At 62.4% G+C, this 57,098-nt stretch carries 48 protein-coding genes and 1 pseudogene; 26 read left to right on the forward strand and 23 right to left on the reverse strand.

The window, feature by feature from the left end:
* Positions 1-193: 193 nt before the first annotated feature.
* The 6 genes from recC (at position 194) to ACI2JX_RS14165 (ending at position 11,848) form a co-directional block, all read left to right on the forward strand.
* A complete protein-coding gene (gene recC / locus ACI2JX_RS14140; RefSeq protein ID WP_404690316.1) occupies positions 194-3,673 on the forward strand; it encodes an exodeoxyribonuclease V subunit gamma in 3,480 nt (1,159 codons plus the stop codon).
* Positions 3,670-7,347 (forward strand): exodeoxyribonuclease V subunit beta, encoded by a 3,678-nt coding sequence (gene recB, locus ACI2JX_RS14145; protein WP_404690317.1) that lies wholly within the window; start codon positions 3,670-3,672, stop codon positions 7,345-7,347. Before recC ends, recB begins: the two co-directional genes overlap by 4 nt.
* A complete protein-coding gene (recD, locus tag ACI2JX_RS14150; RefSeq protein ID WP_404690318.1) occupies positions 7,344-9,413 on the forward strand; it encodes an exodeoxyribonuclease V subunit alpha in 2,070 nt (689 codons plus the stop codon). Before recB ends, recD begins: the two co-directional genes overlap by 4 nt.
* A 91-nt stretch (positions 9,414-9,504) precedes the next feature.
* Positions 9,505-10,080, forward strand: a complete 576-nt coding sequence (locus tag ACI2JX_RS14155) for a YfiR family protein (protein WP_404690319.1) — start codon at positions 9,505-9,507, stop codon at positions 10,078-10,080.
* Positions 10,077-11,348, forward strand: coding sequence for a diguanylate cyclase domain-containing protein (locus tag ACI2JX_RS14160; RefSeq protein WP_264234659.1), 1,272 nt, complete (start codon positions 10,077-10,079; stop codon positions 11,346-11,348). Before ACI2JX_RS14155 ends, ACI2JX_RS14160 begins: the two co-directional genes overlap by 4 nt.
* A 44-nt stretch (positions 11,349-11,392) precedes the next feature.
* Positions 11,393-11,848, forward strand: a complete 456-nt coding sequence (locus tag ACI2JX_RS14165) for an OmpA family protein (protein ID WP_264234894.1) — start codon at positions 11,393-11,395, stop codon at positions 11,846-11,848.
* Positions 11,849-11,920: 72 nt separating this feature from the next.
* Here ACI2JX_RS14165 and ACI2JX_RS14170 read toward each other — a convergent pair whose 3' ends face one another.
* Positions 11,921-12,871, reverse strand: coding sequence for a LysR family transcriptional regulator (locus tag ACI2JX_RS14170; protein ID WP_368973628.1), 951 nt, complete (start codon positions 12,869-12,871; stop codon positions 11,921-11,923).
* A gap of 120 nt (positions 12,872-12,991) precedes the next feature.
* Between ACI2JX_RS14170 and ACI2JX_RS14175 the strand changes: the two genes are divergently transcribed.
* Positions 12,992-14,518 (forward strand): CoA-acylating methylmalonate-semialdehyde dehydrogenase, encoded by a 1,527-nt coding sequence (locus ACI2JX_RS14175; RefSeq protein ID WP_404690320.1) that lies wholly within the window; start codon positions 12,992-12,994, stop codon positions 14,516-14,518.
* Positions 14,519-14,528: 10 nt separating this feature from the next.
* Positions 14,529-15,416: a 3-hydroxyisobutyrate dehydrogenase gene (gene mmsB / locus ACI2JX_RS14180; RefSeq protein WP_186554285.1), complete on the forward strand. Its 888-nt coding sequence runs from the start codon at positions 14,529-14,531 to the stop codon at positions 15,414-15,416.
* 123 nt (positions 15,417-15,539) lie between these two features.
* On the opposite strand, the gene ACI2JX_RS14185 is transcribed toward mmsB, so the two are convergent.
* The 7 genes from ACI2JX_RS14185 to ACI2JX_RS14215 all read right to left on the reverse strand — a co-directional run bounded on the left by ACI2JX_RS14185 (position 15,540) and on the right by ACI2JX_RS14215 (position 21,818).
* Complete coding sequence (locus ACI2JX_RS14185) at positions 15,540-15,884, reverse strand: cupin domain-containing protein (protein ID WP_003251579.1); 345 nt, start codon at positions 15,882-15,884, stop codon at positions 15,540-15,542.
* A 110-nt stretch (positions 15,885-15,994) separates the two neighbouring features.
* Complete coding sequence (locus ACI2JX_RS14190; RefSeq protein WP_186554284.1) at positions 15,995-16,927, reverse strand: phosphatidate cytidylyltransferase; 933 nt, start codon at positions 16,925-16,927, stop codon at positions 15,995-15,997.
* A gap of 1 nt (position 16,928) precedes the next feature.
* Positions 16,929-17,552 (reverse strand): lysophospholipid acyltransferase family protein, encoded by a 624-nt coding sequence (locus tag ACI2JX_RS14195; protein WP_264234662.1) that lies wholly within the window; start codon positions 17,550-17,552, stop codon positions 16,929-16,931.
* A gap of 10 nt (positions 17,553-17,562) precedes the next feature.
* A complete protein-coding gene (locus ACI2JX_RS14200) occupies positions 17,563-17,994 on the reverse strand; it encodes a hypothetical protein (RefSeq protein ID WP_404690321.1) in 432 nt (143 codons plus the stop codon).
* A complete protein-coding gene (locus tag ACI2JX_RS14205) occupies positions 17,991-19,415 on the reverse strand; it encodes a dual specificity protein phosphatase family protein (protein ID WP_404690322.1) in 1,425 nt (474 codons plus the stop codon). The genes ACI2JX_RS14200 and ACI2JX_RS14205 overlap by 4 nt, the downstream gene beginning before the upstream one ends.
* A complete protein-coding gene (locus tag ACI2JX_RS14210) occupies positions 19,412-21,169 on the reverse strand; it encodes a bifunctional alpha/beta hydrolase/class I SAM-dependent methyltransferase (RefSeq protein WP_404690323.1) in 1,758 nt (585 codons plus the stop codon). Before ACI2JX_RS14210 ends, ACI2JX_RS14205 begins: the two co-directional genes overlap by 4 nt.
* A gap of 43 nt (positions 21,170-21,212) precedes the next feature.
* Positions 21,213-21,818, reverse strand: coding sequence for a CDP-alcohol phosphatidyltransferase family protein (locus ACI2JX_RS14215; RefSeq protein WP_368972142.1), 606 nt, complete (start codon positions 21,816-21,818; stop codon positions 21,213-21,215).
* Between the two features lie 224 nt (positions 21,819-22,042).
* Between ACI2JX_RS14215 and ACI2JX_RS14220 the strand changes: the two genes are divergently transcribed.
* Entirely contained in the window at positions 22,043-22,225 is a 183-nt protein-coding gene (locus tag ACI2JX_RS14220) for a type II toxin-antitoxin system HicA family toxin (protein WP_186554278.1), read from the forward strand.
* A 46-nt stretch (positions 22,226-22,271) separates the two neighbouring features.
* Positions 22,272-22,679 (forward strand): type II toxin-antitoxin system HicB family antitoxin, encoded by a 408-nt coding sequence (locus ACI2JX_RS14225; protein ID WP_186554277.1) that lies wholly within the window; start codon positions 22,272-22,274, stop codon positions 22,677-22,679.
* Between the two features lie 22 nt (positions 22,680-22,701).
* On the opposite strand, the gene ACI2JX_RS14230 is transcribed toward ACI2JX_RS14225, so the two are convergent.
* On the reverse strand, positions 22,702-23,586 hold the full coding sequence (locus ACI2JX_RS14230) for a LysR family transcriptional regulator (RefSeq protein WP_404690324.1): 885 nt from the start codon (positions 23,584-23,586) through the stop codon (positions 22,702-22,704).
* A 77-nt stretch (positions 23,587-23,663) separates the two neighbouring features.
* Here ACI2JX_RS14230 and ACI2JX_RS14235 point away from each other — a divergent pair, with 77 nt between their 5' ends.
* Entirely contained in the window at positions 23,664-24,428 is a 765-nt protein-coding gene (locus ACI2JX_RS14235; protein ID WP_404690325.1) for a sulfite exporter TauE/SafE family protein, read from the forward strand.
* On the opposite strand, the gene ACI2JX_RS14240 is transcribed toward ACI2JX_RS14235, so the two are convergent.
* Entirely contained in the window at positions 24,418-24,732 is a 315-nt protein-coding gene (locus ACI2JX_RS14240) for a putative quinol monooxygenase (RefSeq protein ID WP_186554274.1), read from the reverse strand. The two genes, ACI2JX_RS14235 and ACI2JX_RS14240, sit on opposite strands and share 11 nt — an antisense overlap.
* Before the next feature lie 179 nt (positions 24,733-24,911).
* Here ACI2JX_RS14240 and ACI2JX_RS14245 point away from each other — a divergent pair, with 179 nt between their 5' ends.
* The 3 genes from ACI2JX_RS14245 (at position 24,912) to ggt (ending at position 28,302) form a co-directional block, all read left to right on the forward strand.
* Positions 24,912-25,502, forward strand: coding sequence for an NAD(P)H-dependent oxidoreductase (locus tag ACI2JX_RS14245; protein WP_404690326.1), 591 nt, complete (start codon positions 24,912-24,914; stop codon positions 25,500-25,502).
* A 100-nt stretch (positions 25,503-25,602) separates the two neighbouring features.
* The gene (locus tag ACI2JX_RS14250) at positions 25,603-26,505 is read left to right on the forward strand and encodes a LysR family transcriptional regulator (RefSeq protein WP_404690327.1); all 903 of its coding nucleotides are present in this window, start codon (positions 25,603-25,605) and stop codon (positions 26,503-26,505) included.
* A gap of 129 nt (positions 26,506-26,634) precedes the next feature.
* Positions 26,635-28,302, forward strand: coding sequence for a gamma-glutamyltransferase (ggt, locus tag ACI2JX_RS14255; RefSeq protein ID WP_404690328.1), 1,668 nt, complete (start codon positions 26,635-26,637; stop codon positions 28,300-28,302).
* A 99-nt stretch (positions 28,303-28,401) separates the two neighbouring features.
* Here the strand turns inward: ggt and ACI2JX_RS14260 are convergent, their stop codons facing one another.
* From ACI2JX_RS14260 to ACI2JX_RS14270, 3 genes and pseudogenes are all read right to left on the reverse strand, one after another.
* Positions 28,402-29,265 (reverse strand): methyl-accepting chemotaxis protein, encoded by an 864-nt coding sequence (locus ACI2JX_RS14260; protein ID WP_372353301.1) that lies wholly within the window; start codon positions 29,263-29,265, stop codon positions 28,402-28,404.
* Positions 29,257-30,321: pseudogene (locus ACI2JX_RS14265) on the reverse strand (methyl-accepting chemotaxis protein); the annotation flags it as partial. The gene ACI2JX_RS14260 and the pseudogene ACI2JX_RS14265, both read right to left, overlap by 9 nt.
* A gap of 203 nt (positions 30,322-30,524) precedes the next feature.
* The gene (locus ACI2JX_RS14270; protein WP_404690329.1) at positions 30,525-31,415 is read right to left on the reverse strand and encodes a neutral zinc metallopeptidase; all 891 of its coding nucleotides are present in this window, start codon (positions 31,413-31,415) and stop codon (positions 30,525-30,527) included.
* 197 nt (positions 31,416-31,612) lie between these two features.
* Here ACI2JX_RS14270 and pcaH point away from each other — a divergent pair, with 197 nt between their 5' ends.
* Both pcaH and pcaG read left to right on the forward strand, forming a co-directional pair.
* Positions 31,613-32,332, forward strand: a complete 720-nt coding sequence (pcaH, locus tag ACI2JX_RS14275; RefSeq protein ID WP_404690330.1) for a protocatechuate 3,4-dioxygenase subunit beta — start codon at positions 31,613-31,615, stop codon at positions 32,330-32,332.
* 11 nt (positions 32,333-32,343) lie between these two features.
* Positions 32,344-32,949 (forward strand): protocatechuate 3,4-dioxygenase subunit alpha, encoded by a 606-nt coding sequence (gene pcaG / locus ACI2JX_RS14280; RefSeq protein WP_264234676.1) that lies wholly within the window; start codon positions 32,344-32,346, stop codon positions 32,947-32,949.
* 176 nt (positions 32,950-33,125) lie between these two features.
* On the opposite strand, the gene trmA is transcribed toward pcaG, so the two are convergent.
* The 3 genes from trmA to ACI2JX_RS14295 all read right to left on the reverse strand — a co-directional run bounded on the left by trmA (position 33,126) and on the right by ACI2JX_RS14295 (position 36,937).
* A complete protein-coding gene (trmA, locus tag ACI2JX_RS14285) occupies positions 33,126-34,211 on the reverse strand; it encodes a tRNA (uridine(54)-C5)-methyltransferase TrmA (RefSeq protein ID WP_404690331.1) in 1,086 nt (361 codons plus the stop codon).
* Positions 34,208-35,503, reverse strand: a complete 1,296-nt coding sequence (locus tag ACI2JX_RS14290; RefSeq protein ID WP_186554263.1) for an NCS2 family permease — start codon at positions 35,501-35,503, stop codon at positions 34,208-34,210. The genes trmA and ACI2JX_RS14290 overlap by 4 nt, the downstream gene beginning before the upstream one ends.
* Positions 35,504-35,716: 213 nt before the next feature.
* Positions 35,717-36,937 carry an MFS transporter gene (locus tag ACI2JX_RS14295; RefSeq protein ID WP_368972150.1) on the reverse strand — a complete coding sequence of 407 codons (1,221 nt, stop codon included), beginning with the start codon at positions 36,935-36,937 and terminating at the stop codon, positions 35,717-35,719.
* A 421-nt stretch (positions 36,938-37,358) separates the two neighbouring features.
* Between ACI2JX_RS14295 and ACI2JX_RS14300 the strand changes: the two genes are divergently transcribed.
* The 3 genes from ACI2JX_RS14300 to ACI2JX_RS14310 are packed head-to-tail and all read left to right on the forward strand — an operon-like array spanning position 37,359 to position 39,981.
* A complete protein-coding gene (locus ACI2JX_RS14300) occupies positions 37,359-38,801 on the forward strand; it encodes a cytochrome ubiquinol oxidase subunit I (RefSeq protein ID WP_392465240.1) in 1,443 nt (480 codons plus the stop codon).
* A gap of 3 nt (positions 38,802-38,804) precedes the next feature.
* Positions 38,805-39,812 carry a cytochrome d ubiquinol oxidase subunit II gene (gene cydB / locus ACI2JX_RS14305; RefSeq protein ID WP_264234680.1) on the forward strand — a complete coding sequence of 336 codons (1,008 nt, stop codon included), beginning with the start codon at positions 38,805-38,807 and terminating at the stop codon, positions 39,810-39,812.
* A gap of 13 nt (positions 39,813-39,825) precedes the next feature.
* Complete coding sequence (locus tag ACI2JX_RS14310; RefSeq protein ID WP_264234681.1) at positions 39,826-39,981, forward strand: DUF2474 domain-containing protein; 156 nt, start codon at positions 39,826-39,828, stop codon at positions 39,979-39,981.
* Positions 39,982-40,024: 43 nt separating this feature from the next.
* Here ACI2JX_RS14310 and ACI2JX_RS14315 read toward each other — a convergent pair whose 3' ends face one another.
* Both ACI2JX_RS14315 and ACI2JX_RS14320 read right to left on the reverse strand, forming a co-directional pair.
* Complete coding sequence (locus ACI2JX_RS14315) at positions 40,025-41,149, reverse strand: methyltransferase (protein WP_404690332.1); 1,125 nt, start codon at positions 41,147-41,149, stop codon at positions 40,025-40,027.
* A gap of 98 nt (positions 41,150-41,247) precedes the next feature.
* Positions 41,248-41,952, reverse strand: coding sequence for an autoinducer binding domain-containing protein (locus tag ACI2JX_RS14320; protein WP_404690333.1), 705 nt, complete (start codon positions 41,950-41,952; stop codon positions 41,248-41,250).
* 205 nt (positions 41,953-42,157) lie between these two features.
* Between ACI2JX_RS14320 and ACI2JX_RS14325 the strand changes: the two genes are divergently transcribed.
* Positions 42,158-42,934, forward strand: coding sequence for a ferredoxin--NADP reductase (locus ACI2JX_RS14325; RefSeq protein WP_264234684.1), 777 nt, complete (start codon positions 42,158-42,160; stop codon positions 42,932-42,934).
* 99 nt (positions 42,935-43,033) lie between these two features.
* On the opposite strand, the gene mscL is transcribed toward ACI2JX_RS14325, so the two are convergent.
* Entirely contained in the window at positions 43,034-43,453 is a 420-nt protein-coding gene (mscL, locus tag ACI2JX_RS14330; protein ID WP_264234685.1) for a large-conductance mechanosensitive channel protein MscL, read from the reverse strand.
* 177 nt (positions 43,454-43,630) lie between these two features.
* Between mscL and radA the strand changes: the two genes are divergently transcribed.
* Together radA and ACI2JX_RS14340 are read left to right on the forward strand one after the other, a co-directional pair.
* A complete protein-coding gene (gene radA / locus ACI2JX_RS14335) occupies positions 43,631-44,998 on the forward strand; it encodes a DNA repair protein RadA (protein ID WP_186554254.1) in 1,368 nt (455 codons plus the stop codon).
* A gap of 37 nt (positions 44,999-45,035) precedes the next feature.
* Positions 45,036-45,164: a hypothetical protein gene (locus ACI2JX_RS14340; protein ID WP_404690334.1), complete on the forward strand. Its 129-nt coding sequence runs from the start codon at positions 45,036-45,038 to the stop codon at positions 45,162-45,164.
* A gap of 72 nt (positions 45,165-45,236) precedes the next feature.
* Here ACI2JX_RS14340 and ACI2JX_RS14345 read toward each other — a convergent pair whose 3' ends face one another.
* Positions 45,237-46,754 carry a nucleobase:cation symporter-2 family protein gene (locus ACI2JX_RS14345; RefSeq protein ID WP_186554246.1) on the reverse strand — a complete coding sequence of 506 codons (1,518 nt, stop codon included), beginning with the start codon at positions 46,752-46,754 and terminating at the stop codon, positions 45,237-45,239.
* Positions 46,755-47,014: 260 nt separating this feature from the next.
* Positions 47,015-47,383 carry a PilZ domain-containing protein gene (locus ACI2JX_RS14350; protein WP_404690335.1) on the reverse strand — a complete coding sequence of 123 codons (369 nt, stop codon included), beginning with the start codon at positions 47,381-47,383 and terminating at the stop codon, positions 47,015-47,017.
* A gap of 165 nt (positions 47,384-47,548) precedes the next feature.
* On the opposite strand from ACI2JX_RS14350, the gene ACI2JX_RS14355 reads away from it, so the two are divergent.
* The 3 genes from ACI2JX_RS14355 (at position 47,549) to yjiA (ending at position 50,885) form a co-directional block, all read left to right on the forward strand.
* A complete protein-coding gene (locus ACI2JX_RS14355) occupies positions 47,549-49,615 on the forward strand; it encodes a carbon starvation CstA family protein (protein ID WP_186554244.1) in 2,067 nt (688 codons plus the stop codon).
* 17 nt (positions 49,616-49,632) lie between these two features.
* On the forward strand, positions 49,633-49,830 hold the full coding sequence (locus ACI2JX_RS14360; protein ID WP_119145888.1) for a YbdD/YjiX family protein: 198 nt from the start codon (positions 49,633-49,635) through the stop codon (positions 49,828-49,830).
* 77 nt (positions 49,831-49,907) lie between these two features.
* Positions 49,908-50,885 carry a GTPase gene (gene yjiA / locus ACI2JX_RS14365; protein ID WP_368972155.1) on the forward strand — a complete coding sequence of 326 codons (978 nt, stop codon included), beginning with the start codon at positions 49,908-49,910 and terminating at the stop codon, positions 50,883-50,885.
* 154 nt (positions 50,886-51,039) lie between these two features.
* Here the strand turns inward: yjiA and glyA are convergent, their stop codons facing one another.
* Together glyA and ACI2JX_RS14375 are read right to left on the reverse strand one after the other, a co-directional pair.
* Complete coding sequence (glyA, locus tag ACI2JX_RS14370) at positions 51,040-52,293, reverse strand: serine hydroxymethyltransferase (protein ID WP_186554242.1); 1,254 nt, start codon at positions 52,291-52,293, stop codon at positions 51,040-51,042.
* Between the two features lie 194 nt (positions 52,294-52,487).
* Positions 52,488-56,318 carry an EAL domain-containing protein gene (locus tag ACI2JX_RS14375; protein WP_404690336.1) on the reverse strand — a complete coding sequence of 1,277 codons (3,831 nt, stop codon included), beginning with the start codon at positions 56,316-56,318 and terminating at the stop codon, positions 52,488-52,490.
* Positions 56,319-56,568: 250 nt separating this feature from the next.
* On the opposite strand from ACI2JX_RS14375, the gene ACI2JX_RS14380 reads away from it, so the two are divergent.
* The gene (locus ACI2JX_RS14380; protein ID WP_404690337.1) at positions 56,569-56,970 is read left to right on the forward strand and encodes a hypothetical protein; all 402 of its coding nucleotides are present in this window, start codon (positions 56,569-56,571) and stop codon (positions 56,968-56,970) included.
* The last annotated feature ends 128 nt before the right edge of the window (positions 56,971-57,098 follow it).

The raw sequence follows: 57,098 nt of genomic DNA on the forward strand, positions 1-57,098 counted from the left end.
TGGTAGTGTGGGGTTTCCCCATGTGAGAGTAGGTCATCGTCAAGATTCATTTCGCAAAACCCCTATCTGCGCGAGCAGGTAGGGGTTTTGTCTTTCTGGCTGAAAAGAAATGTGGCTGTGTGGGTTTCAGTTCGCAGCCCATCCCCATGATATGGTTCCTCCCCAGGACCGACTGCCCTCCAGAGAGTGCCCAATGGCAAATACCCCCTTGCATCCCGGCTTTATGATCGTTCACGGCAACCGCCTGGATGACCTGCGTAGCCTGGTTGTGAGCTGGATGCGTCGTTACCCGCTCGCGCCGCTGGAGAACGAAGTCGCCTTGGTGCAGAGCAATGGCATCGCCCAATGGCTCAAGCTGGCCCTGGCCGAAGACCCACAGGACGACGACCAAGGTGGCTGTGGCATTGCCGCTGCCATCGATGTGCAATTGCCGGGTAGCTTCATGTGGCAGCTGTACCGCAAGGTTCTGGGTCGTGATGAAATCCCCGAAGTGTCCTTGCTCGACAAGGCGCCGCTGACCTGGCGGCTGATGCGCCTGCTCCCCGAGTTGATCGAGCGCCCGCATTTCGAACCGCTGCGACGTTTTCTGATCGACGACAGCGACCTGCGCAAGCGCTATCAGCTGGCCGAGCGGCTGGCCGATCTGTTCGACCAATACCAGGTCTACCGCGCCGACTGGCTCAAGGATTGGGCTGGCGGTGAGCATGTGCTTAACAGCGCTCGCGGCGAGCGCAAGCCGTTGGCTCCCGGTAATCGCTGGCAGGCCGAGCTGTGGCGCGCATTACTCGAAGATGTCGGCCTGGAAGGCATGGCCCAGAGCCGTGCAGGGGTGCACCAACGCTTTATCGAGCGCATGCACAGCCTGGCGCAAGCGCCCAGCGGTCTCCCCGGCAGAGCGATCGTATTCGGCATCTCTTCCTTGCCCGCGCAAGCCCTCGAAGCCCTTGCTGGCCTGGCCCGTTTCAGCCAGGTGCTGTTATGCGTGCATAACCCCTGTCGCCACCATTGGGCCGATATCGTTGCCGACAAAGATCTGCTTCGGCACCAGTACAAGCGTCAACAACGCAAGCAGGGCATGCCGCTGCAATTGGACGACGAGTCGCTGCACCAGCATGCCCATCCACTGCTGGCCGCCTGGGGTAAGCAGGGCCGAGACTACATCAACTTGCTCGATAGCTATGACGACCCCGCCAGCTACCAAGGGGTGTTCAGCGACGGTCGTATCGACCTGTTCAGCGACGGCCAGCCGACCAACCTGCTCAACCAGCTGCAGGATGACATCCTTGAGTTGCGGCCTTTGGCTGAGACTCGCGACGTGTGGCCGCCAGTCGATCCCAGCAAGGATCGCTCGGTACGCTTTCACGTCGCGCACAGTGCCCAGCGCGAAGTCGAAATCCTTCATGACCAACTGTTAGCCCGTTTCAGCGCCGACCCAACCCTGCGCCCGCGCGACGTTATCGTCATGCTGCCGGCGATCGATGACTATGCCCCCCACATCCGCGCGGTGTTTGGCCAGTTGGATCGCCATGATCCGCGCTATATCCCCTTCACCCTGACCGACCAGGGCCAGCGCGGTCGCGACCCACTGCTGATTGCCCTGGAGCACTTGCTCAAGTTGCCGGAAAGCCGCTTCGCGGTGAGTGAAGTCCTCGACCTGCTCGATGTTCCTGCGCTACGTGCTCGCTTCGCCATCCAGGAAAGCGATTTGCCAACCCTGCACCGCTGGATCGAGGGCGCCGGTATCCGCTGGGGCCTGAATGCCGAACAGCGCGCTACCCTTGGTTTGCCGCAAGGCCTGGAGCAGAACAGTTGGCGCTTCGGCCTGCGGCGCATGCTGCTTGGCTACGCCGTTGGGGTGGGCGAGGGCTGTGATGGCATCGAACCTTATGACGAAATTGGCGGCCTGGACGCAGCCTTGATCGGCCCGCTAGTAGCCTTGCTCGATGCCCTCGATGTGGCCTGCCAGGCCTTGTCGCAACCCGCCACCGCAGCGCAGTGGGGCGAGCGCCTGAACGCCTTGCTGCAGGTGTTCTTCCTGGCTGAAAACGAACACGACGAGTTTCTTCTGGTCCAGCTGCAAGACCTGCAAGACACTTGGCTGCAAACCTGCGATACCGTCGGCCTGCAAGACCCCTTGCCACTGACCGTGGTGCGCGAAGCCTGGTTGTCCGGCCTCGATCAAGGCAAGCTGTCGCAGCGCTTTCTTGCAGGTTCGGTGAACTTCTGCACCCTGATGCCCATGCGTGCGATCCCCTTCCGGGTGGTCTGTCTGCTGGGCATGAACGACGGCGATTATCCGCGCGCCCAACAACCGCTGGACTTCGACCTAATGGCCAGCGACTACCGCCCAGGTGACCGTTCGCGGCGCGAGGATGACCGCTACCTGCTGCTCGAAGCACTGCTCTCGGCCCGTGACCAGCTGTACGTCAGCTGGGTCGGCCGCAGCATCCGCGACAACAGTGAGCGTCCGGCATCGGTGCTGATTGGCCAGTTGCGTGATCACCTCGCAGCAGGATGGCGACTGGCCGGAGCCAAGCAAGGGCTGCGTGACGACCCTGGCCAGCAACTGCTGCACGCGCTGACCCAGGAGCACCCCTTGCAGCCCTTCAGCCAGCGCTATTTCCAGAAGGGCAGCCCGCTGTTCAGCTACGCCCATGAGTGGCAGGTACTGCACCAGGCCGACGACTCGCCGCTTCCGGCTGATCAACCATTGCCGCCGTATGTGAGTGACGAGCCACTGAACCTGGTGCAACTGCAGGACTTCTTGCGCCACCCGGTTCGGCATTTCTTCAGTCAACGCTTGAAGGTGTTCTTCGAGGCACTTGAAGCGCCGACTCCGGACGAAGAGCCTTTCGTCCTCGATGCGCTACAGCGATACGGCCTTAGCGAAACCCTGCTGGGCGCAGCGCTGGCCGATCCAGACAACGCCGAACGCGCCTTGCACACCCAGGCGCGTCGACTACAGGCATGTGGCCTGCTGCCACTGGCGGGGTTCGGCGAGATCCTCCAAGCCGAGCTGGTTCAGCCGCTGCCGGACCTGCTGCAACGCCATCGGCAACTGCTTCAGCGCTGGCCGACACTGGTCGAGGGCGCGCTGCCGATCCACTTCGAACGCGGTAGCGATCGCTTGCAGGGCTGGCTGGGCCGGGTTTATCAGGCCGAGGACCAGAGCTTGTTGAGCATCACCACCGTACCCAACACCATCAGTGCAGGGCGCAACAACCTCAAGCGACATCGTCTGATCCCCACCTGGGTGATGCACCTGGCTGCCTGCGCTGCCGGCTACCCGCTGCACAGCGCCCTGGTCGCCAGTGACCTGACCCTGCTGCTTGAGCCGCTACCACAGGCACAGGCGGCCGACCTGCTGGGTGATCTGCTGATCTCGCGCCAAGCCGCAATGAACGCGCCGCTGCCAGTGGCGGCCAAGACCGCATTCGCCTGGCTGGCCCAGGACGATGCCGACAAAGCCTTGGCTGCCGCTGCCCGCGCCTACGAAGGCGACGGCCAGAACAGCTTTGGCGAGCGCAGCGAAAGCCTGGCCCTGGCCCGGCAGTTTCGCGACTTTGCCGCGCTTACGGCTGATGAAACCTTCGAAGGCTGGTGTGAAGCCCTGTACCGCCCCCTGTTCGCCGCGCCCTGGCAGACCTGGGGCAACCCGGAGAGTGCCGCATGACCCAGGCCCGCCCTTTGGCCTTGAGCTTTCCGCTGCATGGCAGCCAGCTGATCGAAGCCAGCGCCGGTACCGGCAAGACCTTCACCATCTCGGCGCTGTACCTGCGCCTGATCCTCGGGCATGGCGACGAGCAGGGCTTTGGCCGCGAACTGTTGCCGCCGCAGATCCTCGTGGTGACCTTCACCGACGCCGCCACTAAAGAGTTGCGCGAGCGTATCCGCACCCGCCTGGCAGAAGCTGCGCGCTTCTTCCGTGGCGAGCTGGCCGACGCCGATCCACTGCTGCAGCTACTGCGTGACGACTATCCCGAAGCGCTTTGGCCGCGCTGTGCCAGCCGCCTGGAGGTGGCCGTGCAGTGGATGGACGAGGCCGCGGTGTCGACCATTCACGGCTGGTGCCAGCGCATGCTTCGAGAGCATGCCTTCGACAGTGGCAGCCTGTTTACCCAAAGCCTGGAAACCGACCACAGCGAATTGCTCGGCCAGGTCATGCGGGATTACTGGCGCCGCTACTGCTACAGCATGCGTGGCGAAGCCCTGACCTGGGTCCGCGCTCACTGGATCAGCCCCGATGCGCTGTTGCCGCGCATTCGCCCGCTGTTCGCCCGCGCCACAGCTGAGCAGGAAGAGGTCGAGCCGCAGGCGTTGATCGAGGCCACCCTGCAGCAGCGCAGCGAGCAGCTTGGCCAACTGAAGGCGCCGTGGGCAGAGTGGGCCGAGCAGTTGCAGCAGATCTGCCGCGATGCCGTGGCAGCCAAGCAGGTCGATGGCCGCAAAATGCAGGCGCGCTTCTTCGAGCCCTGGTTTGACAAGCTGCGCAGCTGGGCCACTGATGAGCAGGCGCTGGAACTGGACCTGGGCACTGGTTTCACGCGTCTCACCCCCGCGGGTATGGCCGAGGCCTGGAAGGTTGGCGAGCCGCCGCAGCACCCAGCGCTGCACGCCATGCAAAGCCTGCCTCAGCAGCTACAGGCGCTGCCTAGCCCCGATGTACGTTTGCTCGAGCACGCTGCCAACTGGGTATCTGCACGTTTCGAGGTGGAAAAGCGCCGCCGCGCTGAAATGGGCTTCGACGACATGCTTCTGCGTCTGCAGCACGCCCTTGGGCAAGAGGCTGGCGAGCGCCTGGCCGGATTGATCCGCGAGCAGTTCCCGGTAGCGATGATTGACGAATTCCAGGACACCGATCCGGTCCAGTACGGCATCTTCGAGCGCATCTACCGGATCAGCGAGAATCGCACGGAAACCGGCTTGTTCATGATCGGCGACCCCAAACAGGCCATCTACGCCTTCCGCGGTGCCGACATCTTCACCTACCTCGCTGCCCGGCGCGCCACGGCAGGGCGGCTGCACAGCCTGGATACCAACTTCCGCTCCAGCCAGGCCATGGTCGGCGCGGTCAACCGCGTGTTTCTCCAGGCGGAGGCACGTGAGCAAGGGCGTGGTGCGTTCCTGTTCCGCGAGGGGCAGAACAACCCCTTGCCTTTCATTGAAGTGAACGCCAAGGGACGCGGCGAGCTGTTGCTGATCGAGGGCCAACCGACCGCTGCCTTGCACTGCTGGCGACTGGAAAGCGAAGAGCCGGTGTCCAGCACCCTGTACCGGCAACAGTTGGCCGCCAGCTGCGCCAGCCAGATCGTCGCGCTGCTCAATGGCGGACAGCGCGGGGCAACCGGTTTCAGCAATGCTGACGGCCTGCTGCGGGCCTGCTTGCCTTCGGACATCGCCATTCTCGTGCGTGATGGCCGCGAGGCGCAGTTGATCCGCAGCGAGCTGGCTGCCCGCGATGTGCGCAGCGTGTACCTGTCGGACAAGGACTCGGTGTTCGCCGCCCAGGAGGCCCATGACCTGCTGGCCTGGCTCAAGGCTTGCGCCGAGCCGGACTCAGAGCGCTTGCTCAAGGCCGCGCTGGCGAGCCTGACCCTCGACCAGTCGCTGGCCGAGCTTGAACGCCTGAACCAGGACGAGCGGATCTGGGAAGACTGGGTCATGCGTTTTCGGCTGTACCGCGAGACCTGGCAACGCCAGGGCGTGCTGCCGATGCTGCGCCGCTTGCTGCACGACTTCAAACTGCCACGCACGCTGATCGCCCGCAGTGATGGCGAGCGGGTGCTGACCAACCTGCTGCACCTGGCCGAGCTGCTGCAACAAGCCGCTGGCGAGCTGGATGGCGAGCAGGCACTGATTCGTCATCTTGCGGAGAATCTGGCCGGTGCCGGTCAGGCTGGCGAAGAGCAAATCCTGCGTCTGGAAAGCGACGAACAGCTGGTCAAGGTGGTGACCATCCACAAGTCCAAGGGCCTTGAGTATCCGTTGGTCTTCCTACCGTTCATCTGCACCAGCAAGCCAGTCGATGGCCAGCGCCTGCCGCTGACCTGGCACGATGAACAGGGCAATGCCCACCTGACGCTGACCCCGAATGAGCAGCAGATCGCCCGCGCCGACGATGAGCGCCTGGCTGAAGACTTGCGCCTGCTTTACGTCGCCCTGACCCGCGCCCAGCATGCCTGCTGGCTCGGCGTCGCCGACCTCAAGCGTGGCAACCAGAAGCACTCGCAGCTGCATCGTTCGGCCCTGGGCTATCTGCTTGGCGGCGGTCAACCCCTGGCGGCCTCGCCGCAGCTAGCGGACTGGCTACAAGCCTTGCAAGCAGGCAGCACACATATCGCCTGCGCCAGCGTGCCTGCGCCGGATGAGGTGCGCTATCTGCTCCCTAACGATGCCCGCGAATTGATGACCGCACGCAAGCCCCGTCGCTCTGCCGCAGAGAATTGGTGGATTGCCTCCTACAGCGCCCTGCGCGTCGGCGACCAGACCCTGGGCGCCGACAGCTCGCAAGCCCAACAGTTGATGGATGATGAGCGAGTCGATGCCCAGCAACTGCGTGAAATCCCTGCCGAGAGCGGCGACATTCATCGCTTCCCGCGTGGCCCAGGCCCAGGTACCTTCCTCCATGGGCTGTTGGAGTGGGCTGGGCGTGAAGGCTTTGCCGAAATCAGCGCCAACCCCGAATTGATCGAGCGCACCGTTGGCCAGCGCTGCAATCGGCGTGACTGGACCGGCTGGATCCCCGCCTTGAGCCAATGGCTTGGGCACATGCTCAACGAGCCACTGCCTTTACAAGCACCAGGTGCGCAGCTGACCCTCGCGCAGTTGCGCCAGTACCAGATCGAAATGGAGTTCTGGTTCGCCAGCCATCAGGTCGATGTGCTGCGCCTCGACCAGCTGGTGACCCATCACACCCACGCTGGCACCGCCCGGCCAGCGGCGCAGGCCTCCCAGCTCAATGGCATGTTCAAGGGCTTCATCGACCTGGCGTTCGAGCTGGACGGCCGCTATTACGTGACCGACTACAAGTCCAACTGGCTCGGCCCGGATACCCAGTCTTACAACGCGCTGGCGATGGAGCAGGCGATCCTCGAACACCGCTACGACCTGCAGTACGTGCTCTATTTGCTCGCCCTGCACCGGCAATTGCGCGCGCGCTTGCCCGATTACGATTACGACCGCGATGTTGGCGGTGCCTTGTTCATCTTCCTGCGCGGCGCCAACCGCGCAGGTCATGGCCTGTATTTCGCCAAGCCGCCGCGTGAGCTGATCGAGTCCCTCGACGCACTGTTCCGCGGCGCCCTTGCGCCTGAACAGCAGGACCTGTTTGCCGGAGCCGCGCCATGAGCCGACGTCTCGACGACCTATTGCCAACGCCGCTGCAAGCTGAGCAGTTGGCGGCCCTGGCGCCGCTGAGGGACAGCAAGGATCTGCTGATCTTGCTCGACCGTTGGGTTGAGCGCGGTTGGTTGCGTGCACTGGACCGGGCCTTCGTGGGCTTTCTCGAAGAGCGGGCACCTGGCAGCGATCCGCTGCTGTTGCTGGCGGCGGCCTTGGCCAGCCATCAACTGGGGCATGGGCATGTCTGCCTGGATCTGGCGCAAACCCTGGCCGAACCGGATTTCGCCTTGTCCCTGCCGCCAGAAGGTGACGCCCTGACGGGGCCACTGCTACTGCCCTCGCAACTGCTGGCCAACCTTGATCAAGACACCTGGCGCCAACGCATCGCGGCCAGTTCACTGGTCGCTGCGGGTAACACGCCCGAGCAGCGCTCGCGGCCTTTGGTGCTAAGCGACCTGCGCTTGTATCTGCGGCGCTACTGGAGCTATGAGCGCCAGATCGACGATGCGCTACGCCAGCGGTTGGCGGCGGATGAGTCGATTCCGGCGGATCTGCCTGCGCGTCTTGCCCAACTGTTCGAAGGTGGCACGCCGGCCGGCCAGGTGGATTGGCAGAAACTGGCCTGCGCCTTGGCGACCCGCGCCGCGTTCAGCATCATCACCGGCGGCCCAGGCACCGGCAAGACCACCACCGTGGTACGCCTGCTGGCGCTGCTGCAAGCCCCAGCGGTGGAGCAGGGCCGGCCCCTGCGGATTCGCCTGGCCGCGCCCACTGGCAAGGCTGCGGCGCGTCTGACCGAATCGATTGGCCAGCAGGTCGAGCGCTTGCAGGTGAGCGCTGAGATTCGTGCGCAGATCCCCACCGACGTCAGTACCGTTCACCGCCTGCTGGGGAGTCGCCCCGGCTCGCGGCACTTCCGCCACCATGCGGCCAACCCGTTGCCGCTGGATGTGCTGGTGATCGATGAAGCGTCGATGATCGACCTGGAAATGATGGCGGTGCTGCTCGACGCTCTGCCGCCCAAGGCACGGCTGGTGCTGCTAGGGGACAAGGACCAATTAGCCTCGGTGGAAGCCGGGGCGGTACTCGGTGATTTATGCCGGGATGCCGAGGACGGCTGTTACTCATCGGCGACCCAGGCTTGGTTGGAGCAGGTCGGTGGCCAGGCGCTGGGCGCTAGCGGCCTCAAGACCGGCGATGCTCAGCGCAACCCGCTGGCCCAGCAGGTGGTGATGCTGCGTCACTCGCGGCGTTTTGGCGAAGGCAGCGGTATCGGCCAGCTGGCACGCCTGGTCAATCGCCAGCAGGCACAAGAGGCGCGCGAGTTGCTGACGCACACACTTGCCGATGTCCATGGCCTTTCATTGCAGGGCGAGCATGACCGCCGGTTTGACCGGCTACTGCTCGACGGTCTGGGCAACGACGGGCCACAAGGCTATCGCCATTACCTGCGCACCATCGGCCGCCAGCGACCGCAACCCGGCACGCCGCTCACAGATCCTCGTTGGGAGGTGTGGGCGAGCCAGGTCCTGCAAAGTTTTGAAGACTTCCAGCTGCTTTGCGCAGTGCGCAAGGGGCCGTGGGGTGTGCAAGGGTTGAACGAGCGCGTGAGCCGAGTGCTGCACAACGCCGGGCTGATCGACAGCCAACAGCCCTGGTACGAAGGCCGTCCGGTCTTGGTAACCCGCAACGACTATGGCTTGGGGCTGATGAACGGCGATATCGGCATCGCCCTGCGCTTGCCTGACGAGCAGGGCGTATCGCTGCTACGTGTTGCCTTCCCGCGCAACGACGGCAGTGGCGGTGTGCGTTTCGTCCTGCCCAGCCGGCTCAATGAAGTGGAAACGGTGTTTGCCATGACGGTGCACAAGTCCCAAGGCTCGGAGTTCAGCCACACCGCGTTGGTACTGCCCGATGCGCTCAATCCGGTGCTGACCAAAGAGCTTGTGTATACCGGCATTACCCGGGCCAAACACTGTTTCAGCCTGATCGAGCCACGCGCAGGTATCTTCGAAGAAGCGGTCAAGCGCAAGGTGCGGCGGATTTCCGGGCTGATGCTGGAGCAGGTCTGAGGCGCTGGGGTTGGGACGGACGTACACGCTGCCTGGCGGCGATATGCTATCTTTGCGGCATTATCTGACCTGATTTTGAGAGTTTTCCCACATGATGGTGGCTGTCTCGCCCTGGGGTCGAGTAATTGGCTGTGCCTTATCGCTGCTGTGGGCGGCCTTGATGCTTTTCGCCAGCCCCAGCCAGGCAGACACTGGCGCGACCACCGCCCAAGTGCAACAACGGGCCAAGGCTGTTACCCAGGTGGTGCTGGGCATTTTCAGCTATGCCCGTTGGCCGACAGAGCCTGTGCCGTTGCGGCTGTGCCTGGTCGGGCCTACCGAATACGCCGACGACCTGATCAAGGGCAACGTGCAGAACTCTGGCCAGCCCCTGCAAGTCCGCCGCCTGTTGGCCAACGACCGGCGCATCGCCGGGGCTTGCGATGCGGTGTATATCGGCAAGCTCGATCAGGGCGAGCGCGATCATCTGTTTCAGGCCCTCAGCGGCCAACCGGTACTGAGCATCAGCGAGGCCGATGACCCGTGCACGGTCGGCAGCTTGTTCTGCCTGCGAGTGGGCGACCGGCAGGTGACCTTCGAGGTGAACCTGGACTCGGTAGCGCGTAGTGGCGTACGCATTCACCCCAGCGTGTTGCAGCTGTCCCGTCGGCGAGCGGCGCAGCCATGATTGCCTCAGCCAAACGGGTTATCCGCCCGACTCTGCGCGCCGTGCTCGGTCGTGGACATCTCAGCGCCGCGCTGTTGGCGGTAGGACTGGCGGGTGTTTCGGTAACTTTGCTAGGCGTTTTGGCACTGCGCGTCTATGCCGACCACAACCTGCACCTGATCGCCCGCTCGATCAACTACACCGTGGAAGCCGCAGTGGTGTTCGACGACCGCGCCGCAGCCAACGAGGCGCTAGTGACGATCGCCGGCACCGAAGAGGTCGCCGATGCCAAGGTGTTCAACAACGATGGTGAGGAGTTGGCTCACTGGCAGCGTGAGGATGACGGCGTGCTCGCGCCGCTTGAAGCCATGGTTGCCAGCACCTTGCTCGAGCAGCCGATCAATCTGCCGATCATGCATCAGCAGCAAAAGGTCGGGCATATCGAGCTGATCGGCCAGGGCCGCAGCCTGCTGCGTTTCCTGCTCAGTGGTCTGGCTGGGGTGGTGCTGTGCACCATGCTCAGCGCGCTGGTTGCCAGCTACCTGTCGCGGCGCTTGCTCGGCGACATCATCCGCCCGTTGCGCAGCCTGGCTAGCGTGGCCCATGCCGCACGTCGCGAGCGCAGCTTCGACCGGCGCGTCCCCGAGGCGCAGATTGCTGAGCTGAACGAGCTGGGCAACGACTTCAACGCCTTGCTCGACGAGCTGGAAACTTGGCAGAGCCATTTGCAGAGCGAGAACGAGACCTTGGCCCATCTGGCCAGCCACGACAGCTTGACCGGCCTGCCCAACCGCGCCTTCTTCGAAGGCCGGGTCAGCCGTAGCCTGCGCAACGCGGCCCGGGAGCAGGAGCATCTGGCGCTGCTGTTCCTCGACAGTGATCACTTCAAGCAGATCAACGACAGCCTCGGCCACGCGGTGGGCGATGAAGTGCTGATCAGTGTGGCCAACCGGATCCGCGCGCAGCTGCGCGAGCACGATCTGGTCGCGCGGCTCGGTGGCGATGAGTTCGCGGTGCTGCTGACCCCGCTGCACTCGCGCGAAGATGCCGAGCGCATCGCGGAAAAAATAGTCACCAGCATGAAGCTGCCAATTCAACTCGACGATGGCGACAGCCTCACCACCTCGCTCAGCGTAGGCATCGCCTACTACCCGGACGATGGCCAAGACCCGGCCAGTCTGCTCAACGCCGCCGACGCGGCGATGTACCAGGCCAAGCGCAAGCGCCGTGGCCATTGGCAAGTGGCGCATACGGAACGTGGCGCTGCTGACGTGAAAAAAAGGAGCTAGCCGTGATTCACCCGTTTTCCCAACTGCGTTTTCCTTTGCTGACCATGCTGCTGGCGCTCTTGACCCTGGTTGGTTGCCAGAGCGTGCCCCAGGGCCTGACGGCCGAGCAGGTGGCCGTGCTCAAGCGCGAGGGGTTCGCCCCGACCGAGGAGGGCTGGGCGTTCGATCTGTCTGGCAAAGTGCTGTTCGGCAGTGACCTGGACAGCCTCAATAGGCAGAGTCAGGACATCGTCGAACGCATTGGCAAGGCCTTGTTGAGCGTCGATATCCAGCGCGTGCGCGTTGACGGTCACACCGATGCATCGGGTAAGGCCGCCTACAACCAGCAATTGTCCGAGCGCCGTGCGCAGAGCGTGGCCAAGACTTTGGTGGGCATCGGCATGCAGCCACAGAACATCCAGACCCGGGGTCTGGGTAGTAGCCAGCCGGTGGCGGACAACAGCACCAGCAGTGGGCGGACTGAGAACCGGCGGGTGTCGATCGTGGTGGCGTCTGATTGAGTCACGTTGCCGCTTAAAATCAGTGGGGCTGCGAAGCAGCCCCAGAATCTTAAGTGCAAAGCAGTGGAATATTCACTCGCGAGCAAAACGCATCTCACGCGTTTCGCCCATCAACAACGGCGCATTCGCCTCGGTCACGTTGCGGATGTAATCCCACAGTAAGGTGATGCGCTTGAGCTTGCGCAGATCCTCCCGGCAATACATCCAAAACTGCCGGGTAATGTCCACTTCCCCAGGCAAAACGGTAATCAAACGCGGATCCTGCGCCGCCAGGAAGCACGGCAGAATCGCCAGCCCACGCCCTTGCAGCGCTGCCGTGTACTGGGCGATGACACTGGTGCTGCGCAAATGCGCATGGGCGTTGGGGATCAAGTTGGCCAGGTACAACAGCTCCGAGCTGAAGGCCAGATCGTCGACGTAGCTGATGAACGGATGAGCGGCCAGGTCGCTGACTTGGCGGATCGGCTCGTGGCTGTCGAGGTAGTCCTGCGTTGCATAGAGCCGCAAGCGGTAGTCACACAACTTGCAGCACACGTATGGCCCATGCTCGGGCCGCTCCAGGGCGATGACGATGTCCGCCTCGCGCTTGGACAGGCTGATGAAGTGCGGCAACGGCAGGATATCCACCGAGATCGCCGGCCACGCATCGACGAAGTGGCTCAGCTGCGGGGTAACGAAAAAGCTGCCGAAGCCCTCGGTGCAGCCCATGCGCACATGCCCGGACAACGCCACGCCCGACCCTGATACCTGCTCGCACGCCATGTGCAGCGTGCTTTCGATCGACTCGGCATAGCCCAGCAAGCGCTGGCCCTCGGCCGTCAGGACGAAGCCGTTGGTCCGCGACTTTTCGAACAGCAAGGTGCCCAACGCGCCCTCCAGCGAGCTGATCCGGCGCGACACCGTGGTGTAGTCGACGCTCAAGCGTTTGGCCGCGCTGCTGGCCTTGCGGGTGCGCGCCACTTCAAGAAAGAACTTCAGGTCGTCCCAGTTCAGCGACCCGAGGGAGGTGAGGTCTTTTTGCATGATGATCCGGTTTTTTTGTGCGTTCTTGTTGGATGTTTGCACATCTATACTCGAAATCAGCGCCTAGACGCCACCTCGCGTTGGCGATCTCGTCCCACAATAATTCCAAGGAGAGCGCAGATGAACGCACCTCAAACCCCCACCCAGGCCACAGTCGAGCAGGTCAAGCTGCTGATCGACGGGCAATGGGTCGAATCTAAAACCAGCGAGTGGCGCGATATCGTCAACCCGGCCACCCAGCAAGTGCTGGCGCGTGTGCCGTTCGCCACCGTGGAGGAAGTCGACGCCGCCGTAGCCGCTGCCCAGCGCGCTTTCGTCAGCTGGCGCGACACCCCGATCGGCGCACGCATGCGCATCATGCTCAAGCTGCAAGCGCTGATCCGCGAACACACCAAGCGCATTGCCCAAACCCTCAGCGCCGAGCAGGGCAAGACCCTGGCTGACGCTGAGGGCGATATCTTCCGTGGTCTGGAAGTGGTCGAGCACGCCGCGTCCATCGGCACCCTGCAAATGGGCGAGTTCGCCGAGAACGTCGCAGGTGGCGTCGATACCTACACCCTGCGCCAGCCGATCGGTGTATGCGCCGGTATTACGCCATTCAACTTCCCGGCGATGATTCCGCTGTGGATGTTCCCGATGGCTATCGTGTGTGGCAACACCTTCGTCCTCAAGCCCTCCGAGCAGGACCCGCTGTCGACCATGCTGCTGGTCGAGCTGGCGCTGGAGGCTGGCGTTCCTGCTGGTGTGCTGAACGTGGTGCATGGCGGCAAGCAGGTGGTCGATGCGATCTGCACGCACAAGGACATCAAGGCGATCTCGTTCGTCGGCTCCACCGAAGTCGGCACCCACGTGTACAACCTGGGCAGCCAGCACGGCAAGCGCGTGCAATCGATGATGGGCGCCAAGAACCACGCCGTGGTACTGCCTGACGCCAACCGCACGCAAACTGTCAACGCCCTGGTGGGAGCTGCCTTTGGCGCCGCTGGCCAGCGCTGCATGGCGACCTCGGTGGCCGTGCTGGTCGGCAAGGCCCGTGAATGGCTGCCAGACATCAAGGCTGCGGCGAGCCAGCTCAAGGTCAACGCCGGGTGCGAGCCGGGCACCGATGTCGGCCCGGTGGTTTCCAAGCGCGCCAAGGAACGTGTGCTGGGCCTGATCGAGAGCGGTATCAAGGAAGGCGCCAAGCTTGAGCTGGACGGCCGTGGCGTGACGGTGCCGGGCTATGAACAAGGCAACTTCGTCGGCCCAACCCTGTTCTCCGGGGTGACTACCGACATGCAGGTCTACACCCAGGAAATCTTTGGCCCGGTGCTGGTGACCCTGGAGGTCGATACCCTCGATGAGGCTATCGCCCTGGTCAACGCCAACCCGTTCGGCAATGGCACTGGCCTGTTCACCCAGAGCGGCGCTGCGGCGCGCAAATTCCAGAGCGAGATCGACATCGGCCAGGTCGGTATCAACATCCCGATTCCGGTGCCCGTGCCGTACTTCAGCTTCACCGGATCGCGTGGCTCCAAGCTCGGCGACCTCGGTCCGTACGGCAAGCAGGTGGTGCAGTTCTACACGCAGACCAAGACGGTCACCGCACGCTGGTTCGACGACGACAGCGTCAACGACGGCGTGAACACCACCATCAGCCTGCGCTAAGGAGGCCCCCATGCGCATTGCATTCATCGGTCTGGGCAACATGGGCGCGCCTATGGCGCGCAACCTGATCAAGGCCGGCCATCAGCTGAACCTGTTCGATTTGAACAAGACCGTGCTGGCTGAGCTTGCCGAACTGGGCGGGCAGATCAGCGCCTCGCCCAAGGACGCTGCCGCCGCCAGCGAGCTGGTCATCACCATGCTCCCGGCTGCCGCCCATGTGCGCAGCGTGTATTTGAACGAAGACGGGGTATTGGCCGGGGTAAAACCGGGCACGCCGACAGTCGATTGCAGCACCATCGATCCGCAGACTGCGCGTGATGTGTCCAAGGCGGCCGCCGCCAAGGGCGTGGACATGGGCGATGCGCCGGTATCGGGCGGCACCGGTGGCGCAGCAGCAGGCACCCTGACCTTCATGGTCGGCGCCAGTGCCGAGCTGTTCGCCACGCTGGAGCCGGTGCTCAAGCAGATGGGGCGCAATATCGTCCATTGCGGCGAGGTGGGTACCGGGCAGATCGCCAAGATCTGCAACAACCTGCTGCTGGGCATCTCGATGATCGGCGTGTCCGAGGCCATGGCCTTGGGCAACGCGCTGGGGATCGATACCAAGGTGCTGGCCGGCATTATCAACAGCTCGACTGGGCGTTGCTGGAGTTCGGATACCTATAACCCGTGGCCGGGAGTGATCGACAGTGCCCCGGCGGCCCGTGGCTATACCGGCGGCTTTGGCGCTGAGTTGATGCTCAAGGACTTGGGGCTGGCCACCGAGGCGGCGCGTCAGGCGCACCAGCCAGTAATTCTCGGTGCGGTGGCACAGCAGCTGTACCAGGCCATGAGCCTGCGCGGTGAAGGCGGCAAAGACTTCTCGGCCATCGTCGAGGGTTATCGCAAGAAAGACTGAGCAACGAGGTGGGCTTCATCTTGATCGCGGCTCGAACGGCTCTCCCCCTGTAACTGCGCACCTGGGGGAAGGGCGTTTGAGCTGCGATTTTTTTCGCTTGGTTGAGCAGCTTGGGAGCGCTAATCAGGCGAAGACGAAGTATTTGCGTACCGTCTCGACCACTTCCCAGGTGCCCTTCATCCCGGGTTCGATGACAAATACATCACCCGCTTTCAGGTGCTTTGGCTCTTCACCTTCGGGGGTGATGATGCAGTAGCCGTCGAGGAAGTGGCAGAACTCCCATTTGTCGTAATTGACCTCGAACTTGCCCGGGGTGCAGATCCAGGTGCCCATGATCTTGCTGCCGTCAGCCGACAGGTAGGCGTTGAGGTTGACGGTGTGCGGATCGCCGCCAATGCGCTTCCACTTGGTGGCGTCGACCACCGGAGTCGGGCAGGTTTCGCGCAGGACGGTGATGAAATCGGACATGGCAGGTTTCCTGTTGGTGGGTTCGAAGACTCATCACCATAGGGCTATCGACCTCGGCCCAGTTGCCTGGGCTCGACGTCCACCTGCCTGGTCGCGCTATGCCTGGCTGATCAGGCCCACCAGTAGCGCACGAAGTGAAAGAACACCGGCGCTGCGAAGCACACCGAATCCATCCGGTCGAGCATGCCGCCATGGCCTTCGATCATGTGGCCCCAGTCTTTCACCCCGCGATCACGCTTGATCGCCGACATCACCAGGCCGCCGAAGAAGCCCATGGCATTGACCGTCAGTGCCATCAGCGCCGCCTGCCAGAAGCTGAACGGGGTGATCCAGCACAGCGCTGCGCCGACCAGGGTGGCCAGGGCCACGCCGCCGAGCAGGCCTTCAAGGGTCTTGGACGGCGACAGGTTGGGCGCCACCTTGCGCTTGCCGAACAATTTGCCGCACACGTACTGCAGCACGTCGCTGATCTGCACCACCAGGATCAGCCAGGCGATCAGCAGCAGGTTGCGGCCTTCGAAACCAGGGATGTCCAGGGTCAACAGCGCAGGCACCGAGGACAGGCAGTAGACCGCGATCATCAGGCCCCACTGGACCTTCGAGGCGCGCTCGAGAAAGCGCGTGGTATCGCCGCCGAAGCTGGCCAGGATCGGCAGGAACAGGAACAGATAGACCGGAATGAAAATGCTGAACAGCCCATACCAGTCCATCGCGATCAGCAGGTACTGCACCGGCAGTGCCACGTAGAACGCCGCCACCAAGGCCGGGTAGTCGCCGCGTCGGGTTGGGGTCAGGGTCATGAACTCGCGCAGGGCATAGAACGACACGCAGTAGAACAGCACGATGACGCCGTACTTGCCGAACAGGAAGGCGATGCCGATCACCAGCACCATCACCCACCAGGCGTTGATCCGCGCGTTGAGGTTGTCGATGACTGCGTGCGGCGCCGGGCCTGCGCGCCACTTGAGCAGGCGGCCGATGACGCTGGCGAGCAGCAGCAGCGCGCCGATACCGGCGAACAGGGCATAGGTGTTGTGGTCCATCTCAGGCTTCCTTGGGGGCCAGGTTCAGCAGAGCCTGGCGGGCCCGCTCGAGAAATGCGTGCTTGCCTTCAGCGGCGTCCAGGTGCAATGGCTCGCCAAAGCTCAGGGTGCACAACAGTGGCAGCGGCAGGGCGCGGCCCTTGGGCATGACCCGGTTGAGATTGGCGATCCACACTGGCACCAGTTCGATGCTGGGATTGCCGGCGGCGAGGTGGAACAGGCCGCTTTTGAACGGCAGCAGCGGCTCATCACTGAGGTTGCGCGTGCCCTCGGGGAAGAAGATCAGCGAATCACCGGCGGCCAGGGCGTCCAGCACCGGCTGCAAGGGATTGTCGTGCGGCTCGCTCTGCTGGCGATCGATCAGCACGCCATTGAACACCTTGCGAATGACGAAATCGCGCAGCCCAGGCTTGGCCCAGTAGTCGGCGCCAGCCACTGGCCGGGTTCGCTGGCGCAAAGGGGCGGGCAGCGAAGCCCACAGCAGGACGAAGTCGCCATGGCTGCTGTGGTTGGCAAAGTACAGGCGTTGCACCGGTTGTGGTGTGCAACCCAGCCACAGGGCACGGGCGCCGGTGATCAGGCGGGCGGCGGAGGTGATGGCAAAGGCAGTCAGGGCGGCGAGCATGGCACGGTTCTTATCCGATAAAGGGGAGTGTCAGCAGGGTAGTCAGTACCAGCGCGACCTGCAGGCCCAGGCATAGCGCCTGACGGCGCAACAGGGCGAGCGCGGCCTGGCTGCGACTGGGCCAGTCGCGCGGGTCGCTGGCGTTAGCTTTCAAGTTGAGGTCGAACAGGGCGCGGTCGAGTTGTTGGGTGGCCGTCGTCAGGTCGGTGCTGTTGGCGAGGTGGGCGAATAGCTCGGCGTCCAGTGCCACACGGATCGCCCAGTACTTATGCAGCAGGCCCAGGCAAACCAGCAGGATGCACAGCGCACTGGCCAGTGCCGGCAACGCCAGCCCCAGCAGCGGCGCCAGGGCATAGGCCAAGGCCAGCAGGCTGATGCCGTCAGAGACGCGCTCCAATTGCTGGCCGCGGGCGAGCAGGGTGGCGACCAGATGCAGGTTCATGCTTGGGCTCCTAGCTGTTGCAACGCCAAGCGATGGCCGGGGGGCAACACCACGCCTGGACGGGCCTGGCGGATTAGTGCTTCAGCCTCGCTGATATCCGCGCAGCGGCCGCTGTGCAGTAACCAGGCGGCCACGGCGCTGGCGCTGCGTGAATAGCCCAAGGCGCAGCAGACCAGTACGGGGCCCTGGTCATGGAGCTGTTCGATGGTCTGGGCGGCGTGGCGCAGGAGGGCGGCGTCGGGGATGACCAAATCCAGGGTAGGCAAGCTTTTGTAGCTCGGCTGAGAGGTCGTTGTTGCCTGTGCCGGCCCCTTCGCGGGCAAGCCCGCTCCCACAGAGGTCGCGGTGGATGCGGCGGCCACTGTAGGAGCGGGCTTGCCCGCGAAGGGGCCGGCACAGGCAATTACAGCTCTGCAGGGTAGCTCTGCACACAGATCCACAATCGCTACAAACTCATTGGCCTCACCCCGTCCCGGAATGCGCCCCAGGTAAACCCCATCACACACCTCATCGGCCTGCGGATGGCGCCGTGTCCACAACCTGGAGTTGAGCCACGCCCCCAACAGATAGGGCGCCAGCAACCAACCCGCTGCTACCGACAGCCGCCCATCGGCGCCTTTCTGAAATCCGTCAGCACCCAGCAGCGCGTAGTTCAAGGCCACCAGCAACAGCGATACGGCCGGCCACAGCAACCACAGCCAAGCACCGCCCATCGTCAACCCTGGCCAAGCGCACAGCGCCGCGCCCAGGGCATAGCGCAAGGCCAGCCGCCAGCGTTTGCGATCACCTGCAAGGCGGGCCTGCAGCAGCGGTAATCTGCCCTCGCCGGGCCACAACCAGACGCATAGAAAACCAACCAAGGCCCCTGTGGGTAAGTCGATGAAGTGGTGCTGCCAGGTAGTCAGCACCGATACCCCGATCAGCCCCATCCAGCCATGCAGCACGATGCGCCCGATTGGATTGCGTACATGCCGGGCGAACATCGTCCAGATGATCACCAGCAGCGCGATGTGCAACGAGGGCGCTTGGTTGAAAGGTTTGTCGAAGCCCATCAACACATCGAACAGCCAGCCAAACAGGCCGCCCAACTCCGGCCGCTCGAAGGTGAAACGCAGCGGCCAGAGCAGGAAACTCGCGACGCAGATCAGCTGCGCGGTGAGCAGCGCCAGGGCATGCCGGTCCATTTCGCGGCGACTGCGCGGCAACAAAAACGACAGCCCGTAAAGCAGGTCGATCGACCAATAGGGAATGATCGTCCACGGCCACAATGGCATCTGCGTTTCCCAAGCGAACACCAGGCTGCCGACATCGTCTCGGGTTGCGGTGTAGGTGTTGGCCAGGCCATAGCTGAGGAAGAAAAACGGGCCGAGCAGCAACAGCCACAACACGCCACGGCGGATCAGCCCAGGCTCACGACTCATCCATTGACCCGCTGCGCCAGGCTGACACTGAAGATGCCCCACTCATCGATGCGCTGGGTGATCTTGCGAAAACCTGCCGCCGCCACCAATTGGTCCATCTCCGCCTGGCTGCGCCGGCGCATCACCCAGGCCTGGCCGCCTCGGTGGCTGGTCAGGGCGCGGGCGATCATCTCCAGTTGCGGGTGCCAGGGTTGCCCGGTGTAGACCAGATATCCGCCCGGCTCGACCGCATCGGCCAGGCCTGACAGGGAGTTGCCAACTAGCTGGTTGCTGGCGAACAGCTCATACAGCCCGGACACCACCGCCAACGTCGGGCGAGGGTCGAGCGCCGCCAGGCTCTGGCGGTCGAAGGCATCGCCCTGGACAAAACGAGCAATCTCGCCGAGGCCTTTTTCGGCGATCAATGCTGTGCCTTGCTCGACATTCAACTCGCTGTAGTCGCGCAGCAGGATCGAGTCTGGCAGTTGCTCCAGCTCCTGCAGGGCTTCGAGGATGTAGCGACCGTGGCCGGCGGCGATGTCGACGATGTTCACCGGCTTACCCTGTTCATGCAGGAAGCCAATGGCTTGGCGCAGCAGTTCTTCGACATGCAGCTTGCGTTGGCGAATGCCACGCCAGCCGATGGCATCGAGGTAGTTACGGTCGATCAGCTCGCCCAGCTTGCCCTTGCCGGTGGCTTGGTTGCGGTAGATGTAATCAAGCGTGCTGCCGGAGTCGAAGCCGGTGTCGAAGCCCAGCTTCACCCCTTCGGACAAACCCTTGCCCAGACGCAGGCCAGCGCGGGTAGCGCGCCAGTACAGATCGCGAGGCGAGTTGCGCGGCAATGGCGCCGCCAGGCTTTCGGCTTCGGCGCAGCTGGCGCCAGTCTTGTCGGCATCGAGCAACGAGGGCGCCGCCACTGGCGAGGCAAAGCAGTGCTCGACGAAGCGGCTGATCCGCGCCAGGGCATGGGCGCGATCCCGCTCGCCGAGGGTGTCATGGAAAAAGCCGGGCAGCACATGCAGCTCTTTACGCGCGCTGCCCAGGCGTTGGAAGAACAGCTCTTGAGGCTTGCGCTCAACCACCAGATCAGCGCCGGAGACCAGCAGCTGGGTCGGTAGTTGGATCGCCTGGGCGTCGGCCACCACGCGGTCGGCCGCCTCATAGAGACCCAGCAGCATGGTCACTGAGATCGGCCGGCTGATCAGTGGGTCGGCCACATACGAGGCGACTCGCTCCGGGTCGTGGGTGAGCAGTCGTGGCTTGACGTAGCTGTTGACGAAGAAGTTGCCGCGCAGCGCTTTCAGCAGTTTTAGGCCAGGCCGGGCGAAGGGCACGTAGAGCTTGACCTTGAACGCTGGCGAGGCGAGCACCAGGCAGCGGACCTTGGGTGCGTAGTCGTGGGCCCAGGTGGCGATCAGGACTGCCCCGACACTCTGCGCCAGCACCACCATGTCTTGCTCTTCGATGCCGTGGCTGGCGTGAATATGCTCGATGAAGGTCTGCACGTCGCGCACGCTGCAGGCAAAGCCCGGGCTGTCGCCACGCGCCCCGGGCGACTGGCCATGGCCACGGGCGTCCCAGGCGAAGAAGTCGTAGCCCGGCATGTCCAGCTCATCGACCAGGTGGGCCAGGCGCCCACCGTGTTCGTGGCCGCGATGGAACATCACCACGGCGCGTCGTGGCTGATGCTCGTTACGGGTGGCGGGCCAGTAACGGTAATGCAGCTCGACGCCGTCATGGGTAGTGAAGTGCAGCGATTGCGCTTGGCGCATGGCGAAAATCCTTGTCCGGCAGCAATGAGGGCAGCGAGGGGGCTCAGCGGGCTTCAGCCAACCCGCGACGTACCCGGTTGTAGAGGGTATAGAGCGACAGCAGCGCAATGACCAGCAGCAGGCCGTTGATCCAGGTCGGGCTGAGCAGGCCGAAGGCCACCCCAGCACCCAAAACGCCGAAGGCAAACGCCCGATCGCTCTTGCCCATCGGCCCGTCATAGCGCCGCGAAGCGCCGGCCAGCGGCCCCATCACCCCGGCGTATTCGCAGATCAGCGCGCTGATCACCACCAGCACCACCAGGGTTGGCGACACGCCAGCCAACAGCGCGAAGGGCAGGTACAGGGCGGCATCGGCGATCACGTCGCTGAGCTCGTTGAGGTAGGCGCCGAGCTTGGATTGCTGGCCGAACTCACGGGCGAGCATGCCGTCCACGGCGTTCAGTGCCATGCGCAGCAGCATCCATAGCGGAATCAGGACGAATAACCAGGTGACGTGGGCGAGCCAGGCCAACAGCACGCCCAGCAACACTGAGACCAGTGCAGCACTGACGGTGACCTGGTTGGCTGTGACGCCGCGCTCGTACAGGCGCTGGACCGAAGGGCGCAGCAAGGCCTGAAAGCGCGGTTTTAGTTGATAGATGGAGGGCACTTGAAATTCCTTTTCGGGGTGCTCATCGAAGACGCAGCAGTAGGGATTGTGAGAAATCGGCCTATTAACAGCAAGTTTGATTTTTCTTACAAGCCCTGAGGTATAGAGCTATGGGTAATGCCGAGCCCGCCGCTCGTCGTCTTGAGTATGCATGGTGTGTACTGCGCTTTGTTCTTGTTAATTTAGGTGTGTACCATACACACTAGCTGCCCAAGGAAGAATCAATGCGCAGTAGGGATGTGATCGAACTTATTGAGGCGCACGGGTGGTATCAGGTCGAGGTGAAGGGCAGTCATCATCAATTCAGACACCCCGTGAAGCGAGGCAGGGTTACGGTTCCCCATCCTAAAAGTGAGCTACCCAAAGGCACAGTGCACAGCATCTTGAAACAAGCAGGTTTGAAGTAGGGGCAGGTCCAAGGTCTGCAGGCTCGAAAATTTACGGAGAGGCGCAATGAAATTTCCGGTTGTGATGCACAAAGACGTTGAGTCGGACTACGGTGTGATCGTGCCCGATGTACCTGGCTGTTTTTCAGCGGGTGCGAGCGTTGCACAAGCGCTGGAGAATGTTCAGGAGGCCCTCGCACTGCATTTTGAAGGGCTGGTGGCCGATGGGGAGGCATTACCGCAAGCGCAGGAAATCGATGTACATGTCGCAAATCCAGATTATGCCGGCGGGGTGTGGGCGGTAGTGGATTTCGATGTCACACCGTATCTCGGTAGGGCTGTACGGTTTAACGCCACGTTGCCGGAAAACCTCTTGCAGCGTATTGATGAGAAAGTAAAACGTGATCATCGCTATGCTTCACGGTCTGGCTTTTTGGCTTCGGCCGCATTGCGCGAGCTGGCACTGGCCCATTGATTTGCAACGATTGCAACGCTGCTTACCGCTTCACCAGGCGTTCAACCAGCTTTGTGGCAAACCCCGGTAAGGCAGCGAAATCTCGCGCGCACAGCTGCAACCGGCGATTGGCCCAATCTTCGCCTAGCGCCACCCAGCGAAGTGGCAATACGGCCTCCCAGCGGCGCACCGAAGCCAGCGGTACCACGCTCACCCCTGCGCCCCCGGCGACCATGCGAATGACCCCGTCGAAGCCCTCGGCGCGGACGCGTACCTGCATGCGCAGGCCCTGACGCAGGGCCTGCTCCTCCAGGTGCAAGGCCAACGCGCTTTGGCTGCCAAGGGCCACATGGCCGTGGGCGAGGCTGTCGCTGAAGCTGGGGGCGTGCTGCTCGGCCAGGGGATGCCCGAGCGGCATGATCAACACCAGCGGGTCGTCGCGAAAAGGGCGGGTTTGCAGATGCGCGCAGGGCGCGGCGGTGGAGACGATACCCAGCTCGGCCATACCCTGAGTGATCGCCTGGACGATGCGCAGGCTAGGCAGCTCCTGGACATCGACACTGACAGCGGGGTAGTCCGCCAGGTAGGCGGCAAGCAGTTCGGGCAGGTACTCGGTGAGCGCTGCGGTATTGCACAGCAGGCGCACCTGGCCTTGCTGGCCTTGAGCGTATTGCGCCAGGTCGTACTGCAGTCGGTCGACCTGCTGGGCGATCAGCCGCGCATGCTGGAACAAGGCCTGGCCCGCTGGGGTCGGTTGCACGCCACGGCGGTTGCGCTCGAGCAGGGCGATACCGAGCGACGCCTCCATCGCTCTAATGCGCGCACTCGCCGCAGGCAGCGACAGGTGGCTGCGCTGCGCGCCAGCGGTGATATTGCCGAACTCCAAGGTGTGCTGGAACAGCTTGAGGTCAGTCAGATCGAAATGCATGTGCCTCTGTCCTGGCAAGAGCCTGGCTGAGTATATGGCAGATTCTCAGGTATTGGCCGAGGCGTCAGTATCAGCCCATGGATAAATTACTCACGTTCTACACCGACATAGGCCCGGCACTGTCGCTGTTGGTGCTGGTGACTTTTCTGCTGGCTGGTATGGTGAAGGGCGTGATCGGCCTTGGCTTGCCAACGGTCGCCATGGGCCTGCTGGGTCTGGCTATGCCACCGGCGCAGGCTGCGGCGCTGTTGATTGTGCCGTCGACCCTGACCAATCTCTGGCAGTTGGCCACCGGCGGGCACCTGCGGGCGCTATCACGGCGGCTGGCGGGCATGCTGCTGATGATCGTGCTGGGCACGCTGCTGGGCAGTGTCTGGTTGGGCATAAACAGTGGGCCGTGGGCGGCGCATGCCTTGGGTGGGGCGTTGCTGGTTTATGCGCTGTATGGCCTGGTTGGGCCGGGCTTTCGCATCGCAGCGCCACGGCAGCGCTGGCTGGGGCCACTGTGTGGGCTGCTGACCGGTGTGCTGACGGCCGCCACCGGTGTCTTCGTCATGCCCGCAGTGCCGTATCTGCAAGGCCTGGGCTTGTCGCGAGAAGAAATGATCCAGGCCCTGGGCCTGTCGTTCAGCGTCTCGACCCTCGCCCTGGCAGTTGGCCTGAGCGGTCAGGATGCCCTGGGTGGGCAGGCGTTGGGCGCTTCGCTGGTGATGCTGGCGCCCGCCTTGCTGGGTATGTTCGCTGGCCAGTGGCTGCGCCAGCGGATCAGCGCCCAGCTATTCAGGCGCTTTTTTTTCATTGGCCTGTCAGTGCTGGGGGGGCATCTGCTGGTTAACGGCTAGCCGACGACGGGCTGAGCATTTCGATCATTTGGATATCGAAGTCGCGTTCCAGGTAGTCCATGCGCTGGGCGAAGAACTGCTGCATGTGCGGCAGCGCCGAGTGCACATCCAGCGCAGCCTTGTCGGCCCATACCTCGAAGAACACGAACAAGCTCGGGTCTTGCTGGTCACGCAGCATGTGGTACTCGATGCAACCAGGCTCCTGGCGGCTCGGTTCGACATAGCCACGGAACAGTTGCTCGAAGGCTTCGGCCTTCTCTGGGCGGGTCTTGGCTTTGAGGATAAAGGCGTATTGCTCACTCATGGGTTGGGCCTCTGAAGGAAGTGGTACGCCGATTTTAAAGCAACAATCAGAGTGCCATTTGTGAATTGCAGGCAAATGTATTTTGCTCCGCCCCTGCTGTTTCCCCCGCTCGCGAGCCCCTAATCTGCCGTCATCCCATTCGGTCGCCAGATCGAGCCAGACACATTTAGAGGCCCACCATGAAAAAGATTCTCCTGCTCAATGGCGGTAAACGCTTTGCCCATTCCGATGGCCGTCTGAACGAAACCCTGCACGACCTGGCGCTGGCCTACCTGGACCGCGCCGGTTATGACGTCAAGCAGACCTTCATTGATGGCGGCTATGACATCCAGGAAGAAGTCGAGAAGTACCTGTGGGCCGATGTGGTGATCTATCAGATGCCAGGCTGGTGGATGGGCGCGCCGTTTACCGTCAAGCAGTACATCGATGAGGTGTTCACCGCAGGTCACGGCAGCCTGTACGCCAGTGATGGCCGCACCCGCTCCGATGCTTCGCAAAAGTACGGCAGTGGTGGTCTGATCCAGGGCAAGCAGTACATGCTCTCGGTCACTTGGAACGCCCCGCAGCAGGCTTTTGACGATCCGAGCGACTTCTTCGAAGGCAAGGGCGTGGATGCGGTGTACTTCCCGTTCCACAAGGCCAACCAGTTCCTCGGCATGACCGGCCTGCCGACCTTCCTGGCAGTGGATGTGATGAAACGTCCCGATGTGCCGGCGACCATGGCAGCCTACGAGGCGCATCTGGCCAAGGTGTTCGGCAAGGCCAACTGATGCGCTGATTGCTGAGGGGGCTGCACGGGCCTTCAGATCGCTTGCAGGGGGAGGCTCAACCGGCTATCTATCATCGCGTCATTCAAGTGCAGGCCGCCAAGTGAAAACCCGTTCAGAAGAACTCCAGGTATTCGTCACCGTCATCGATTGTGGTTCGATCTCCGCCGCCGCCGAGCAGATGGGCCAGACCCCGTCGGCGGTCAGCCGCACCCTGTCGCGCCTGGAAGGCAAACTTGGCACCACCTTGGTCAATCGCACCACCCGGCGCATGGACCTGACCGAAGAGGGCCGTTTCTTCCTTGAACGCTCGCGGACCATCCTCGAACAGATGGACGAGATGGAAGAGCGCCTGTCGATGAACCGGCAAACCCCCTCGGGCCGGCTACGCATCAATGCCGCAGCACCTTTCATGCTGCATGCCATCGTGCCGTGGATCGGCGAGTTCCGTCAGCAGTACCCCGGTATCGAGCTTGAGTTGAATACCGACGATTTGATCATCGACCTGCTGGAGCAAAGCACCGACGTGGCCATTCGCATTGGCGAGCTGGCCGACTCCAGCCTGCATGCACGCTCGCTCGGCTGCAGCCCGATGCAGATCCTGGCAAGCCCGGCGTACCTCGAGCGCCATGGCACGCCGCTCAAGGTCGAGGATCTGCACCAGCATTGCCTGCTTGGCTTCAGCCAGCCTGAGGTGCTCAATCAATGGCCGCTGCGCCATGCCGAAGGCGATCGCTGGACGATCCGCCCCAGCCTGATCGCCTCCAGTGGAGAGACCCTGCGCCAGCTGGCGCTATCCGGCGAGGGCATCGTCAGCCTGTCGCACTTCATGACCCATGAAGACATCCGCGCCGGGCGCCTGCAGGTGCTGCTGGGCGATGCCAACAACGGCTATCGCCAGCCAATCCACGCGGTGTACTACCGCAACACCCAGCTGGCGCTGCGCATTCAGTGCTTCCTCGACTTCATCCAGCACAAGCTGGCGGGGTACGCCTGCTCCCCGTGATGGAAAAAGCAGTGTTCTGAACGCGACAGTTTTGGCTGATTGGCGTCGTAATGCTCCTGGGTTGTTTGCTTAGTCGAAACGCTTCGGCCTTAATGACTGATCAACAAAAACAACACCAAGGAAGCGCACATGCGTCTTGTCATGTTCCAGTCCATGGCCCTCGGGGCCGCGATCCTGAGCTGTTCGTCGGCCTTCGCCGTCACCCTGGAAGGCGGCGCGGTGGCTGCCCCCGATCAATATGGCGCACAGGTGGCCGCCGATATCCTGAAAAAAGGCGGTAATGCCGTGGATGCCGCGGTAGCCACGGCCTTCACCTTGGCGGTGACCTACCCCGAGGCCGGCAACATCGGCGGCGGTGGCTTCATGACCCTGTTCGTCGATGGCAAACCGTACTTCCTCGACTACCGCGAAGTGGCGCCCAAGGCGGCCACACGCAACATGTACCTGGACGACAAGGGCGAGGTGATCGAAAACCTCAGCCTGGTCGGTGCTCGCGCAGCCGGCGTGCCCGGCACGGTGATGGGCCTGTGGGAAGCGCATCAGAAGTTCGGCAAGCTCAAGTGGAGCGAACTGCTCACCCCCGCCATCGGTTATGCCCAAAACGGCTTCAAGATCGCCCAGAAGCAGTACCAGTACCGCGACGATGCCCAGGGCATGTTCAAGACCGCGACCAACTTCAATGACTACTTCGGCAACATGAAGGTCGGCGAGCTGTTCAAGCAGCCAGAACTGGCGCAGACCCTCGAACGCATCGCCGACAAGGGCGTCAGCGAGTTCTATCAAGGCAAGACCGCCGACCTGCTGGTGGCGCAGATGCAGGCAGACAAGGGCCTGATCACCAAGGACGATTTGAAGGACTACAAGGCGCTGTGGCGTGATCCAATGGCCATCGACTGGCGTGGTAATGTGGTCTATACCGCACCGCCGCCAAGCTCTGGCGGCGTAGCCCTGGCCCAGCTGCTGGGGATCAAGGAAAACCGCGCCGCCGATTTCAAGGGCGTGGAGCAGAACTCGGCGCGCTACATCCACTTGCTGGCCGAGATCGAGAAGCGCGTCTTCGCCGACCGCGCCGACTACCTGGGCGATCCGGCTTTTACCAAGGTGCCAGTGGACAAGCTGATCGCCACGGACTACCTGGCCAAGCGCGCCGAACAGGTCAACCCCACTGCCATATCGGCGACCGACAAGGTGCGTCCAGGGCTGGAGCCGCACCAGACCACCCACTTCTCGATCGTCGATAAACAGGGCAACGCGGTGAGCAACACCTACACCCTCAACCTCGACTACGGCAGCGGTGTAGTGGTCAAGGGCGCAGGCTTCCTGCTCAATGACGAGATGGACGACTTCAGCGCCAAGCCGGGAGCGGCCAATGCCTTTGGCGTGGTCGGCGGCGATGCCAACGCGATCGCTCCGGGCAAACGCATGCTGTCGTCGATGAGCCCAAGCCTGGTGACGCGCGACGGCAAGGTCACCCTGGTGATCGGCACCCCGGGGGGATCGCGGATCTTTACCTCGATCTTCCAGGTGATGAACAACCTGTATGACTACAACATGCCGCTGGACAAGGCCGTGGCCGCGCAGCGCGTGCATCACCAGTTGCTGCCCAAGGACACCATCTACTTCGACAGCTACGCGCCGCTCACCGGTGCGGTGGCGCAAGAGCTGAAGAAGATGGGCTATGTGCTGGAGGATCAGGGCTGGGAAATGGGCGATATCCAGGCGATCCGGGTGACGGGCGAGAAGATCGAGACCGCTTCGGATCCGCGTGGGCGCGGCGAGGGTCGAGTGGTCAAATAGAGCCCTTTAGGCAGGGCTGACGCTATCGCGGGACAAGCCCACACCTACAGGGTTACTCGAACCCTGTAGGTGTGGGCTTGTCCCGCGATGCGTTCGACGTCAGACGCGGAACTGGCTGACCAGCATCTGCAAGTGACCGCCCAGACGCGCCAGCTCAACGCTGGAGGCCGCGGTTTCATCACTGGCCGAAGCGGTCTGTTCCGACACATCGCGCACGTTGAGAATGCTGCGGCTGATCTCTTCAGCCACGGCGCTCTGCTGCTCGGCAGCGGCGGCGATCTGTTGGTTCATCGACTGGATGTTCGACACCGTGCGGGTGATGTTCTCCAACGAACCACCGGCTTTGCGCGCCAACTCGACACTGCTTTCAGTCAGGTTGCGGCTGCCGAGCATGGCATTGGCCACCTGCTGGGTGCCGTTCTGCAGGCTGGCGACCAGCTCCTCGATCTCTTCGGTAGACTTCTGGGTGCGCTGCGCCAGGCCGCGCACTTCGTCGGCGACCACGGCAAAACCACGACCCGCCTCACCCGCGCGTGCTGCCTCGATGGCCGCGTTGAGGGCGAGCAGGTTGGTCTGTTCGGCGACCGACTTGATCACGTCCATGACGCTGCCGATCTTCTGGCTTTCCTGCTGCAGCAGGTTCATCGCTTCGGTGGAGCGGTGCACTTCTTCGGCCAGGCGTTCGATCTGGCTGATGGCTTCGCCCACCACCCGATCGCCCGCGCGCGCTTCGTCGTCGGCACCGGTGGCGGCGTGCGAGGCTTGCTCGGCGTTGCGTGCCACTTCCTGCACGGTCGCGGCCATTTCATGCATGGCGGTCGCTACCTGGTCGGTTTCGACTTTCTGGCTGTTGGCGCCGGCGCTGGTCTGCTCGGTCACCGCCGACAGCTCTTCAGCGGCGCTGGCAATCTGGGTAACGCCATCGCGAATACCACCGATCAGCTCGCGCAGCGTGGTGCCCATGCGGCCGATGCTCTGTTGCAGCACGCCCAGCTCGTCACGGCGGGTGACGCGCAGGTCGTGGGTCAGGTCGCCACCGGCGATGCGCTCCACGGCTGCCATGGTCTCGCGCAGAGGGCGAGTGATCTGCCGGGTAATGATGACTGCCGCCAAGACACCCACCAGCAGCGCCAGCAAGGTGGCGATGATCTGCATGCTGCGGGCTTGGGCGCTTTCGATGTCGCGGCGCTCGATCTGAATCTTGTACAGCGCGTCGCTGCGCTTGACGATGTCGGCACCCTGTACAGTCATTTCGGCACGCGCCACGGCGATCGCGGCGACAGCGTCGCGGTACTCGCGCACAGCGGTCCGGTAGGCCTGCACACTGTCTTCGAACTGTTGCACGCGGGTGCTTTCGTTAGGCAGCTGGCGCTTGAGGTTGTCGACTTCCACCAGGGCCGCATCGAGCTGACGCAGGGCAGCCTGTTCGCTGGCGGCATCGCTGTCGGCAATGTAGCCGCGCACGTCTACTCGCACCTGGGCCAGTTGCTGGCGGGTTTTGCTGATGACCTGGTACTGGGCAAAGCGCACGCTGTCGTTTTCACCTTGGGCGAGCACGTCACGGCTGATGCTTTCAAGGATTTCATCGGCTTTGCTTGCCGCCTTGTTCATGTTCTCGCGGTTGGCCAAGGTGGTCTTGTAGCCAGCCCGCATCTTGCTCAGCGAGGTCTTGTAGTCGCTGATGATCGCGCCCAGCTCATTGAGCAGCTTGACGTTCTCGGGGCTCTTGAAGGTAGTCGCCAGGCGCTGCTGCTGGGTGCTGAAGGCATCCAGCTTGGCCTGGGTGTTGGCCGCAGCGGTATCGTCGCCGTTGGCGATCATGTACTGCAGGCGCGCCACCCGCAGGTCGGTCAGGTCTTTATTGAGCTGACCGATGTCGCCCATCCAGTTACTGCGGTCGATCAGGCTGCCCAGGCTGTTCCAGCCCGTCAGGGCCAAGAGGCCGGTCAGCAGCAAGACCAGGCCAAAGCCCAGTCCGAGTTTGAGGTTGACGCTGATGTTGGCAAACCAGCTGTTCATGCACGCTCTCCAGAAAATGATTTCGCTCACTTGATCTGAATCGCTGGGCGTTATTCTTCCTGAGTGCCCGCTGATTCGTGCAGGAGTTATCGGCAAGATTGGCTGGAGCTGAAACGCTTTTTCTGCAGAATTGTAACCCTATGAAAACGTTTGCGTTTTCATAGGCAACTTCGCGGGTTTTCCCGCGAAGCGGTAGGCAGGGGTTAGAGGCTACGCGCGGTAAAGGTATCGCAGCGGTTCACGTCGCCATTGGCAAAACCGGTCTTGAACCAGCGCACACGCTGCGCCGAGGTGCCATGGGTGAAGGAGTCCGGCACCACCCGGCCTTGGCCCTGCTGTTGCAGGCGGTCATCGCCAATGGCATTGGCGGCGTTCAGCGCCTCTTCGATGTCACCAGGCTCGAGCCAGTTCAAGCGTTTCTGCGCCTGGTAGGCCCACACCCCCGCCAGGCAGTCAGCTTGCAGCTCCTGGCGGACCAGCAAGCCATTGTCACCCTCCATTTTCTGTCCGCGCTGGCGCGCGGCTTGTACCTGCGAAGAGACGCCCAGCAGGGTCTGCACGTGGTGGCCGATCTCATGGGCAATCACATAGGCCTGGGCAAAATCACCGGCTGCGGCAAAGCGGTTTTCCATCTCGCGGAAGAAGCTCATGTCCAGGTATACCCGCTGATCGCCCGGGCAGTAGAACGGCCCGACTGCCGACGAGGCGAAGCCGCAGGCAGAATTGACCTGGCCGCTGAACAGCACCAGCTTGGGATCACGGTACTGCTTGCCAGCCTGGGCAAACAGCGCCTTCCAGGTGTCTTCGGTGTCGCCCAGGATCGAGGCGACGAACTCGGCCTGCTCGTCATTGGCCGGCGGCGCCTTGCCATCCACACCAGCCGGGGCGGTCTGGGTTTGCTGTTGGTCCATCTGTCCGGCGATCTGGCCGAGGATCTGCAACGGGTCTTGTCCAGTCAGCCAGCCGATACCGACGATCAGCAAGATGGCGCCGAGGCCAAGCCCTTTACCGCCGCCAAAGCGCATACCGCCGCCACCGCCTTCGCCGCGGGCATCGACTACGTTGTCGCTACGCCGGCCTTTTCGCCATTCCATGAGTGTGCTCCAGCTTGAAACATGAGGTTAAAGATTAGTTCAGGGCAGGGCGCTCTGACAGCTAAAGCTGCAGTCATAACCAAATGGTTATGTTATGGGCCGTTGAATTCAATATTCATCCCCCGCGACCTGTCGGAAACTGCAAGTCCGCCTGCCACGCACAGGCGCTCGCACAAGTCCAATAAGAGGAAAACGGCATGCCCGCCCAGGACACCAGCCGCTTCGTGATCCGTGATCGCAACTGGCACCCGAAAGCCTTAACGCCTGACTACAAGACCTCGATTGCCCGCTCCCCGCGCCAGGCGCTGGTGAGCATCCCGCAGTCGATCAGCGAGACCACCGGTCCCGACTTCTCTCATCTGCGCTTTGGTCAACACGACAACGACCTGTTGCTGAACTTCGACAACGGTGGCCTGCCAATCGGCGAACGCATCATCGTTGCCGGCCGGGTCATCGACCAGTATGGCAAGCCTGTGCCCAACACCCTGGTGGAAATATGGCAGGCCAACGCTGGCGGTCGCTATCGGCACAAGAACGATCGCTATCTGGCCCCGCTGGACCCCAACTTCGGTGGCGTTGGTCGCACCCTGACCGACAGCGACGGCTACTACAGCTTCCGCACCATCAAGCCCGGCCCGTATCCATGGCGCAACGGCCCGAATGACTGGCGCCCGGCGCACATTCACTTTTCGGTTAGTGGCCCGTCGATTTCGACCAAGCTGATCACCCAGCTGTATTTCGAAGGTGACCCGCTGATCCCGATGTGCCCGATCGTCAAATCCATCGCCAACCCGGCAGCGGTGCAGCAGTTGATCGCCAAGCTCGACATGAGCAACGCCAACCCGATGGATTGCCTGGCCTACCGCTTTGATATCGTCCTGCGCGGTCAGCGCCAGACCCACTTCGAAAACCGCTGAGGAGCGCCGACATGCCAATCGAACTGCTGCCGGAAACGCCCTCGCAGACCGCCGGCCCCTACGTGCACATCGGCCTTGCCCTTGAAGCGGCCGGTAACCCGATCCGCCCAGAGGAAATCTGGAACCGCCTGGCCCGCCCTGAAGCGCCGGGCGAGCATATCCTGTTGATCGGCCAGGTGTATGACGGCAACGGTCATCTGGTGCGTGATTCGTTCCTGGAGATCTGGCAGGCCGATGCCGAGGGTCAGTATCAGGACGAGTACAACCTGGAAAACCCCTTCAACAGCTTTGGTCGAACCGCCACCACCTTCGACTCGGGCGACTGGACCCTGCACACGGTCAAGCCGGGCGTAGTCAACAACGCCGCAGGTGTGCCGATGGCGCCGCACATCAACATCAGTCTGTTTGCCCGGGGGATCAACATCCAGTTGCATACGCGGCTGTATTTCGATGACGAAGGCGAGGCTAACGCCAAGTGCCCGGTGCTGAATCTGATCGAACAGCCGCAGCGACGTGAGACGTTGATTGCCAAGCGCTGCGAGGTTGATGGCAAGACGGCGTATCGCTTCGATATCCGTATTCAGGGGGAAGGGGAGACGGTGTTCTTCGATTTTTGATCCGCATTGGCTTAGAGGGGCCGCTGCGCTATTAGCACAGCGGTTCGGCGCCCCGTCAAGCTAGCGCCTACCGGTAGCGCGCCGTCCTCGATGACGGCGCGAACCAGTAGAGGCTGGCTTGACGGGGTTTTTGCTGCGTTCGCGGCGAGGCCATTGCGGCCTCGCCGGGTTGCGGGTCAGCGCCGAACCAGCAACACCCCGCTTTCCATATGATGGGTATAGGGGAACTGGTCGAACAGCGCACAGCGTTCGATACGGTGGGTATCGTGCAACTGGGCGATGTTCTGTGCCAAGGTTTGCGGGTTGCAAGAGATGTACAGGATACGTTCGAAGCGACGGGTCAGCTCGCAGGTGTCCGGGTCCATGCCGGCGCGTGGCGGGTCGACGAACACCGTGCCGAAGTCGTAGCTTTGCAGCTCGATGCCTTCCAGGCGGCGGAACGGGCGGACCTCGTTCAGCGCCTGGGTCAGCTCTTCAGCTGATAGGCGCACCAGGCGCACGTTGTCCACGCCGTTCTCGTCGAGGTTATGCAGTGCGGCGTTGACCGAGGTCTTGCTGATCTCGGTGGCCAGCACCTTACGTGCGCGGGTGGCCAGCGGCAGGGTGAAGTTGCCATTGCCGCAGTACAGCTCGAGCAGATCGTCGTCGCGCTCGCCCATGGCGTCGAAGGCCCAGTTGAGCATCTTCTGGTTCACGGCGCCGTTAGGCTGGGTGAACGCGCCTTCGGGTTGGCGGTAGCTGAAGGTGCGGCCAGCGACTTGCAATTGCTCGACAGCGTAGTCGCGGCCAATCACCAGGCGCTTGCCCTTGGAACGGCCGATCAGGCTGACGCCGAGTTGTTCGGCAAGCACGCGGGCAGCGGTTTCCCAGGCCTCGTCGAGTGGACGGTGGTAGCACAGGGTGACCATCGCATCGCCTGCCAGGGTGGTCAGAAACTCCACCTGGAACAGCCGATTGCTCAGCGCCTCGCTGGCCTGCCAGGCCGCTTTCAGGCGCGGCATCAGCGCGTTGATGCGCTCACTGGCAATCGGGAAGTCGTCGATCAGGATCGCCTTGTGCTTTTCGCCTGGGGCGAACATCGCGTAGTGGCGCTGGCCTTCCTCACGCCACAGGCGGAACTCGGCACGCAGGCGATAGTGCTCGCGCGGCGAATCGAACACCGCAGGCTCTGGCGCATCGAACGGCGCCAGCAACTCTCGCAGGCGCTCGACCTTGGGCGTCAGCAGGCTTTCGTAGGACGATGGATCGAAGACAGCACTCATGCGTTTAACCAGCCCAGCTTGATGACGAACAGGATGGAGAGGATCACCAATGCCGGGTTGAGCTCGTGGCGGCGGCCCGAGAGCAGTTTGATGGCGGTCCAGGTAATGAAGCCGAAGGCGATGCCGTTGGCGATCGAGTAGGTCAGCGGCATGGCCAGGGCAGTGACCATCACTGGCGCGGCTTCGGTGACGTCATCCCAGTTTATTTCCGCCAGCCCCGAGGCCATCAGCACGGCGACGAACAGCAGCGCCGGCGCAGTGGCGAAGGCCGGTACGCTGCCAGCCAGGGGCGCGAAGAACAACGCCAGGAGGAACAGGATCGCGACGACGATGGCGGTCAGGCCAGTACGGCCACCGGCGCTCACGCCCGCAGCCGACTCGATATAGCTGGTGGTGGTCGAGGTGCCGAGCAGCGAGCCGGCCATGGCCGCGGTGCTGTCGGCGATCAGGGCCCGGCCCATCTTCGGCATGTGACCGTCCTTGCCCATCAGGCCGGCGCGCTTGGCGACGGCAATCAGGGTGCCGGAGTTGTCGAACAGGTCGACGAACAGGAAGGCGAAGATCACGCTGATCAGGCCCACATCGAGGGCGCCGGCGATGTCCAGTTGCAGGAAGGTCGGGGCCAGCGAAGGCGGCATCGACACCACGCCGGCAAAGGGCGTCACGCCCATCAGGATCGAGGCCAGGGTGACCGCGAGAATGCCGATCAGCACCGCGCCGCGCACTTTCATTGCTTCCAGGGCGACGATCAGGAAGAAGCCCAGCGTAGCCAGCACGGGGGCCGGATTCTTCAGGTCGCCCAGACCCACCAAGGTAGCCGGGTTATCGACGACGATGCCTGCGTTATGCAGGGCGATCAGTGCCAGGAACAGGCCGATGCCGGCGGCGATCGCCGAGCGCAGCGGCAGCGGAATGCTGTTCACGATCCACTCACGGATGCGGAAGATCGACAGCAGGAAGAACAGCACCGCCGAGAGGAATACCGCACCCAGCGCCACTTGCCAGGTATGGCCCATGTGCAGCACGACGGTGTAGGTGAAGAAGGCGTTCAGGCCCATCCCCGGCGCCAGGGCGATCGGGTAGTTGGCGATCAGGCCCATGGTGGCCGAGCCGATCGCTGCGGCCAGGCAGGTGGCGACGAAGATCGCACCCTTGTCCATGCCGGTCTCGCCGAGGATGCTCGGGTTGACGAACAGAATGTAGGCCATGGCCAGGAAGGTAGTGACGCCCGCGAGAATCTCGGTGCGCACATTGGTGTTGTGTGCTTTTAGTTGAAACAGCCTTTCCAGCATGCCCGCTCCCCAAGGCGCCCCCAGGCGCCGTGAATATATCGACCCCATCAGCAAAGCACAGACCGTACCGGCTGCCGTGGTTTATGTGGGGCGGAAAAAAGCCGCGCATCATACCAGCATGGATGGCGGGGGCCTATGGCCGTTGGCAGGTCACCTGGCGGACCGGACGAGCAGCCTGTTCCCAAGCCTTCACGGGTTGCTTGCGCGAGCTGATCAGGAACTGTGCAACCGATCCCGATTGGCCAGGGTCGGGAACAGTTTTATCCACACCCCGGTCACCAGCAATGTGCCCACCCCACCGAGCACCACCGCTGGCACTGTGCCAAACCAGTGCGCTGTCACCCCAGATTCGAATTCGCCGAGCTGATTCGAGGCACCGATGAACAACCCGTTCACCGCACTCACTCGCCCGCGCATCTCATCGGGCGTCTCCAGCTGTACGAACGAACTGCGGATGACCATGCTGATCATGTCCGCCGCGCCTAGTACCACCAGCACCGCCAGCGAGAACCAGAACGAGGTCGACAAGCCAAAGGCAATGGTCGCCACGCCAAACACCCCGACCGCGGTGAACATGGTCCGGCCGACCTTGCGCTCGAACGGGAAGCGCGCCAGCCAGATCGACATCAGCAGCGCCCCCACCGCGGGCGCTGAGCGCAGCAGGCCCAGGCCCCATGGGCCGGTGAGCAGGATGTCCTTGGCGAACACCGGGAGCAGGGCGGTAGCGCCGCCGAGCAGTACCGCGAACAGGTCCAGGGAGATGGCGCCGAGGATGTCCGGGCGACTGCGGATGAAACGGATCCCGGCCAGCAGCGACTCGAGGCTGGCGCGGCCACGCTGAGGCAGCTGTTGGCGTGCGTCGAGGCTCAGGGTGAGCAGGCAGGCAATCGCATACAACGCCACGGTTGGGCCGTATACCCAGATGCTGCCGAAGGCGTACAGCAAGCCGCCAACCGCCGGGGCGACGATGGTCGCTGCCTGGGTCGCCGAGGCCGAGGCGGCTACTGCCCGTGGAAACAGCCCCGGTGGCACGACATTGGGCAGCAGTGCCTGGGTCGCTGGCATTTCGAACGAGCGGGTCGCGCCGAGCAGGAAGGCCAGGATGAAGATCATCTCGCGGCTGACGTTGTCAGTGGCGCTGCCCACCACCAGGGCCAGGGCAATCAGAGCTTGCAGGCTTTGGCACAGGGCGGCGACCCGGCGCCGATCGAAGCGGTCCGCCACATGGCCGGTGTGGAGCATGAACAGCACCCGTGGGGCGAACTCGACCAGGCCGACCAAACCCAGATCGAGCACGTTGCCGGTCAGTTGATAGAGGTGCCAGCCGATGGCCACGGTGAGCATCTGAAAGCCACTGGCGGTGAATACGCGGGCCAACCAGAAGGCGAGGAAGGGGCGGTGTTGACGGAGCAACAGCGGGGCAGAATCGGACATCGGGAAACCTGTGGCCTCGGCGATAGGGGAGGGCCAGAGCGTAACATCTGTTTGTAACAAATAGTTGCTGGGGCTGGGTAGGAGAGGAGGGGAGCTGAGCTGCACATCTGATCGCGTCACGGCTTCAGCGTGAAGAAATGATCAGCCCAGCTCTCAAGCGCTGCCTTGCCTATTCAACGAAAGGCGGGTGAGACAACGGGTCACGCGGCATTCAACCGCACGGCTATGGCGGCCATTCGGGGCTATGCTCACTGTCAACCGTTGACCTGGATCAATCGTTCCAGAAGCAACGATTTGGCCATCAGGCCTCAATCCCTGCGATCGAACAGAACAATTCCAACGCGCCGCACTCGATAACCGTGGGGGCAGTGGGCGACAGGGCCATGAGCCCGGACGCCGGATTATCTGAAGAGGAAGCACCATGTTCGGATTAGAAGCCCTAGAGCTCGCCCGAATCCAGTTTGCCTTTACCGTGTCCTTTCACATCTTGTTCCCAGCCATCACCATTGGCCTGGCGAGCTACCTGGCGGTTCTCGAAGGCCTTTGGCTGAGAACCCACGAGCAGGTCTACCGCGACCTCTATCACTTCTGGTCGAAGATCTTTGCCGTCAACTTCGGCATGGGGGTGGTCTCCGGCTTGGTCATGGCCTATCAGTTCGGCACCAACTGGAGCCGCTTCTCTGACTTCGCCGGGGCTGTTACCGGACCGTTGCTGACCTATGAAGTGCTCACCGCGTTCTTCCTCGAGGCCGGTTTCCTCGGTGTCATGCTGTTCGGCTGGAACCGCGTCGGCCGGGGGCTGCACTTTTTCTCGACAGTGATGGTGGCCCTGGGCACCTTGGTTTCGACCTTCTGGATCCTGGCCTCGAACAGCTGGATGCAGACCCCGCAAGGCCACGAAATCATCGACGGTCGCGTGGTGCCGGTGGACTGGCTGGCAGTGATCTTCAACCCCTCGTTCCCCTATCGACTGATGCACATGGCCACCGCGGCCTTTGTCGCCACCGCGTTCTTCGTCGGCGCCTCGGCGGCCTGGCACTTGCTGCGCGGGCGTGACAACCCGGCGGTGCGCAAGATGCTCTCGATGGCCATGTGGATGGCGCTGATCGTCGCGCCGATCCAGGCGGTGATTGGCGACTTCCATGGTTTGAACACCTTGAAGCACCAGCCGGTGAAGATCGCCGCGATTGAAGGACATTGGGAGAACGTCCCCGGTGAGCCTACGCCGTTGATCCTGTTCGGTATCCCCGACATGCAGGCTGAAACGACCCGCTACAAGATCGAAATTCCGGCCCTGGGCAGTCTGATCCTGACCCACAGCCTGGATAAGCAAGTGCCGGCAATGAAAGAGTTCCCAGCCGAAGATCGACCCAATTCGACCATTGTGTTCTGGTCGTTCCGGGTCATGGTGGGCTTGGGCTTGCTGATGATCTTCGTCGGCCTGTGGAGCTTGTGGCTGCGTAAACGCGGCACCTTGTACAGCAGCAAACCCTTCCTCTACCTGACCCTGTGGATGGGGCCGTCCGGGCTGATTGCCATCCTGGCCGGTTGGTTCACCACCGAGATTGGCCGTCAGCCGTGGGTAGTCTATGGATTGATGCGCACCTCAGAAGGAGTGTCCAACCATAGCTACACCCAGCTCGGTGTGACCCTGGTGATCTTCGTGGTGGTCTACTTCGCCCTGTTCGGTACCGGCCTTGGCTACATGATGCGCCTGGTGCGCAAAGGCCCGCACACCGGCGAGGGCGATGCGCAGCCACCGGGCGGTCCTGGCCAGCAACGCACACCCGCGCGGCCGTTGTCTGCCGCCGACGATAGCGCCGACGCCAACACCGACGCCGTCAGCCTGAACAAGGAGAGCTGAGCCATGGGTATCGATCTTCCGCTGATCTGGGCTGTGATCATCATCTTCGGCGTCATGATGTACGTGGTGATGGACGGCTTCGACCTGGGCATCGGCATGCTCTTCCCGTTCGTCAAGGCCGAGCGTGACCGCGATGTGATGATGAACACCGTCGCCCCGGTATGGGACGGCAACGAAACCTGGCTGGTGCTGGGGGGCGCGGGCTTGTTCGGCGCCTTCCCGATGGCTTATGCGGTGGTGCTGGAAGCGTTGTACCTGCCGCTGATCCTGATGCTGGTGGGCTTGATCTTCCGTGGTGTGGCCTTCGAGTTTCGTTTCAAGGCCAAGGATGACAAGCGGCACCTGTGGGACAAGGCGTTCATTGGCGGCTCGTTGGTGGCCACCTTCTTCCAGGGCGTCGCGCTAGGCGCGTTCATCGAAGGCTTCAAGGTGGTCGACCGCCATTACGCCGGCGGCTCGCTGGATTGGCTGACGCCATTCAGCTTGTATTCCGGGCTGGGTTTGATCGTCGCCTACACCTTGCTTGGCTGCACCTGGCTGATCATGAAAACCGAAGGCCCGCTGCAAAAGCAGATGCATGACCTGGCGCGGCCGCTGGCGTTGGTGCTGCTGGTGGTGATCGGTATTGTCAGCCTGTGGACACCGCTGGCTTATCCACAGATCGCCGAGCGCTGGTTCAGCATGCCTAACCTGATCTGGTTCATGCCGGTGCCCGTCCTGGTCCTGGTGACCTTCTATGGGCTGCTCAAGGCGGTGGCGCGCAATGCCAACTACACGCCATTCCTGTTGACCCTGGTATTGATCTTCCTCGGTTACAGCGGGCTGGGCATTAGCTTGTGGCCGAACATCATTCCGCCCTCGATCTCGATCTGGGAGGCCGCCGCGCCGCCGCAGAGCCAGGGCTTCATGTTGGTGGGGACGCTGTTCATCCTGCCGTTCATCCTGGGTTACACCTTCTGGAGCTACTACGTGTTCCGCGGCAAGGTGACCCACGAAGATGGCTACCACTAGGGAGGGCTGCACGATGACGGGTAAACATGGCATCGAGGAGCAGAAGAAGCCGCTGTGGCAACGGCTGGGTTGGCTGGTGCTGATCTGGGCGGGCAGTGTGGCGGCGCTCGGGGTGGTGGCCTGGTTGATGCGGATGTTCATGGCCGCGGCAGGGTTGAGTACCCACTGAATGCAGGTTTTGGGACCGCAACGCGGTCCCAAGACCTTTGGGTTTACTTGCGGGCCTTGAGGATCACGAACTTTGGCGTAGCCGCCACCTGGTCAACCCCCCGGAACAGCCGCGCCAGCTTGCTGTGATACCCCAGGTGCCGGTTACCCACGATGTACAGCGCGCCGCCCACTACCAAGGCATCGCGCGCCTGCTGGAACATCCGCCAGGCAAGGAAGTCGCCCACCACCTGCTGCTGGTGGAACGGCGGATTGCACAGCACCACATCCAGCGACTGCTTCTCCTGCCCAGCCAGACCATCGGCTGCGCGCACCTCTACTGGCCGATCGCCCAACGCCGCCTGCCAGTTATCCAACGCCGATTGCACCGCCATGTACGACTCGTCGACCAGCGTGTACTGCGCCTCAGGATTAACCAGGGCACTGGCGATCGCCAGCACGCCATTGCCACAGCCAAGGTCGGCTACCCGAGCCTGGCCCAGATCACGCGGCAGGTGCGGAAGAAACGCGCGGGTGCCGATATCCAAGCCTTCGCGGCAGAACACGTTGGCATGGTTGACCAGCTCCAGAGCTGGCGTATCCAGGCGGTAGCGCGTGGGATAAGGTGAGCTAGCCCGTGGCCGTTCGGCCACGGTGGCGGTCAGCAAACGGGCTTTTTTCTGCGCCAGCGACGCCTGTACCGGGCCGATGTACTTTTCCATCAGGTCGCCCGCTGCCCGCGGCAGGTGTTTGATCATGGCCGTGGCGATCACTTGCGCACCTGGGGCCAGATGGCCTTGCAGGCGAATCAGTTGTTCCTCGAGCAGCGCCAGGGTCTTCGGCACCCGCACCAGCACTCGGTCAAACGGCCCTTGCCAGGACGCGTTGGCGGGCACGAAAGGCACGGCGTCGAAGGGCTTGGCGTTACGCGCCAGGTTCTTTTCCAGGGCCATCCGCGCCAAGTGCGAATCACCGCTGCTGAGCACCTGCACATCAGCGCACAGGCTGGCCGCCAGGGCGCCGAAGCTGTCGTTGAGCACCAGCACCCGGCAACCCGTCGGCAGCGCCTGGCTGGCCAGGTGCTCGAGCAGATACTCATCGGCAGCGTCGAACGCTTGCAGGGGGTCGTTGACCTGTTCCGGTTGGCGGATCAGGTCAAGTTCGGCAAAGGGGCTGGTCAACAAAGGCATGGCGTGGGGCTCGGGTGCGAATCTGCCCGGCGCAGACCACGACGAGCTTGAAGCGCGCAATTCTACAGGGCTTTGCCCAAGCGGTGGGATGCCTGATGTCAGAACAGTCCGCGGCTGGCGGCGATGGCAATGGCACCGGCCTTGTTGGAGGCGTTGGTCTTGGAGATCACGCTGCGGATGTGGAAGTTCACTGTGCTGGTCGACAGCCACAGGATCCGGGCAATCACTGCCGCGGTCTTGCCGTCGGCGGACCACTTGAGCACTTCCAACTCGCGTTCGCTGAGTTTGGGGATCGGTGCCAGTGCAGCCAGGTGGTGCTCACTGAGCCGCTCGTGCAGGGTATGGCACAGCCAGACGATACGCGCGCTTTTGTCATAGAACTCAATGGTGTCGATCTTGCCCTGCGGCCTGGCTACGCTCAACTGTGTTTCATTATGCCGCTGGTCGTGCACCGATTGGCTCCAGCCATGGCGCAAGCCATAGGAGCACGCCGTACTGCGCAGTGCGGGCACTTCGCGAAACAGCTCGTCATCCCATAGCACCGGGAGAGTGGATTCATGACAGCGCTTGACGATAGGGTCCTGCTTGATCAGCTCAGCTTGCGTATAGAATGCGTTCCATTCAGCTGGGAAGTTGTTGTACAGGATGATTTGCGGCCGGCTAGCGGCGAGATGGATATGCAAAGCCAAACCCATGTAGGGCATGCCCATATCCTGTACCAACGCCAACGCACGCTTGAACAACTGCTGCGGGTCGCGCTCATCCTGCAGCTGTTGCAGCTGCTCCGGGTTCCATTGCGACATTGAAACGCTCCCTGATAGCTCCCTGGATTCAACTCCACTACCACCCGGCACATTGTAGGAAAAGACCTAGCATTGCGTTGGGATTTTTTCGCTATAGCCCCCTAAGCCATGTATGACACTCCGTTTGGCTTGCCCCTGCAAACCGTCGGTGTTCATCGCCGCCGCTTTGGGCGAAACTGTGCACACTTGATTTATGGAGCCCGTCATGACCGCCAGCGCCGACAAATTTACTCGCCAGACCTTGCTCGACGTGCAACCGCTGACGCCCAGCTTGTTCTCCTTGCGAGTCACCCGCGACGCAGGCTTTCGCTTTCGCTCCGGCCAGTTCGCCCGGCTGGGTGTGACCAAGGCCGACGGCAGCGTGGTTTGGCGGGCCTATTCGATGGTTAGCGCGCCGCATGATGAGCATTTGGATTTTTTCTCGATTGTAGTCCCAGGAGGCGAGTTCACCAGCGAGCTGAGCCGTCTGGGCAAAGGCGATACGCTGTTGATCGACCGTCAGGCGTTTGGTTTTCTAACGCTTGATCGCTTCATTGGCGGTCGCGATCTATGGCTGCTGGCGACCGGTACCGGCATTGCACCGTTCATGTCGATCCTGCAGGACTTCGAGGCCTGGGAACGTTTTGACAACATCAAGCTGGTGTATTCGGTACGAGAAGCCAATGAGCTGGCTTATCTAGAGGAGATCGCTGGCCTGGAGCAGCGTGACTACCTGGCTGAGTTCGCTGGCAAGTTGCAGTTCATTCCGGTGGTAACCCGCGAGCAGCACCCTGGGGCATTGAATGCGCGCATTACCACGCTGATCGAAAATGGCGAATTGGAGCGGGCGGCAGGGCTTGAGTTTTCGCCTGAGCATTCGCGCGTCATGCTCTGCGGCAACCCGCAGATGATCGATGACACGCGCAAGGTACTCAAGGCGCGCGATCTGCAACTGAGCTTGAGCAAGCGGCCGGGACAAGTGGCGGTAGAAAACTACTGGTGAGAATCAGCTACAAGCCCCAAGCCCCAAGCCCAAGAAATGCCCGATCAGAGCGCGGCCCTGCTTTTCTTGCAGCTTGGCGCTTGCAGCTCGTAGCTGCGGTCAGGGCAGACGATTCTGGTTCTGCGTCTTGAGCAGATCGCGAATCTCGGTCAGCAGGGTTTCCTGCGGGGTAGGCGCTGGCGGTACGCTCGGCGCCACGGCTTCTTCGCGCTTGAGGCGGTTGATCACTTTGACCCCCATGAAGATGGCGAAGGCGACGATGAGGAAGTCGATCACGGTCTGGATGAACTTGCCGTAGGCCAGCATCACTGCCGGAGCATCGCCCTCGGCCGCCTTGAGGGTAATCGCCAGGTCACTGAAGTCCACGCCGCCGATCAGCAGGCCCAGCGGTGGCATCACCACGTCACCGACGAAAGACGAAACGATCTTGCCGAAGGCGGCGCCGATGATGATACCGACGGCCATGTCGACGACATTGCCCTTGACCGCAAACGCCTTGAATTCACTGATCATGCCCATGGTTGTGTTCCTTGTAACAAATGGATAAGTAAACGCAGTGTAAGCCACTTAAACGCTTCATGCGTGATGTGTGCAGCTAGAGACTGCGGTTAGATCGAATAGTTTTGTCGCATCCCACGGCGTTCGAGACACGTCCAGCTCAGCTATTATGGCGGTTTTTTCCAGGAGACTGCCCCCATGGCCAAAGCCAAGCGCTTGTATGGCTGCACCGAGTGCGGCGCGACCTTCCCCAAATGGGCCGGCCAGTGCGGTGAGTGCGGCGCTTGGAACACCCTGACCGAAACCATGATCGAGAGCGGCGGCGCGGCTGCGCCGAGCGGGCGCGCCGGCTGGACTGGGCAGCAGGCGCAGATCAAGACCCTGGCCGAGGTCAGCGTTGAAGAAATCCCGCGCTTCACGACCAGCAGCACCGAGTTGGATCGGGTGCTCGGTGGTGGCCTGGTCGACGGCTCGGTGGTGCTGATTGGGGGAGACCCAGGGATCGGCAAGTCGACCATCCTGTTGCAGACCCTGTGCAACATCGCCACCGGCATGCCGGCGTTATACGTGACGGGCGAGGAATCCCAGCAGCAGGTGGCGATGCGCTCACGGCGCCTGGGGTTGCCGCAGGATCAGCTCAAGGTCATGACCGAAACCTGCATCGAAACCATCATCGCCACGGCGCGCGTGGAAAAACCGCGGGTGATGGTCATCGACTCGATCCAGACCATCTTCACCGAGCAGCTGCAATCGGCGCCTGGCGGGGTGGCGCAAGTGCGCGAGAGCACGGCGCTGCTGGTGCGCTATGCCAAGCAGAGCGGCACGGCGATTTTCCTGGTCGGCCACGTTACCAAGGAAGGCTCGTTGGCCGGCCCGCGGGTGCTGGAGCACATGGTCGATACCGTGTTGTATTTCGAGGGCGAGTCGGACGGCCGCCTGCGTCTGCTGCGCGCAGTGAAGAACCGCTTCGGCGCGGTCAATGAATTGGGCGTGTTCGGCATGACCGATCGTGGTCTGAAGGAGGTTTCCAACCCTTCGGCGATCTTCCTCAACCGTACCCAGGAAGAGGTACCGGGCAGCGTGGTGATGGCCACCTGGGAAGGCACCCGGCCGATGTTGGTCGAGGTACAGGCGCTGGTCGACGACAGCCACCTGGCCAACCCACGGCGAGTCACCTTGGGCCTGGACCAGAACCGCCTGGCCATGTTGCTGGCGGTACTGCATCGCCATGGCGGCATTCCTACCCATGACCAGGACGTATTCCTCAACGTGGTCGGTGGGGTCAAGGTATTGGAAACCGCCTCCGACCTGGCGCTGCTGGCGGCCGTCATGTCCAGCCTGCGCAACCGGCCATTGGCCCACGGCCTGCTGGTGTTCGGCGAGATTGGCCTGTCGGGTGAAGTGCGCCCCGTGCCCAGTGGCCAGGAGCGCCTCAAAGAGGCTGCCAAGCACGGCTTCAAACGCGCCATTGTGCCCAAGGGTAATGCGCCCAAGGAGTCGCCAGCGGGTTTGCAGGTGATTGCCGTGACGCGTCTGGAACAGGCTTTGGACGCCCTGTTCGAGTAAGCGGGTTCTCTGCAATCGCAAGCTGGGCGACCGCACCGTGCAGCGGGCCTGTCGCAGCTACAGCTCGACCCCGACCCTGCGCAGCCCGCTGGTGCTCGACCGTCTGATCGGCCGGATCCAGCGCATGGCGCTGACTGGCAAGCTCGGCATGGTGCACCCGCGATAGCGTCATCAACACCCACAAAAAAGGGGAGCCGACGATGCGCATCGGCTCCCCCCTGACCGCTTCGATCAGCGATCAATGCTCGGCAATGGCCTTGCGCCGCGGCGCCTCGTCGCCATGCTCATCGGCTTCGAGCAGCGGCACTTCATTACCTTCGGCATCGAACAGCTTGCCATCCTTGAAGTAGTCGCCATCGCGCAATGCCGAGATGTCCGAGTACTGGATGGTGCGCTCGTAGGCGGCGGCAAATACCGACTGTTGGTCCGAGTTGCCAGTGGTGAAGTGGTTGAAGATCAGGTTGAGCAGAATCGCCATGATCGCCGCCGAGCTGATGCCGGAGTGGAAAATGGTCTCGAACCAGTTTGGGAAGTGGTGGTAGAAGTTCGGTGCGGCGATCGGGATCATGCCAAAGCCCAGCGAGGCGGCGACGATGATCAGGTTGACGTTGTTCTTGTAGCTGACCTTGGACAGGGTGCGGATGCCACTGGCGGCAACGGTGCCGAACAGCACGATCCCTGCACCGCCCAGCACCGGCGTCGGCACTGCGGCAATCACCCGGCCCATGATCGGCAGCAGGCCCAGCACGACCAGGATCACGCCACCGGTAGCGACCACGTAGCGGCTCTTGACCCCGGTCACGGCCACCAGGCCGACGTTCTGGGCAAAGGCGCTCTGGGTGAAGGAGCCGAAGATCGGCGCGAGAATGCTCGAGGCCATGTCGGCGCGCAGGCCATCACCCAGGCGCTTGGAATCGACCTTGGTGTCGATGATGTCACCGACGGCGAGGATGTCCGCCGAGGTTTCCACCAGGGTTACCATGATCACGATGCACATCGACAGGATCGCAGCGATGTGGAAGGTCGGCATGCCGAAATGGAACGGGGTAGGGAAGGCGAACATTGGGCCTTCGGTGACCTTGCTGAAGTCAGCCATGCCCAGCGACCAGGCGATCAGGGTTCCGGCGACCATTGCCAGCAAGATAGACAACCGCGAGATAGCCGCGCTGCCCAGTTTGCTCAGTAGCAGGACGATGGCGAAGGTCGCCGCCGCCAGGCCGATGTTGGCCATGCTGCCGAACTCCGGCGAGGCGCTGTTGCCGCCCATCACCCAGCGTGCAGCGACTGGCATCAGGGTCAGGCCGATGGTGGTGATGACGATACCGGTCACCAACGGCGGGAAGAATTTGGTTATGCGCGAGAACACCGGGGTAATCAGAAAGCCGATCAGCGAAGCCGCCATGACCGCACCCAATACACCCTGCAGGCCACCGCCGCCTTCGCTACTGAGGATAGCGCCCATGGTCGCCACACCGGCGAACGACACACCCTGTACCAGCGGCAACTGACAGCCGAAGAACGGTAGGCCCAAGGTCTGCAACAGCGTCGCCAGGCCACCGGCAAACAGCGAGGCGGCGATCAGCAGGCCGATTTCTGCAGGGTTCAAACCTGCAGCCTGCCCCAGGATCAGGGGTACTGCAACGATCCCTCCATACATGGTCAGCACGTGTTGCAGACCATAAGCCAGGTTGGCACCCAGACCGAGGTTTTCGTCCTCGGGGCGTTGGGCGGGAGACGTGCTAGGGGACGTAGTCATGGAGCAGGCTCTCTGTTTATTGTTGTGCCGCTACTGTAGACACTTCCTACATTAGATGGCCACAAAAATTGTATACAATATTTTGATTGGAGCGCGCACAAGGGTGGCCGCAAACAGCGCGTTTACTGAATGCAGAATGCGTTCCAACTAGTCAGAGGCGGTGCAGGATGGATGTGTACAAGCGCCCAGACGCCCCGCAAGAAGCTGTCTGGGTAGACAGGAAACAGAAGGTGGGAAGTACGTTAGCTAGCTAAGAGATATCAATCTTCGATGAGTTCGCGCAGTTCGCGCATCATTTCGGTGCTGTCAGCCAGGTTCAATTCCACAAGACGGTGCAAATGGCTCATCGATTTGATGTCGATGTGCAGGCAGACAAATCCGAGCCGGTCGGGTTCTTCGTGACGCAGTTCGACCTGCATGCGCAGCTGGGTCTGTTGGTCACTAAGATGGATGACTGCATCGAAGTCTTGCGTGGCATCGGCGTCCCATGGTTCAGGTCGTTGAATCAGCAGTCCTTTGAGCGATAAATCGAGCAATTTTACCGGCCAGCGTCGGTCGCCCTGGCGCAATTCAGTAGGCGCATCGAAGGCAATGCGCTGAAAGCGCCGGCGTTCATCGTGGTTGCTCATGGGAAAGCCCTCCGCAGTACATCCTGACTATAGTTAATTTCGTACCTGCATCAGGTAAAGCAAACGGGCAGCAAAGGCTCTAGACCAAAGCAAGTGTGGCAATGCGCGATGACACGCCCTAGACTCGATGGGCGGTCTTTCCAATCCACCAGCTGGAAGTAAACCATGAACAACAATAATAGCCTGCTACGCCACCTTCCGTGGCTGGCGCTGGCAGTCCTGGGAGCCTGTGCGCTGGGTGTGGTTGCCCTGCGTCGCGGCGAGGCGATCAATGCCTTGTGGATCGTGGTCGCGGCAGTGGCTATCTACTTGGTCGCCTATCGCTACTACAGCCTGTTCATCGCCACCAAAGTGATGCAACTGGACCCCCGTCGGGCGACGCCCGCGGTACTCAATAACGATGGTCTGGACTATGTCCCGACCAACAAGCACATCCTCTTCGGTCACCACTTCGCGGCGATCGCCGGTGCAGGGCCGCTGGTCGGTCCGGTGCTCGCGGCGCAGATGGGCTATTTGCCCGGTACGCTGTGGCTGATCGCGGGCGTGGTGCTGGCCGGTGCCGTTCAGGACTTCATGGTCCTGTTCATGTCCACCCGCCGCAACGGCCGCTCGCTGGGCGACATGGTGCGCGAGGAGATGGGCAGGATCCCTGGCACCATCGCCTTGTTTGGCTGCTTCCTGATCATGATCATCATTCTCGCGGTGCTGGCGCTGATCGTGGTCAAGGCCCTGGCCGAGAGCCCATGGGGCATGTTCACGGTGATGGCGACCATCCCGATCGCGATGTTCATGGGCATTTATATGCGCTACATCCGCCCGGGGCGTATCGGTGAGATTTCGCTCATCGGTGTGGTCTTGCTGCTGCTGTCGATCTGGCTGGGGGGCCTGATTGCCGCAGATCCGGTTTGGGGCCCGGCCTTCACCTTCACTGGCGTGCAGATCACCTGGATGCTGGTCGGCTACGGCTTCGTCGCGGCGGTGCTGCCGGTCTGGCTGGTGCTGGCGCCGCGTGACTACCTGTCGACCTTCCTCAAGATCGGCACCATCGTTGGCCTGGCCATCGGTATCCTGATCATTGCGCCGGAACTGAAGATGCCGGCCCTGACCCAGTTCACCGACGGCACCGGTCCGGTGTGGAAGGGCACGCTGTTCCCGTTCCTGTTCATCACCATCGCTTGCGGTGCGGTGTCCGGCTTCCATGCGCTGATCTCTTCGGGGACCACGCCCAAGCTGCTCGACAACGAAACCAACGCCCGCTACATCGGCTACGGCGGCATGCTGATGGAGTCGTTCGTCGCCATCATGGCCATGGTCGCCGCTTCGGTGATCGAGCCAGGCGTGTACTTCGCCATGAACAGCCCGGCCGCAGTAGTCGGCGCCGACGTCGCATCGGTGGCGCAGACCGTCAGCAGCTGGGGCTTCTTGATCACCCCTGAGCAACTCGAAGCGGTTGCCCGCGACATCGGCGAGCACACCATCCTGGCCCGTGCCGGCGGTGCGCCAACCTTAGCGGTGGGTATCGCGCAGATCCTCCACCAGGTGTTGCCGGGTGAGAACACCATGGCCTTCTGGTACCACTTCGCGATCCTGTTCGAGGCGCTGTTCATCCTCACTGCAGTGGACGCCGGTACCCGTGCCGGGCGCTTCATGCTGCAAGACCTGCTGGGCAGCTTCGTGCCGGCGCTCAAACGCACCGAGTCGTGGGCGGCCAACCTGATCGCCACCGCGGGCTGCGTAGCGCTATGGGGCTACCTGCTGTACCAGGGCGTAATCGATCCGCTGGGCGGCATCAACACCTTGTGGCCACTGTTCGGTATCTCCAACCAGATGCTGGCGGGTATCGCCCTGATGCTCGGCACCGTGGTGTTGATCAAGATGAAGCGTCAGCGCTACATGTGGGTCACCCTGCTGCCTGCGGTATGGCTGCTGATCTGCACCACCACTGCTGGCTTGATCAAGCTGTTCGACCCGAACCCGGCAGTTGGCTTCCTGGCCCTGGCCAACAAGTACAGCGTGGCGCTGGATGCCGGTCAGGTGCTGGCGCCGGCCAAGGACATCGGCCAGATGCAGCACGTGATCTTCAACGCCTACACCAACGCTGGCCTGACGATCCTGTTCCTGCTGGTGGTCTTCAGCATCCTGTTCTTCGCCCTCAAGGTTGGCTACCGCGCCTTGGGTCACAAGGAGCGCAGCGATAAAGAAACCCCATTCCAGGCCTTGCCTGACGCGTAAACGAGAGGATTGCAGCGATGTTCAACGACCTGGGTCGACTGGGTAAGTACCTGGGGCAGGCTGCCCGCCTGATGGTCGGCATGCCCGACTACGACAACTATGTCGAACACATGCAGGGCAAGCATCCGGACAAGCCGGTGATGAGCTACGAGGAGTTCTTCCGAGAGCGCCAGGAAGCCCGTTACGGTGGCAAGTCAGGGCCTAAGTGCTGTTGAACCAGCGGCAAGCGTGAACCTGTGGGAGCCTGGGTAACCGGCTCCCACTTTCATTTTCGGCTTGAGGAGATTTCTGCGTGCAAGCGCCCATTCCCGTAACTGTCCTGACCGGCTTTCTCGGTGCCGGCAAGACCACCCTGCTCAAGCACATGCTCAAGGCCGAGCATGGCCTGAAGCTGGCGGTGATCGAAAACGAGTTCAGCGAAGCCGGCATCGACAGCCAGTTGCTGGGCGATGAGCCAGTACAGGTCATGACTTTGGCCAATGGCTGCGTGTGCTGCACCATCCACACCGACTTGACCAAGGCCCTGTACCTGCTGCTCGAGCGCCTGGACGCTGGTGAAATCGCCTTTGACCGGCTGGTGATCGAATGCACCGGCCTGGCTGATCCTGCGCCGGTGGCGCAGACCTTCTTCATCGACGAGGAACTGCGCGAGCGCTACATCCTCGACGGCATTATCACCTTGGTCGATGCCGCGCATGCCGAGCTGCACCTGACCCAGGCCATCGCCCAGGCGCAGGTGGGTTTTGCCGATCGTCTACTGCTGAGCAAGACCGATCTGGTCGAGCCGCAGGCGGTGCAAGCACTGCGCGAACGGCTGGCGCGGATCAACGGTCGAGCGGGCATCCGCGTGGTTGAGCATGGCCGCATCGATCTGGCCGAACTGCTCGATGTGCGCGGCTTCAACCTCAATACCGATTTGGGTGTGAGCCTCAAGCCAAGCTTGCGCCCGGTGCTCAAACCGGCCACCCCGGACCGCATCTCGACCTTGGTCCTGCGCACCGAAACCGCGCTGGATATCGACCGCCTCAGCGACTTCATGAACGAGCTGCTGGAAAGCCACGGCAAGCAACTGCTGCGTTATAAAGGCGTGTTGAACATCGCCGGAGAACAGCGCCGACTGGTGTTCCAGGGCGTGCTGAAGCTGTATGGCTTTGACTGGGATACTGAGTGGAAACAAGGGGAAGCGCGGGAGAGCGTGATGGTGTTTATTGGTGATGAGTTGCCAGAGGAGAAGATTCGTTCAGGCTTCGACGCATTGAGCGCGGACTGAAGATGCAGATCGCATCAAGGCTGCCTGGCGCATGCCGGTAAGTTTTGTAACGCACTTCAGGTTCTGCACTTGGCGCAAGCTCAACAAAAAACCGCTACCAGTTACCTGGCAGCGGTTTTTCATACCCGACGATCAGGCCGTCGGATAGGCGCTCTTAGTTGCCGTAAACCGGCAGCTTCTTGCAGATAGCCTTGACCTTCTCACGCACGGCGTCGATCACCGCTTCGTTGTTCAGGTCGGCGAGGATGTCGCAGATCCAGCCGGCCAGCTCGCGGCACTCGGTTTCCTTGAAGCCACGGGTGGTGACGGCTGGGGTGCCGAAACGCAGGCCCGAAGTGACGAATGGCGAACGTGGGTCGTTCGGCACCGAGTTCTTGTTGACGGTGATGAAGGCTTTGCCCAGTGCGGCATCAGCGTCCTTACCGGAGATTTCCTGCTTGATCAGCGACAGCAGGAACAGGTGGTTTTCAGTACCGCCGGAAACCACGTCGAAACCGCGCTCGATGAACACGCTGGCCATGGCCTGGGCGTTCTTCACCACTTGCTGCTGGTAAGCCTTGAACTCAGGCTGCAGGGCTTCCTTGAAGCAGATCGCCTTGGCTGCGATGACGTGCTCCAGCGGGCCACCTTGGGCGCCTGGGAATACTGCCGAGTTGAGCTTCTTCTCGATGTCGGCGTTGGCACGGGCCAGGATCAGGCCGCCACGTGGACCGCGCAGGGTCTTGTGGGTGGTGGTGGTGACCACGTCGGCGAATGGCACTGGGTTCGGGTAGACGCCAGCGGCGACCAGACCGGCGACGTGAGCCATGTCGACGAACAGGTAGGCACCGACCTTGTCGGCGATTGCGCGGAAGCGTGGGAAGTCCAGCACCTGCGAGTAGGCAGAGAAGCCAGCAACGATCATCTTCGGCTTGTGCTCGACAGCCAGACGCTCGACTTCGTCGTAGTCGATCAGGCCGTTGCCGTCGATACCGTACTGGATGGCGTTGTACAGCTTGCCGGAGGACGAAACGCTGGCGCCGTGGGTCAGGTGACCGCCGTGGGCCAGGCTCATGCCCAGGATGGTGTCACCGGCCGACAGCAGGGCCAGGTAGACCGCGGCGTTGGCCTGGGAACCGGCGTGTGGCTGGACGTTGGCGTAGTCGGCGCCGAACAGTTCTTTGGCGCGGTCGATGGCCAGTTGCTCGACCACGTCGACGTACTCGCAACCACCGTAGTAGCGCTTGCCTGGGTAGCCTTCGGCGTACTTGTTGGTCAGTACCGAACCCTGGGCTTCCATGACAGCTGGGCTTGTGTAGTTTTCCGAAGCGATCAGCTCGATATGCTCTTCCTGACGCTGAGCTTCTTGCTCCATGGCGGCAAACAGATCGGCGTCGTACTTGGCAATGGTCAAATCACGGCTGAACATGGCGGTCCTCAAGGATCGGGGCAGAATTGGGTGTGCATTCTAACCGATTGATTCGCCCCTGGCATATGAAGTGGCGTCATGTCGCGGACCAATGGAGTTCATGTGGCATGCCGCGGCCCATCTGGGCTGGCTGGGATTTTCAGTTGACTCTCAGGTCCGTTTTTAAAAGCCGGTGCAGATGAGCAGAATTCGCCTCACTGGAACATGAACAGCGTCTCGTTACTGAACTGCGCCTCGAACTGATTGGCCGGCATCGGCCGGCCGAACAGGTAGCCCTGTACCTCGTCGCAGCCATGTTCGCGGAGGAACTCCAACTGCTCATGGGTCTCCACGCCTTCGGCGATCACTGCCAGGTTGAGGCTGTGAGCCATGGCGATGATAGCGCGGGCGATCTGCGCGTCCTGTTCGCCTTCAGGCAACCCATCGACGAAGGTGCGGTCGATCTTCAGCACGTCGATGGGGAACTGCTTGAGGTAGTTGAGTGACGAGTAGCCGGTGCCGAAGTCGTCGACCGCGATGCTCAGCCCCAGCATTTTCAGGCTGTCGAGGATCTGCATCGCCTCATGCACTTCGCGCATCAGGATACTTTCGGTCAGTTCAAGCTCCAGGCACGCCGGCGGCAGGCCGGTTTCTTCAAGGATGGTGGCGATCCGCGTGCCAAGCTGACCATCGGAGAACTGCCGCGCCGAGATGTTCACCGAGACCTTGGGCACCCGTACCTTGGCCTGGTGCCAGGCCTTGAGCTGGCGGCTGGCCTCGCGCAGTACCCAATCGCCAACGTCGACCACCAGGCCGAGCTCTTCGATCACCGGGATGAAGTCCCCCGGCGGCACCAGGCCGCGCCGCGGATGCCGCCAGCGCAGCAGCGCCTCGGCGCCGGTCAGGCGTTTGCCATCACCGCTGAACTGCGGCTGGTAATAAAGGATGAACTCGTTCTGCTCCAGGGCATGGCGCAGGTCGCTCTCCAGCTCCAGGCGCTCCAGGGCGCTGGCGTTCATCTCGGTCTGGTAGAACTGGAAGTTGTTCTTGCCGCGCTCCTTGGCGTGGTACATGGCGGTGTCGGCGTTCTTCATCAGCTGGCTGAGCTCGCTGCCATCCTGCGGGCTCAGTGCGATGCCGATGCTGGCAGTGACGAAGAACTCGCGGTTCTCCAGGACGAAAGGCCGCACCAGGCTGCCGAGGATATTCTCGGCCACATGGATGGCGCGGTTCAACGCCTGCTCGCGCGAAGCCTTGGGTTGCAGCAGCAGAGTGAATTCGTCGCCGCCCATGCGCGCCACGGTGTCATCGTTATCGACGCACTCAAGCAGACGCTGGGCCATGTCCTTGAGCATGCGATCGCCTGCGGCATGGCCGAGCGAGTCGTTGATCGGCTTGAACCGGTCAAGGTCGAGGAACATCAGCACCACCCAGGATTTTTGCCGTTCGGCTTGCTGCAGGGCGGTATACAGCCGGTCCTGGAACAGCGTGCGATTGGGCAAGTGGGTCAGGGCGTCGTAGTACGCCAGGCGGTGGATGCGTTGTTCGCTGGCCTTGCGCTCACTGATGTCGGTGAAGAAGCACACGTAGCTGGCCAGGTCGCCCTCATCGTCGAGCACAGCGGTAATCCCGACCCAGGCCGGATAATGCTCGCCATCGCGACGCTTGAGCCACACCTCGCCCTCCCAGCTGCCACGCTGGTGCAGCTGCTTGAGGATATAGCCCAGGTGCGCATCCTGTTGCTCTTCGACGGTGAGCATGCCCGGCAGTTGGTCGAGCACCTCATCGACCGCATAGCCACTGACCCGGCTGAACGCTTCGTTGGCCTGGACGATATAGCCGGCAGGGTCAGTGATGAGGATGGCCGAGGTCGAGTGCTCGAATACCGTGGCAGCCATGCGCAGGTCTTTTTCGGCTCGGCGCTGTTGGCTGATGTCACGGCCCACGCCGAGAACGCCTTCGAAGCGCTCGTGCTCATCCCACACCAGCACCAGGCGCAGTTCGATAGGGATCTTGCGGCCATCGGCGCGCAAGCAGTCGAATACAAACAGCTGGGTGGGCAGTTCGCGGCGCAGTTTGGCCAGCTGCTCAGGGTCATCAAGGACCTTGCTGACCCGCTCCATCAGGCTATAGATGCCCGTCAGTTGAGCTGGATTGGCGACGATCGATTGCCAGCCGTTGTCGAAGATCCAGTCGGCCTGATAACCCAGTACCGCCAGCACCGAGGGGCTGACGTAGTTGAGCTGCAGGTTGTTGTCGGTAGAGAAGATCACGTCGCTGATGCTTTCGGCGAGCATACGGTAGCGCTGCTCGCTGTCACGCAACGACTCGCTGGCCTCGATCTGCACCGTGACATCCTTGCCTACGCCGATGATGCGGGTGACCTGGTCATCGCTGTCGCGGGTCAGCACCTGCTCGCGGATGTCGTAGCAGCGCCAGTTGCCATCCCGGTGGCGGAAGCGCAGCTGGCAGTGCAGCGATTGGCTGTGCCCGCTGTCGCGCTGTAGCTGGCGCAGCTCGCGATAATGCGCGGCGTCTTCGGGGTGAAGCAGCAGCTCCCAGAAGCGGTCGCCCATCTGCGCCAGTTCGGCGCGGTCGTAGCCCAGGGTCTGGCCCAGGTGGCGGTTGCTGAAGATCATCCGCTGGCTGGCAACGTCCTGCACATAGAGCTGGTCGGGCACGGTGCGCACAACGTCCGACCAGAAGCTCTCGCGCTCGAGCAACGACAGCTCGACCTGCTTGCGGCTGGTGATGTCGCTGATACTGAGGATCACCGCCTGGTAGTCGCGGCGTTGCAATGGCAGGCGCGACATCAGCCACAGGTGCAGCTCGCCGCCCAGGGGGGCGGGCAGGCGCACTTCCAGTTCGAGCAGCATGCGCTGCTCGATCAACGCATCGATCAGTTGCATGCCAACGCTTTCACGGCCATCACCGGTACCTTCGATCAGCCGCTGCCAGGCGCCCTCGTTGCACTGAACATTGAGCAGTTGGCGGGCGACTTCATTGATCTCGGTGATCTTCAGTTCTTGCAGCAACGAGCGGCGCAAGCCAGGGTCGAGCGCCAGGCTTTGCTTGAGGGCGGCATGATTGCGCAGGTGATAGCGGTCGAGTTGTCCGGGCAGGCTGGACAAGTCCAGCACGCACAAGGCCACGCCCGTGCCATCGAAGATCTCCTGATAGCGTCGTCGATCTTCCTGCAAGGCGCGCTGACGACGGCGCATGTTGATCAGCGCGAGCAACGGCAGCAGCGCGCAGATCAGCACCAGCAGGCATTTGCCGATCAATGCGGGCAGTAATTTCTGCTGCGCCTGGCCGACGTCATACAGACCGCGCAGTTGCCAGGTGCTGTTATCGATGAATGCCAGCATCACACTTTGTAGCGGCTGGTCACTGACCGGGGTAGGCCCATGGCGTTCGAGCACTTCGCCACTGCGGCTGTTTTCCAGCAGCCAGAGTGGGTGATCGGGGCCGTCCAGGTGCGCCGTCAGTTGCAGGTAGTAATCTGCCGACAGGCGCAGTAGCCAGTAGCCGCGGCCCTGTTCGGCAGGTTGGCGCAGCAGCAGATAGATCAAGCTGTTGTCGGGCGAATTGGTGAAGAAGTAGCTGCGTCCTTGATTGAGTTGGAGTAGCTCGTCAATCATCTGGCGGTCGGGACTGCCCTCGAAGCTGTCGCTCAGAATCCGTCCACTGCTGTCCAACCAGGCTACATGGCGCAGGCCAGGCAGGCGCCCTTGCAAGGTTGCGCGCAGCGCTGGCAGCGCTTCGGGCGTCGGCGGTTTGACATAGGGCTGCACCAGGTTCACCGCCTGCTGCGCTTTGAGTGCCATGTTCAGGTTCAGGTGATCGGCCAGTTCAGCGCTCGCTATCAGGCTGTGTTGGCGCAGATCGGCCTGGGTATGGCGGAACTGGGCGAACAGCTGCCACAGCAGCAGGCCCAGTAAAACCAGCGCCAGCAAGGCCAGGGTGCCCTTGAGTGAGCCACGCAGGGAGGCGGTCCCGGCAGGGGGGGCAGGGCGCAAGATTGACGGTTGGTTGAGATTGGTCAAGCGGTGGTCCTGCGATTGGGCTGGCGATGGCAGGGACGGTACATGCATGGGCCGTGCCTGTGCCTGAGCACGGCGCGCACTATAAATCTGTAGACATGGAGCCGGCTAGCATGCCTGCAAATATGGCAAAGTGCCAGTGTGTAGTCGGGTTGCCGACGGTCGTGATTGGCTGGGGCTGGTCGGCAAGTCCCTGCAACCTGTGCGAGAATGCCGGCCGCTTCATTGTCAACGCTTCTGGAGATGTACGGTTTTGGTTACCCACTATTCCACCAATGGCCTCGATTCCGCCTGCGGGCGCAGCAGTCAGACCCTGGTCAGCACTGTCGTGGCCGATGACGTATCTTGCAAGTCCTGCCAGCGCACGCTGAGCAAAGCGGATGCCGCTGCCGCTACTGTGCGCAAGAGCCCGTCGTTGGCTGAACTGCGTAAGTCGGCGAAGACGGTTGCCGAGCCTGTCGCTGTTGCTGGCGCCGCTGCTGGCGCACCTGTGGCCAAGCCGGCCGCCGCCAAGCCTGTCAGCAAGCCTGTGGTTCAGCCTGTCAGCAAACCCGCGGCGACGCCTGGCTACAATGCCAAGGCTGCGTGGGCTGCGCGTCTGGCCGAGCAGGCCGGCAATCGCCTGCCGCGTGGCGTGCAAGCACGTCGCGGTTGAGTAACGTCAGGGGCTGCTTTGCAGCCCTTCGCGGGCAAGCCCGCTCCCACAGGCTCCGCGTCGCTCTTGAGGCAAACGCAATCCCTGTGGGAGCGGGCTTGCCCGCGAAGGGCCGCAAAGCGGCCCCA

The organism is Pseudomonas sp. NPDC088890, from assembly GCF_044900155.1.
Lineage (GTDB): Bacteria > Pseudomonadota > Gammaproteobacteria > Pseudomonadales > Pseudomonadaceae > Aquipseudomonas > Aquipseudomonas urmiensis.

Excerpts from the sequence above, each read along its gene's own strand:
- recB (WP_404690317.1), top strand. The coding sequence starts at position 3,670 with ATGACCCAGGCCCGCCCTTTGGCCTTGAGCTTTCCGCTGCATGGCAGC.
- ACI2JX_RS14160 (WP_264234659.1), top strand. The coding sequence starts at position 10,077 with ATGATTGCCTCAGCCAAACGGGTTATCCGCCCGACTCTGCGCGCCGTG.
- radA (WP_186554254.1), top strand. The coding sequence starts at position 43,631 with ATGGCCAAAGCCAAGCGCTTGTATGGCTGCACCGAGTGCGGCGCGACC.
- trmA (WP_404690331.1), bottom strand. The coding sequence starts at position 34,211 with ATGAGTGCTGTCTTCGATCCATCGTCCTACGAAAGCCTGCTGACGCCC.
- mscL (WP_264234685.1), bottom strand. The coding sequence starts at position 43,453 with ATGGGCATGATCAGTGAATTCAAGGCGTTTGCGGTCAAGGGCAATGTC.
- ACI2JX_RS14225 (WP_186554277.1), top strand. The coding sequence starts at position 22,272 with ATGAAATTTCCGGTTGTGATGCACAAAGACGTTGAGTCGGACTACGGT.
- ACI2JX_RS14300 (WP_392465240.1), top strand. The coding sequence starts at position 37,359 with ATGTTCGGATTAGAAGCCCTAGAGCTCGCCCGAATCCAGTTTGCCTTT.
- ACI2JX_RS14220 (WP_186554278.1), top strand. The coding sequence starts at position 22,043 with ATGCGCAGTAGGGATGTGATCGAACTTATTGAGGCGCACGGGTGGTAT.
- ACI2JX_RS14240 (WP_186554274.1), bottom strand. The coding sequence starts at position 24,732 with ATGAGTGAGCAATACGCCTTTATCCTCAAAGCCAAGACCCGCCCAGAG.
- pcaG (WP_264234676.1), top strand. The coding sequence starts at position 32,344 with ATGCCAATCGAACTGCTGCCGGAAACGCCCTCGCAGACCGCCGGCCCC.
- ACI2JX_RS14290 (WP_186554263.1), bottom strand. The coding sequence starts at position 35,503 with ATGCTGGAAAGGCTGTTTCAACTAAAAGCACACAACACCAATGTGCGC.
- ACI2JX_RS14185 (WP_003251579.1), bottom strand. The coding sequence starts at position 15,884 with ATGTCCGATTTCATCACCGTCCTGCGCGAAACCTGCCCGACTCCGGTG.
- ACI2JX_RS14260 (WP_372353301.1), bottom strand. The coding sequence starts at position 29,265 with ATGGGCACCACGCTGCGCGAGCTGATCGGTGGTATTCGCGATGGCGTT.
- ACI2JX_RS14190 (WP_186554284.1), bottom strand. The coding sequence starts at position 16,927 with ATGGACCACAACACCTATGCCCTGTTCGCCGGTATCGGCGCGCTGCTG.
- ACI2JX_RS14175 (WP_404690320.1), top strand. The coding sequence starts at position 12,992 with ATGAACGCACCTCAAACCCCCACCCAGGCCACAGTCGAGCAGGTCAAG.
- glyA (WP_186554242.1), bottom strand. The coding sequence starts at position 52,293 with ATGTTCAGCCGTGATTTGACCATTGCCAAGTACGACGCCGATCTGTTT.
- ACI2JX_RS14320 (WP_404690333.1), bottom strand. The coding sequence starts at position 41,952 with ATGTCGCAATGGAACCCGGAGCAGCTGCAACAGCTGCAGGATGAGCGC.
- ACI2JX_RS14245 (WP_404690326.1), top strand. The coding sequence starts at position 24,912 with ATGAAAAAGATTCTCCTGCTCAATGGCGGTAAACGCTTTGCCCATTCC.
- ACI2JX_RS14165 (WP_264234894.1), top strand. The coding sequence starts at position 11,393 with ATGCTGCTGGCGCTCTTGACCCTGGTTGGTTGCCAGAGCGTGCCCCAG.
- ACI2JX_RS14270 (WP_404690329.1), bottom strand. The coding sequence starts at position 31,415 with ATGGAATGGCGAAAAGGCCGGCGTAGCGACAACGTAGTCGATGCCCGC.
- ACI2JX_RS14345 (WP_186554246.1), bottom strand. The coding sequence starts at position 46,754 with ATGACTACGTCCCCTAGCACGTCTCCCGCCCAACGCCCCGAGGACGAA.
- mmsB (WP_186554285.1), top strand. The coding sequence starts at position 14,529 with ATGCGCATTGCATTCATCGGTCTGGGCAACATGGGCGCGCCTATGGCG.
- recD (WP_404690318.1), top strand. The coding sequence starts at position 7,344 with ATGAGCCGACGTCTCGACGACCTATTGCCAACGCCGCTGCAAGCTGAG.
- ACI2JX_RS14155 (WP_404690319.1), top strand. The coding sequence starts at position 9,505 with ATGATGGTGGCTGTCTCGCCCTGGGGTCGAGTAATTGGCTGTGCCTTA.
- ACI2JX_RS14195 (WP_264234662.1), bottom strand. The coding sequence starts at position 17,552 with ATGCTCGCCGCCCTGACTGCCTTTGCCATCACCTCCGCCGCCCGCCTG.
- recC (WP_404690316.1), top strand. The coding sequence starts at position 194 with ATGGCAAATACCCCCTTGCATCCCGGCTTTATGATCGTTCACGGCAAC.
- ACI2JX_RS14200 (WP_404690321.1), bottom strand. The coding sequence starts at position 17,994 with ATGAACCTGCATCTGGTCGCCACCCTGCTCGCCCGCGGCCAGCAATTG.
- ACI2JX_RS14325 (WP_264234684.1), top strand. The coding sequence starts at position 42,158 with ATGACCGCCAGCGCCGACAAATTTACTCGCCAGACCTTGCTCGACGTG.
- ACI2JX_RS14355 (WP_186554244.1), top strand. The coding sequence starts at position 47,549 with ATGAACAACAATAATAGCCTGCTACGCCACCTTCCGTGGCTGGCGCTG.
- ACI2JX_RS14230 (WP_404690324.1), bottom strand. The coding sequence starts at position 23,586 with ATGCATTTCGATCTGACTGACCTCAAGCTGTTCCAGCACACCTTGGAG.
- ACI2JX_RS14350 (WP_404690335.1), bottom strand. The coding sequence starts at position 47,383 with ATGAGCAACCACGATGAACGCCGGCGCTTTCAGCGCATTGCCTTCGAT.
- cydB (WP_264234680.1), top strand. The coding sequence starts at position 38,805 with ATGGGTATCGATCTTCCGCTGATCTGGGCTGTGATCATCATCTTCGGC.
- ACI2JX_RS14295 (WP_368972150.1), bottom strand. The coding sequence starts at position 36,937 with ATGTCCGATTCTGCCCCGCTGTTGCTCCGTCAACACCGCCCCTTCCTC.
- ACI2JX_RS14235 (WP_404690325.1), top strand. The coding sequence starts at position 23,664 with ATGGATAAATTACTCACGTTCTACACCGACATAGGCCCGGCACTGTCG.
- ACI2JX_RS14360 (WP_119145888.1), top strand. The coding sequence starts at position 49,633 with ATGTTCAACGACCTGGGTCGACTGGGTAAGTACCTGGGGCAGGCTGCC.
- ACI2JX_RS14205 (WP_404690322.1), bottom strand. The coding sequence starts at position 19,415 with ATGAGTCGTGAGCCTGGGCTGATCCGCCGTGGCGTGTTGTGGCTGTTG.
- pcaH (WP_404690330.1), top strand. The coding sequence starts at position 31,613 with ATGCCCGCCCAGGACACCAGCCGCTTCGTGATCCGTGATCGCAACTGG.
- ggt (WP_404690328.1), top strand. The coding sequence starts at position 26,635 with ATGCGTCTTGTCATGTTCCAGTCCATGGCCCTCGGGGCCGCGATCCTG.
- ACI2JX_RS14210 (WP_404690323.1), bottom strand. The coding sequence starts at position 21,169 with ATGCGCCAAGCGCAATCGCTGCACTTCACTACCCATGACGGCGTCGAG.
- ACI2JX_RS14170 (WP_368973628.1), bottom strand. The coding sequence starts at position 12,871 with ATGCAAAAAGACCTCACCTCCCTCGGGTCGCTGAACTGGGACGACCTG.
- ACI2JX_RS14315 (WP_404690332.1), bottom strand. The coding sequence starts at position 41,149 with ATGCCTTTGTTGACCAGCCCCTTTGCCGAACTTGACCTGATCCGCCAA.
- ACI2JX_RS14310 (WP_264234681.1), top strand. The coding sequence starts at position 39,826 with ATGACGGGTAAACATGGCATCGAGGAGCAGAAGAAGCCGCTGTGGCAA.